50 protein-coding genes and 1 pseudogene (2 of these 51 running past the window's edge) are annotated in these 56,574 nt (G+C 65.6%); 26 read left to right on the forward strand and 25 right to left on the reverse strand.

The features are described from left to right. The 5 genes from nuoL to CAL18_RS04075 form a co-directional block, all read left to right on the forward strand. Window positions 1–1,999: the 3' portion of an NADH-quinone oxidoreductase subunit L gene (nuoL, locus tag CAL18_RS04055; RefSeq protein WP_094817382.1), read on the forward strand. It extends 14 nt beyond the left edge of the window; 1,999 of the gene's 2,013 nt are visible here — the last part of the coding sequence; its start codon lies beyond the left edge, outside the window; its stop codon occupies window positions 1,997–1,999. After that, entirely contained in the window at window positions 1,996–3,498 is a 1,503-nt protein-coding gene (locus CAL18_RS04060; RefSeq protein WP_026640292.1) for an NADH-quinone oxidoreductase subunit M, read from the forward strand. Before nuoL ends, CAL18_RS04060 begins: the two co-directional genes overlap by 4 nt. A gap of 9 nt (window positions 3,499–3,507) precedes the next feature. Next, window positions 3,508–4,992 carry an NADH-quinone oxidoreductase subunit NuoN gene (nuoN, locus tag CAL18_RS04065; RefSeq protein ID WP_026640293.1) on the forward strand — a complete coding sequence of 495 codons (1,485 nt, stop codon included), beginning with the start codon at window positions 3,508–3,510 and terminating at the stop codon, window positions 4,990–4,992. Between the two features lie 4 nt (window positions 4,993–4,996). Then, entirely contained in the window at window positions 4,997–5,314 is a 318-nt protein-coding gene (locus CAL18_RS04070; RefSeq protein WP_026640294.1) for a DUF2818 family protein, read from the forward strand. Window positions 5,315–5,499: 185 nt separating this feature from the next. Further along, the gene (locus CAL18_RS04075) at window positions 5,500–7,758 is read left to right on the forward strand and encodes a TonB-dependent receptor (protein ID WP_249278376.1); all 2,259 of its coding nucleotides are present in this window, start codon (window positions 5,500–5,502) and stop codon (window positions 7,756–7,758) included. 269 nt (window positions 7,759–8,027) lie between these two features. Here the strand turns inward: CAL18_RS04075 and serB are convergent, their stop codons facing one another. Beyond that, on the reverse strand, window positions 8,028–8,885 hold the full coding sequence (gene serB / locus CAL18_RS04080) for a phosphoserine phosphatase SerB (RefSeq protein ID WP_026640296.1): 858 nt from the start codon (window positions 8,883–8,885) through the stop codon (window positions 8,028–8,030). 33 nt (window positions 8,886–8,918) lie between these two features. Further along, window positions 8,919–12,380, reverse strand: a complete 3,462-nt coding sequence (gene mfd, locus CAL18_RS04085; protein WP_094796121.1) for a transcription-repair coupling factor — start codon at window positions 12,378–12,380, stop codon at window positions 8,919–8,921. Window positions 12,381–12,409: 29 nt separating this feature from the next. On the opposite strand from mfd, the gene ispD reads away from it, so the two are divergent. Next, a complete protein-coding gene (ispD, locus tag CAL18_RS04090) occupies window positions 12,410–13,108 on the forward strand; it encodes a 2-C-methyl-D-erythritol 4-phosphate cytidylyltransferase (protein ID WP_094796122.1) in 699 nt (232 codons plus the stop codon). Next, complete coding sequence (ispF, locus tag CAL18_RS04095) at window positions 13,105–13,593, forward strand: 2-C-methyl-D-erythritol 2,4-cyclodiphosphate synthase (RefSeq protein WP_026640299.1); 489 nt, start codon at window positions 13,105–13,107, stop codon at window positions 13,591–13,593. The genes ispD and ispF overlap by 4 nt, the downstream gene beginning before the upstream one ends. A gap of 63 nt (window positions 13,594–13,656) precedes the next feature. Here the strand turns inward: ispF and CAL18_RS04100 are convergent, their stop codons facing one another. From CAL18_RS04100 to risA, 4 genes are read right to left on the reverse strand one after another with little or no spacing between them, the layout of a single operon-like run. After that, a complete protein-coding gene (locus CAL18_RS04100; RefSeq protein ID WP_026640300.1) occupies window positions 13,657–14,175 on the reverse strand; it encodes a carboxymuconolactone decarboxylase family protein in 519 nt (172 codons plus the stop codon). 55 nt (window positions 14,176–14,230) lie between these two features. Then, window positions 14,231–14,779 (reverse strand): peroxiredoxin, encoded by a 549-nt coding sequence (locus CAL18_RS04105; protein WP_026640301.1) that lies wholly within the window; start codon window positions 14,777–14,779, stop codon window positions 14,231–14,233. Window positions 14,780–14,838: 59 nt separating this feature from the next. Continuing rightward, on the reverse strand, window positions 14,839–16,233 hold the full coding sequence (risS, locus tag CAL18_RS04110) for a sensor histidine kinase RisS (RefSeq protein ID WP_026640302.1): 1,395 nt from the start codon (window positions 16,231–16,233) through the stop codon (window positions 14,839–14,841). 34 nt (window positions 16,234–16,267) lie between these two features. Further along, window positions 16,268–17,002 carry a response regulator transcription factor RisA gene (risA, locus tag CAL18_RS04115; protein WP_026640303.1) on the reverse strand — a complete coding sequence of 245 codons (735 nt, stop codon included), beginning with the start codon at window positions 17,000–17,002 and terminating at the stop codon, window positions 16,268–16,270. Between the two features lie 128 nt (window positions 17,003–17,130). On the opposite strand from risA, the gene tsaB reads away from it, so the two are divergent. Then, complete coding sequence (tsaB, locus tag CAL18_RS04120; RefSeq protein ID WP_094817385.1) at window positions 17,131–18,366, forward strand: tRNA (adenosine(37)-N6)-threonylcarbamoyltransferase complex dimerization subunit type 1 TsaB; 1,236 nt, start codon at window positions 17,131–17,133, stop codon at window positions 18,364–18,366. Next, window positions 18,363–19,268 (forward strand): uracil-DNA glycosylase, encoded by a 906-nt coding sequence (locus tag CAL18_RS04125; RefSeq protein WP_026640305.1) that lies wholly within the window; start codon window positions 18,363–18,365, stop codon window positions 19,266–19,268. Before tsaB ends, CAL18_RS04125 begins: the two co-directional genes overlap by 4 nt. Before the next feature lie 20 nt (window positions 19,269–19,288). On the opposite strand, the gene lplT is transcribed toward CAL18_RS04125, so the two are convergent. Further along, on the reverse strand, window positions 19,289–20,602 hold the full coding sequence (lplT, locus tag CAL18_RS04130) for a lysophospholipid transporter LplT (protein WP_026640306.1): 1,314 nt from the start codon (window positions 20,600–20,602) through the stop codon (window positions 19,289–19,291). Between the two features lie 262 nt (window positions 20,603–20,864). Here lplT and smc point away from each other — a divergent pair, with 262 nt between their 5' ends. The 3 genes from smc to ligA are packed head-to-tail and all read left to right on the forward strand — an operon-like array spanning window position 20,865 to window position 27,593. Further along, window positions 20,865–24,395 (forward strand): chromosome segregation protein SMC, encoded by a 3,531-nt coding sequence (smc, locus tag CAL18_RS04135; RefSeq protein ID WP_026640307.1) that lies wholly within the window; start codon window positions 20,865–20,867, stop codon window positions 24,393–24,395. A gap of 46 nt (window positions 24,396–24,441) precedes the next feature. Next, complete coding sequence (locus tag CAL18_RS04140) at window positions 24,442–25,494, forward strand: cell division protein ZipA C-terminal FtsZ-binding domain-containing protein (protein ID WP_094796128.1); 1,053 nt, start codon at window positions 24,442–24,444, stop codon at window positions 25,492–25,494. Beyond that, complete coding sequence (gene ligA, locus CAL18_RS04145) at window positions 25,494–27,593, forward strand: NAD-dependent DNA ligase LigA (protein WP_094817386.1); 2,100 nt, start codon at window positions 25,494–25,496, stop codon at window positions 27,591–27,593. The genes CAL18_RS04140 and ligA overlap by 1 nt, the downstream gene beginning before the upstream one ends. Window positions 27,594–27,700: 107 nt before the next feature. Here ligA and CAL18_RS04150 read toward each other — a convergent pair whose 3' ends face one another. From CAL18_RS04150 to msrB, 4 genes are read right to left on the reverse strand one after another with little or no spacing between them, the layout of a single operon-like run. Further along, entirely contained in the window at window positions 27,701–28,477 is a 777-nt protein-coding gene (locus CAL18_RS04150; RefSeq protein WP_026640310.1) for a peptidylprolyl isomerase, read from the reverse strand. 9 nt (window positions 28,478–28,486) lie between these two features. Continuing rightward, complete coding sequence (locus CAL18_RS04155) at window positions 28,487–28,765, reverse strand: BolA family protein (protein ID WP_026640311.1); 279 nt, start codon at window positions 28,763–28,765, stop codon at window positions 28,487–28,489. A gap of 21 nt (window positions 28,766–28,786) precedes the next feature. Then, on the reverse strand, window positions 28,787–29,362 hold the full coding sequence (locus CAL18_RS04160) for a septation protein A (protein WP_026640312.1): 576 nt from the start codon (window positions 29,360–29,362) through the stop codon (window positions 28,787–28,789). After that, window positions 29,359–29,760, reverse strand: a complete 402-nt coding sequence (gene msrB / locus CAL18_RS04165) for a peptide-methionine (R)-S-oxide reductase MsrB (RefSeq protein WP_094817387.1) — start codon at window positions 29,758–29,760, stop codon at window positions 29,359–29,361. The genes CAL18_RS04160 and msrB overlap by 4 nt, the downstream gene beginning before the upstream one ends. A 52-nt stretch (window positions 29,761–29,812) precedes the next feature. On the opposite strand from msrB, the gene CAL18_RS04170 reads away from it, so the two are divergent. The 7 genes from CAL18_RS04170 to CAL18_RS04200 all read left to right on the forward strand — a co-directional run bounded on the left by CAL18_RS04170 (window position 29,813) and on the right by CAL18_RS04200 (window position 36,797). Then, window positions 29,813–30,490 (forward strand): energy-coupling factor ABC transporter ATP-binding protein, encoded by a 678-nt coding sequence (locus CAL18_RS04170; protein ID WP_094817388.1) that lies wholly within the window; start codon window positions 29,813–29,815, stop codon window positions 30,488–30,490. Further along, window positions 30,490–31,083, forward strand: a complete 594-nt coding sequence (locus CAL18_RS04175) for an energy-coupling factor transporter transmembrane component T (RefSeq protein WP_094817459.1) — start codon at window positions 30,490–30,492, stop codon at window positions 31,081–31,083. The genes CAL18_RS04170 and CAL18_RS04175 overlap by 1 nt, the downstream gene beginning before the upstream one ends. Window positions 31,084–31,114: 31 nt before the next feature. Continuing rightward, complete coding sequence (locus CAL18_RS04180; RefSeq protein ID WP_094817389.1) at window positions 31,115–31,675, forward strand: biotin transporter BioY; 561 nt, start codon at window positions 31,115–31,117, stop codon at window positions 31,673–31,675. 204 nt (window positions 31,676–31,879) lie between these two features. Then, window positions 31,880–33,046, forward strand: coding sequence for an ABC transporter substrate-binding protein (locus tag CAL18_RS04185; protein ID WP_026640317.1), 1,167 nt, complete (start codon window positions 31,880–31,882; stop codon window positions 33,044–33,046). Window positions 33,047–33,178: 132 nt separating this feature from the next. Then, a complete protein-coding gene (locus CAL18_RS04190; protein ID WP_026640318.1) occupies window positions 33,179–34,216 on the forward strand; it encodes a branched-chain amino acid ABC transporter permease in 1,038 nt (345 codons plus the stop codon). 5 nt (window positions 34,217–34,221) lie between these two features. Then, window positions 34,222–36,054 (forward strand): branched-chain amino acid ABC transporter ATP-binding protein/permease, encoded by a 1,833-nt coding sequence (locus tag CAL18_RS04195; protein WP_094817390.1) that lies wholly within the window; start codon window positions 34,222–34,224, stop codon window positions 36,052–36,054. Continuing rightward, window positions 36,051–36,797 carry an ABC transporter ATP-binding protein gene (locus CAL18_RS04200; RefSeq protein WP_026640319.1) on the forward strand — a complete coding sequence of 249 codons (747 nt, stop codon included), beginning with the start codon at window positions 36,051–36,053 and terminating at the stop codon, window positions 36,795–36,797. The genes CAL18_RS04195 and CAL18_RS04200 overlap by 4 nt, the downstream gene beginning before the upstream one ends. 387 nt (window positions 36,798–37,184) lie before the next feature. Here the strand turns inward: CAL18_RS04200 and CAL18_RS04205 are convergent, their stop codons facing one another. Together CAL18_RS04205 and CAL18_RS04210 are read right to left on the reverse strand one after the other, a co-directional pair. Next, entirely contained in the window at window positions 37,185–38,024 is an 840-nt protein-coding gene (locus tag CAL18_RS04205) for a branched-chain amino acid aminotransferase (RefSeq protein WP_026640320.1), read from the reverse strand. A 69-nt stretch (window positions 38,025–38,093) separates the two neighbouring features. Further along, window positions 38,094–39,107: an ABC transporter substrate-binding protein gene (locus CAL18_RS04210; RefSeq protein WP_026640321.1), complete on the reverse strand. Its 1,014-nt coding sequence runs from the start codon at window positions 39,105–39,107 to the stop codon at window positions 38,094–38,096. A gap of 87 nt (window positions 39,108–39,194) precedes the next feature. Between CAL18_RS04210 and CAL18_RS04215 the strand changes: the two genes are divergently transcribed. Further along, window positions 39,195–40,355 carry an FUSC family protein gene (locus tag CAL18_RS04215; protein WP_081745738.1) on the forward strand — a complete coding sequence of 387 codons (1,161 nt, stop codon included), beginning with the start codon at window positions 39,195–39,197 and terminating at the stop codon, window positions 40,353–40,355. Here CAL18_RS04215 and CAL18_RS04220 read toward each other — a convergent pair. The 10 genes and pseudogenes from CAL18_RS04220 to fdxA all read right to left on the reverse strand — a co-directional run bounded on the left by CAL18_RS04220 (window position 40,352) and on the right by fdxA (window position 49,051). Then, entirely contained in the window at window positions 40,352–41,347 is a 996-nt protein-coding gene (locus CAL18_RS04220; RefSeq protein WP_094817391.1) for a branched-chain amino acid ABC transporter permease, read from the reverse strand. The two genes, CAL18_RS04215 and CAL18_RS04220, sit on opposite strands and share 4 nt — an antisense overlap. After that, entirely contained in the window at window positions 41,344–42,231 is an 888-nt protein-coding gene (locus CAL18_RS04225) for a branched-chain amino acid ABC transporter permease (protein ID WP_026640324.1), read from the reverse strand. The genes CAL18_RS04220 and CAL18_RS04225 overlap by 4 nt, the downstream gene beginning before the upstream one ends. 93 nt (window positions 42,232–42,324) lie before the next feature. Beyond that, window positions 42,325–43,539: an ABC transporter substrate-binding protein gene (locus tag CAL18_RS04230; RefSeq protein WP_094796136.1), complete on the reverse strand. Its 1,215-nt coding sequence runs from the start codon at window positions 43,537–43,539 to the stop codon at window positions 42,325–42,327. Window positions 43,540–43,598: 59 nt separating this feature from the next. Continuing rightward, window positions 43,599–44,312: an ABC transporter ATP-binding protein gene (locus CAL18_RS04235; RefSeq protein ID WP_026640326.1), complete on the reverse strand. Its 714-nt coding sequence runs from the start codon at window positions 44,310–44,312 to the stop codon at window positions 43,599–43,601. Continuing rightward, the gene (locus CAL18_RS04240) at window positions 44,309–45,082 is read right to left on the reverse strand and encodes an ABC transporter ATP-binding protein (RefSeq protein ID WP_026640327.1); all 774 of its coding nucleotides are present in this window, start codon (window positions 45,080–45,082) and stop codon (window positions 44,309–44,311) included. The genes CAL18_RS04235 and CAL18_RS04240 overlap by 4 nt, the downstream gene beginning before the upstream one ends. A gap of 143 nt (window positions 45,083–45,225) precedes the next feature. Continuing rightward, entirely contained in the window at window positions 45,226–45,864 is a 639-nt protein-coding gene (gene nth / locus CAL18_RS04245) for an endonuclease III (protein WP_026640328.1), read from the reverse strand. Next, window positions 45,861–46,505 (reverse strand): annotated as a pseudogene (gene rsxB / locus CAL18_RS04250) (electron transport complex subunit RsxB); the annotation flags it as partial. The pseudogene rsxB and the gene nth, both read right to left, overlap by 4 nt. Before the next feature lie 39 nt (window positions 46,506–46,544). Next, window positions 46,545–47,759: a polyhydroxyalkanoate depolymerase gene (locus CAL18_RS04255; RefSeq protein ID WP_094796138.1), complete on the reverse strand. Its 1,215-nt coding sequence runs from the start codon at window positions 47,757–47,759 to the stop codon at window positions 46,545–46,547. Window positions 47,760–47,895: 136 nt separating this feature from the next. Next, complete coding sequence (locus tag CAL18_RS04260) at window positions 47,896–48,693, reverse strand: ferredoxin--NADP reductase (protein WP_094817393.1); 798 nt, start codon at window positions 48,691–48,693, stop codon at window positions 47,896–47,898. A 34-nt stretch (window positions 48,694–48,727) separates the two neighbouring features. Beyond that, window positions 48,728–49,051: a ferredoxin FdxA gene (fdxA, locus tag CAL18_RS04265; protein ID WP_026640332.1), complete on the reverse strand. Its 324-nt coding sequence runs from the start codon at window positions 49,049–49,051 to the stop codon at window positions 48,728–48,730. Window positions 49,052–49,226: 175 nt separating this feature from the next. Between fdxA and pncB the strand changes: the two genes are divergently transcribed. The 3 genes from pncB (at window position 49,227) to CAL18_RS04280 (ending at window position 51,104) form a co-directional block, all read left to right on the forward strand. After that, window positions 49,227–50,402 carry a nicotinate phosphoribosyltransferase gene (gene pncB / locus CAL18_RS04270; protein ID WP_038852463.1) on the forward strand — a complete coding sequence of 392 codons (1,176 nt, stop codon included), beginning with the start codon at window positions 49,227–49,229 and terminating at the stop codon, window positions 50,400–50,402. Between the two features lie 50 nt (window positions 50,403–50,452). Beyond that, window positions 50,453–50,806: a RidA family protein gene (locus tag CAL18_RS04275; RefSeq protein WP_094796139.1), complete on the forward strand. Its 354-nt coding sequence runs from the start codon at window positions 50,453–50,455 to the stop codon at window positions 50,804–50,806. A 145-nt stretch (window positions 50,807–50,951) separates the two neighbouring features. Then, complete coding sequence (locus CAL18_RS04280; RefSeq protein WP_038852464.1) at window positions 50,952–51,104, forward strand: DUF3309 domain-containing protein; 153 nt, start codon at window positions 50,952–50,954, stop codon at window positions 51,102–51,104. 18 nt (window positions 51,105–51,122) lie between these two features. Here CAL18_RS04280 and CAL18_RS04285 read toward each other — a convergent pair whose 3' ends face one another. Together CAL18_RS04285 and CAL18_RS04290 are read right to left on the reverse strand one after the other, a co-directional pair. Continuing rightward, window positions 51,123–51,635: a flavodoxin family protein gene (locus CAL18_RS04285; protein ID WP_094817394.1), complete on the reverse strand. Its 513-nt coding sequence runs from the start codon at window positions 51,633–51,635 to the stop codon at window positions 51,123–51,125. Continuing rightward, the gene (locus tag CAL18_RS04290; RefSeq protein ID WP_094817395.1) at window positions 51,632–52,489 is read right to left on the reverse strand and encodes a zinc-dependent peptidase; all 858 of its coding nucleotides are present in this window, start codon (window positions 52,487–52,489) and stop codon (window positions 51,632–51,634) included. The genes CAL18_RS04285 and CAL18_RS04290 overlap by 4 nt, the downstream gene beginning before the upstream one ends. Before the next feature lie 102 nt (window positions 52,490–52,591). On the opposite strand from CAL18_RS04290, the gene CAL18_RS04295 reads away from it, so the two are divergent. The 3 genes from CAL18_RS04295 to trpB form a co-directional block, all read left to right on the forward strand. Then, entirely contained in the window at window positions 52,592–54,817 is a 2,226-nt protein-coding gene (locus tag CAL18_RS04295) for a RelA/SpoT family protein (protein ID WP_094817396.1), read from the forward strand. A 197-nt stretch (window positions 54,818–55,014) separates the two neighbouring features. Next, window positions 55,015–56,169 carry an acetylornithine deacetylase gene (argE, locus tag CAL18_RS04300; protein ID WP_026640338.1) on the forward strand — a complete coding sequence of 385 codons (1,155 nt, stop codon included), beginning with the start codon at window positions 55,015–55,017 and terminating at the stop codon, window positions 56,167–56,169. 110 nt (window positions 56,170–56,279) lie between these two features. Next, on the forward strand, window positions 56,280–56,574 hold the beginning of the coding sequence (gene trpB, locus CAL18_RS04305; RefSeq protein WP_026640339.1) for a tryptophan synthase subunit beta. The gene runs 905 nt beyond the window's last position; 295 of the gene's 1,200 nt are visible here — the first part of the coding sequence; its start codon is at window positions 56,280–56,282; its stop codon lies off the right edge, out of view.

The raw sequence follows: 56,574 nt of genomic DNA on the forward strand, positions 1-56,574 counted from the left end.
AAACCTGTACTTGCTGATCGCGCTCGCACCGTTGGCCGGCGCGATTCTTGCCGGGCTGTTCGGCACGGGGTTCCTGGGCCGGCCCATCGGGCGCCGCGGCTCGCACATCATCACCATCCTGGGCGTGCTCATTTCCACGGTGGGTTCGGTCATCGTGCTGGGCGATGTGCTCAACGGCCACACCTACGACGGCACCGTCTACACCTGGAGCCTCATCGGCCAGACCAGCCTCGAGATCGGCTTCCTGATCGATCCGCTGTCGGCCATGATGATGGTCGTGGTGACGTCCGTGTCCCTGATGGTGCACATCTACACCATCGGCTACATGGCCGACGACCCGGGCTACCAGCGCTTCTTTTCGTATATATCGCTGTTCACGTTCTCGATGCTGATGCTGGTCATGTCCAACAACATGGTCCAGCTCTTCTTCGGCTGGGAAGCCGTGGGCCTGGTGTCGTACTTGCTGATCGGTTTCTGGTACACGCGCCCGACCGCGATCTTCGCCAACATGAAGGCGTTCCTGATCAACCGCGTGGGCGACTTCGGTTTCGTGCTCGGCATCGGCCTGCTGTTCGCCTACACCGGCACCATGCACTACGCCGACGTGTTCGCGCAGGCCGACAAGCTGGCGGGCCAGACCCTGCCCGGCACCGACTGGATGTTGCTCACCGTGGCGTGCATCTGCCTGTTCATCGGCGCCATGGGCAAATCGGCCCAGGTGCCGCTGCATGCCTGGCTGCCCGACTCCATGGAAGGCCCCACGCCGATCTCGGCGCTGATCCACGCCGCCACCATGGTGACGGCGGGCATCTTCATGGTGGCCCGCTTCTCGCCGCTGTTCGAACTGTCGGATGTGGCCTTGTCATTCGTCATCGTGATCGGCGCCATCGGCGCGCTGTTCCTGGGCATCCTGGGCATCATCCAGAACGACATCAAGCGCGTGGTGGCTTATTCCACGCTGTCGCAGCTGGGCTACATGACCGTGGCGCTGGGCGCCTCGGCCTACTCGGTGGCCATTTTCCACCTGATGACCCACGCGTTCTTCAAGGCCCTGCTGTTCCTGGGCGCAGGCTCGGTGATCATCGGCATGCACCATGACCAGGACATCCGCAACATGGGCGGCCTGCGCAAGTACATGCCCATCACCTGGATCACCTTCCTGCTGGGCACCCTGGCCCTGGTCGGAACGCCGTTCTTCTCCGGTTTCTATTCCAAGGAACACATCATCGAGGCCGCCGGCGCGGCCGGGGTGTGGGGGGCCAACTTCGCCTACTACGCCACGTTGATCGGGGTGTTCGTCACCTCGCTGTACTCGTTCCGTGTGTATTTTCTGGTGTTCCACGGCAAAGAGCGCTTCGATGCCCATGGTCACGACAGCCATGCGGGCCATGGCCATGACGACCACGGCCATCATGGCGGCGCCCCGCACGAGTCGCCATGGGTGGTGACCCTGCCGCTGGTGCTGCTGGCCATTCCGTCGGTCGTCATCGGCGCCTGGGCCGTCAACCCCATGCTGTTCGGAGGCTTCTTCGACGGCGTGATCACCGTGCTGCCTCAGCATCCGGCCATGGCCGAGCTTGCTGAAAACTGGCATGGCTGGGTGGCCTATGGCCTGCATGCCTTCCAGACGCTGCCGTTCTGGCTGGTGGTCGCCGGCGCGGTCATTTCCTGGTACTGCTACCTGGTCAATCCCAAGGTGCCGGCCGCCATCAAGTCGGGCCTGTCGGGTGTCTACAAGCTGCTGGACAACAAGTACTACGTCGACTGGATCAATGAACAGGTCATCGCGCGCGGCGCCCGCTGCCTGGGCCACGGCCTGTGGCAAAGCGGCGACCGCGGCCTGATCGACGGCGTGCTGGTCAACGGCAGTGCCCGCGTGGTGGGCTGGGTGGCCGCGGTAAGCCGCCATCTCCAGTCGGGCTTCATCTATCACTACGCGTTCGCGATGATCATCGGCATCATGGCGCTGATTACTTTCTTTGTGCTGATTCCCCAATGATGGCAAGCGAAATGGCATCCAACACTTTTCCCTGGCTTACGCTTGCGATCTTCGTACCGATCGTATTCGGCCTGCTGGTGCTGGCACTGGGTCGCGACGACCGTCCCGGGCTGACGCGCGTCCTGTCGCTGGTGGGCGCGCTGGTCGGCTTCGCGGTCACCATTCCGCTGTACACCGGCTTTGACGCCTCCACCGCCGCCATGCAGTTCGTCGAGAAGGCGCCCTGGATCGAGGCATTCAACGTCAACTATCACCTGGGCATCGACGGCATTTCGCTGTGGTTCGTGCTGCTTACCGCGTTCATCACCATCATCGTGGTGCTGGCGGGCTGGGAAGTCATCACCAGCCGCGTGTCGCAGTACATGGCCGCCTTCCTCATCCTGTCCGGCCTGATGGTGGGTGTGTTCGCCGCGCTGGACGGCATGCTCTTCTACGTGTTCTTCGAAGCCACGCTGATCCCCATGTACATCATCATCGGTGTGTGGGGCGGCCCCAACCGGGTGTACGCGGCTTTCAAGTTCTTCCTGTACACGCTGCTGGGCTCGCTGCTGACCCTGGTTGCCTTCATCTACCTGTGGAATGCGTCGGGCGGGTCGTTCGACATCCTGACCTGGCACCAGGTCAAGCTCGGCCACACGGCCCAGGTGCTGATCTTCCTGGCCTTGCTGGCGGCGTTCGCGGTAAAGGTGCCGATGTGGCCGGTGCATACATGGTTGCCCGACGCGCACGTCGAAGCGCCCACCGGCGGCTCGGTGGTGCTGGCGGCCATCATGCTGAAGCTGGGCGCCTACGGCTTCCTGCGTTTCTCGCTGCCCATCACGCCCGACGCCTCGCATAGCCTGGCTGGCCTGATGATCGCCCTGTCGCTGATCGCCGTCATCTACATCGGCCTGGTGGCGATCGTCCAGGACGACATGAAAAAGCTGGTGGCGTATTCGTCGGTGGCGCACATGGGCTTCGTGACGCTGGGCTTCTTCATCTTCAATACGGCCGGCGTCGAAGGCGCCATCGTCCAGATGATTTCGCACGGCTTCGTGTCGGGCGCCATGTTCCTGTGCATCGGCGTGCTGTACGACCGCATGCATTCGCGACGTATCGCCGACTACGGCGGCGTCATCAACGTGATGCCGCGCTTTGTCACGTTCTTCGTGCTGTTCTCGATGGCCAACAGCGGCCTGCCGGCCACCAGCGGCTTCGTGGGCGAGTTCATGGTCATCATGGGCGCCGTGGAACACAATTTCTGGATCGGCCTGCTGGCGGCCACCGCCCTGATCCTGGGCGCGTCGTATTCGCTCTGGATGGTCAAGCGGGTGGCGTTCGGCGACATCTCCAACGACCACGTGCGCGAGCTTACCGACCTGAACGGCCGCGAATTCCTGATCCTGGGCGTGATGGCCATCGCCGTGTTGTACATGGGGATCTATCCCAAGCCCTTTACCGACGTCATGCATGCCTCGGTTCAGGCCCTGCTGCAACACGTTGCCGTCTCGAAACTGTAAGACTGAACCATGATGCAATCTCACATCGATTTCGCCCTGGCCACACCCGAGATCCTGCTGCTGGCTCTCGGTCTGGCTATCCTGCTCATCGACGCGTTCAGCAGCAGCCCCGAGCGCAAGCCTGCTTTCCTGCTGACCTTGCTGACCCTGGGCGTGCTGACGGTGGTGTCGCTGGTGCAGTGGAACAGCGGCGCCGCGGGGCGTACGTTCAACGGCCTGTATGTTGCCGACAACCTGTCGCACCTGCTGAAGGTGGCCTCGTATATTGCCGTGGCGGTCACGCTGATCTACGGAAGGGTGTATATCCAGTCGCGCGACATGCTGCGCGGCGGCGAGATCTACGTGCTGACCCTGATGGCGCTGTTGGGCCAGATGGTCATGATCTCGGCGGGCAACCTGATCACGGTGTACCTGGGCCTGGAGCTTATGTCGTTGGCCCTGTACGCGCTGATCGCCTTGCGGCGCGACGACGTGACGGCCACGGAAGCCGCCATGAAGTACTTCGTGCTGGGCGCCCTGGCATCGGGTTTCCTGCTGTATGGCATGTCCATGGTGTACGGCGCGACCGGCCAGCTGGACATCGCCGAAATCGCCAAAGTGGTGGCGGCCGGCCAGCAACAGGACATGGCGCTGGTGTTCGGCGTGGTGTTCCTGGTGGCGGGGCTGGCGTTCAAGCTTGGCGCCGTTCCTTTCCATATGTGGGTGCCCGACGTCTATCAGGGTTCGCCCACTGCCGTGACGCTGATCCTGGGCGCGGCGCCCAAACTGGCGGCTTTTGCGATTACGCTGCGCCTGCTGGTGGAAGGCCTGCATGACCTGGCGGCCGACTGGCAGCCGATGCTGATGATCCTGGCCGTGCTTTCCCTGGCCATAGGCAACCTGACCGCCATTGCCCAGACCAACTTCAAGCGCATGCTGGCGTATTCCACCATCTCGCATGTGGGGTTCGTGCTGCTGGGCCTGATGTCCGGCGCCGTGGACGGCCGGCCTGACGCGTCGGCCCAGGCTTACGGATCGGCCCTGTTCTACATGCTGATCTACGTGCTGACCACGTTGGGCACCTTCGGCATGATCCTGCTGTTGTCGCGGCAGGGCTTCGAGTGCGAGCAGATCGACGACCTCAAGGGCCTGAATCGCCGCAGCCCCTGGCATGCGGCCATCCTGCTGCTGCTGATGTTCTCGCTCACCGGCATTCCGCCCATGGTGGGTTTCTACGCCAAGCTGGCGGTGCTGCAGGTGCTGGTGGAAGCCGGCCACGTTGCGCTGGCGGTCATTGCAGTGCTCTTTTCGCTGATCGGCGCGTTCTACTACCTGCGGGTGGTCAAGGTGGTGTACTTCGACGACCCCGCGGCCGAAGTGGGCCCGGTGTCCGCACCGTGCGCTCCGCGCGGCGTGCTGTCGATCAACGGCGCGCTGATCCTGGTGCTGGGCATTCTGCCGGGCGGGCTGATGGCGCTGTGCGTGCACGCCATCCAGACCTCCCTGGGCCTGTAGCGTCATGAGCCAGACCGTTGCCGTCTGGCTGCTGATCGCGCTGGCCCTGGTCAGCGCGAATCTGCCGTTCCTGACCGAACGCGTGCTGGTGGTGCTGCCCTGGAAGCAGGGCGCCAAGCCGTTCTGGCTGCGCATGCTGGAACTCCTGGCTTACTACGGCCTGGTGCTGGCCCTGGGGTTTGCCTTTGAAGCCGCACTTGGCAATCGGTTTTCGCAGGGCTGGGAGTTCTACGCCATTACCCTGAGCCTGTACCTGGTGCTGGGATATCCGGGTTTTGTCTATCGGTATCTGTTCAAGCGGCATCCGTCCTTGCGGACCTGATCCTGCATCGCCCCCACCCCAAGCGCCTGCTGCAAGCAGGCGTTTTTTTTTTGCCCTCGGGTGGATCGCTGGTTTCGACGTTCCGTGGCAATGCGCGTCGGGCGGGCCGTGTTCAGGCGTCTGTCAGTGGAAAAGTTCAGAATCTAGCCCCGTTAATTAATAAGAATTATTGCTATTTTTATTAACTGGAGAGAGCGTTGAGATCTTTGGATTCCTATTCCACGCAGTCGCTGGCGTCGTCGCTGGCCGCGGCGATGGTCGCGCCGGCGTTCTGCCTGGCTGCGCCCGCGGGCGCGCAAACCGCAGTTCCTCAGTTGTCGCCGGTGCAGGTAGAGGGCGAGTCGTCGTCTTACGATGTGCCGGTATCGCGCTCGCCCAAGATGACGGCGCCGCTGGTGGACACACCGCGCACCGTGCAGGTGGTGCCTCAGCAAGTGATCCAGGACCAGGCCGCCACGACGTTGCAGGACGTGCTGCGCAACTCGCCCGGCATTACGTTTGGCGCCGGGGAAGGGGGCCGGGCCGGCGGCGACCTGCCCATTATCCGCGGCCAGAACTCGGCCGGCAGCATTTTCGTCGATGGCGTGCGCGACACCAGCACGCAGACCCGCGATACATTCAACCTGGAACAGGTGGAAATCATCAAGGGCCCCGATTCGGTGTATTCGGGGCGTGGCGGCGCGGGCGGCAGCATCAACCTGGTGACCAAGAAACCCAGGGCCAATGACTTTGCCGAAGGTTCCGTGCAGGTCGGCACCGACAACAATTACCGCGCAACGGCCGACGGAAATTGGCGGCTGGGCGAGCAGGCCGCCTTCCGGCTGAACCTGATGGGCAACAAGGGCGATGTGCCTGGCCGCGACAGCGCGGTGGATTTCGAGCGATGGGGAGTGGCGCCGTCGCTGATGCTGGGGCTGGGCACGCCTACCCGCATTACGCTGAGCTTCCAGCATTACCAGGACGACAGCATGCCCGATTACTCGATTCCGTACGATCCGGAGTCGGGCCAGCCGGTGACCGAAACCCGGGGCGTCAGCCGCAAGACCTTCTATGGCCTGACCGGGCGCGACTTCATGCGCCAGCGCGAAGACACGGGCACTGTCGATATCCAGCACGATTTTTCGGATCGCCTGCGGTTGCGCAACGTGACGCGATATACGCGCGCCACCATGGACTTTGCCGCCACCAATCCGGACGACAGCAAGGGCAATGTGGCGAACGGACTGGTGTACCGCGCCTTGAAATCGGGCTACTTCGCCACCAAGACGTTTACCAACCAGACGGACTTGAGCGGTGAATTCGAAACGGGCAGCCTGAAGCACAGTTTCGACGTGGGCTTCGAATACACCAACGTGGTGCAGGACAAGGACGGCTACGACGAACTGGGCAAGCCCGGCAACGGCACCAATTGCTCGGCGCCGCCCATGGCCGCAACGGCCTGGTGCACGTCGCTGTGGGATGCCGACCCGCACACGTACTACCCGGGGCGCCTGGAGCGCCGCGACAACCCCGCAACCTACACCACCAACACCATGGCGGTGTATGGCTTTGACACAATCAAGTTCAACGAGCAGTGGCAGGCCAGCGTGGGCCTGCGCTGGGACAATTACCAGATCAGCGGCAAGAACATCGCGCCGGGGCGTGGCGCGCCGGCAGGCACGCCCAACTACGATGCCAGCCGCGAAGACAATCTGTTCAATTACCAGTTGGGCCTGGCCTACAAGCCGCTGCCCAACGGCACGATCTACGCCACGTTCGGCACGTCGTCGACGCCGTCATCCGTCGCGGGCAACAACGTCAATGATGTGGTGTCTGAGGACAGCGCCGGCCTGGAGCCGGAGAAGAGCCGCACCGTCGAAGTGGGCACAAAATGGCAGCTGTTCGATGACAGCCTGATGCTGACCGCGGCGCTGTTCCAGGACGTGCGCAAGAACACCAATGTGATGGTGTCGGCTACCGAAAGCGAGCAGGTGGGCAAGTCGAAGGTGCGGGGCATTGAACTGGGCTTCTCGGGCAGTATCACCCCCAAGTGGAACGTTTTCGGCGGCTATACCTTCATGGATAGTGAACTGGTCAGCGGGGCGTTCGAAAGCGGTGCGGTGGGCCAGGAACTGCCCAACACGCCTCGCCACGCGTTCAGCCTGTGGTCCACTTACCAGGTCTTGCCGAAGCTGACCTTGGGCGGCGGGGCATATTATGTGGACAAGGTATATGGCAATGCGGATGCGGGCCGAAACGCCGACGGCACCCCCAGGGCACGATGGGTGCCTTCATACTGGCGCTTCGATGCCATGGCGGCCTACCGGTTCAACGAGCACCTGAGCGCGCAGTTGAACGTGGTGAACCTGTTCGACAAGACGTACTACACGCGGGCCTACGGAGCGCACTATGCGGCGCTGGGCACCGGCCGCGCCGCGCTGTTGTCGGTAAACCTCAAGTACTGAGGCCGCGCGCCAGCGTCGCGGCAAAGGGTGCGCCATAAATGGGTGTCTGGCACCCAACGAAAGATCGTCGCGCCCGCGATTGGTGTCTGACACCGATAGGTGTCAGACACCTTGTGCGCCCAATCGAACGCAGTTGATGTCTGACACCCATAGGGAGTCAGACACCTTGCGCGCCCAATAATGCAGCTGGTGTCTGGCACCCATAGGGTGTCAGACACCTTACCGAACCACCGTCGTGCCGGAGCCTGGCTGCCTTTAGCGTCGGCGGTTCAGCTTTCGAACCAATTGAGCACCGCGTCCAACCCCGATACATTCAGGGCATAGGGCGTCTGCTGGCGCACGATGGGTTTGGCGCGGTAAGCCACCGCATAGCGGGCGGCGCCCAGCATTTTCAGATCGTTGGCGCCGTCGCCCAGCGCGATGGTCTGGTCGGGCGTTGCGCCGTGCACCTGCGCGAAGGCGCGCAGGTGGGCCAGCTTGGCGTCCGCGTCGAGGATGTCGCCCAGCACCTTGCCCGTGAGCACGCCATCACGGATTTCCAGGGTATTGGCGTGGGCGCTGTCGAGCTGCAGGCGTTCGCGCAGCCGCTCGGTAAAGAAGGTAAACCCGCCCGATACCAGCATGACTTTCAGGCCCGCCGCGCGCGCGGTGGAAATGAGCGTTTCCGCGCCGGGATTCAGGCGGAGCTTGTCGGCATAGACCTGTTCCAGCGCCGAGGCGGGCGCGCCCTGCAGCAGCGCCACGCGGCGCCGCAGGCTTTCGGCGAAATCCTTGATCTCGCCGCGCATGGCCGCCTCGGTGATCTGGGCGACCTGCGGCTTGACGCCGACCACGCCCGCGATCTCGTCGATGCACTCGATATTGATCAGCGTCGAGTCCATGTCCATAGCCAGCACCTTGCATTGCGACAGCCGCGCGCCGGCCGCGATGAAGGCCGTGTCCACGCCATGCTGTTCGCCCCATTGGGTGACCTGCGTGCGTACCTCTGCGTCGTGCGCGACATCGAGCAGGCGGGCGGCCGTGGCGCCCAGCTGCATGACGCCCTGCGCCTGCGCCAGCGCGGCCAGTTGTTCGGTTTGCCCGGCGCTCAGGGCCGGGGACTGGATAACGAGATGATGGGTAGGCATGGAATCTACAGGGTAGGCGGCATCGCCGGGATATTACTTCAGAGAGCGCAGCACCGCGCGGACGGCATCGGCGCGCGCGGCGACCTGGGGCGCCTTGAATTCGATGCGCAGCTTGTCCTGGCCGCCCAGTTTGATATGCCGTTGCTTCTGCACCAGTTCGATGATGCGCAGGGGGTCGACGGCGGCCTTGGGGCCGAACTGCAGCAGGGCCTGCGCCTCGCTGGCGTCGATCTTGGTGATGCCCAGCGGCTGCGCCGCCAGCCGCAGGCGGTGCGTCGTGAGCAGCACCTGGGCGGCTTCGGGCAGTTTGCCAAAGCGGTCCACCAGTTCTTCCTGGATGCGTATCAGGTCGTCTTCGTCGGCCGCATGCGCAAGCCGCTTGTATATGCCCAGCCGGGCATGCACGTCGGGGCAATAGTCCGATGGCAACAGCGCCGGCGCGTGCAGGTTGACCTCGCAGGCAAAGTTGAACGGCGCGTCCATATCGGGCTCTTCGCCGGCCTTGAGCGCGCGTACGGCCTCGTTGAGCATTTCGCTGTACATCGAGAAGCCGATTTCGTGGATGTTGCCCGATTGCGATTCGCCCAGCACTTCGCCGGTGCCGCGGATTTCCAGGTCGTGCATGGCCAGGTAGAAGCCCGAGCCCAGTTCTTCCATGGCCTGGATGGCTTCGAGCCGCTTCTTGGCGTTGGACGTGATGGCATCTTCGCCGGGCGTAAGCAGGTACGCGTAGGCCTGGTGGTGCGAGCGGCCGACCCGTCCGCGCAACTGGTGCAGCTGGGCAAGCCCGAAGCGGTCTGCGCGATGGATGACGATGGTGTTGGCCGAGGGAACGTCGATGCCGGTCTCGATGATGGTGGTGCACAACAGCACGTTGTAGCGTTGCTGATAGAAACCCTTCATCACCTGCTCGAGCTCGCGTTCGGGCATCTGCCCGTGGGCCACCGCGATGCGCGCCTCGGGCACCAGTTCTTCCAGACGGGCGCGGCGGTTGTGGATGGTCTCGACCTCGTTGTGCAGGAAGTACGCCTGGCCGCCGCGCTTGAGCTCGCGCAGCAACGCCTCGCGGATGGTGCTTCCGTCTTCGCGTCGCACGAAGGTCTTGATGGCCAGCCGCTTCTGCGGCGCGGTGGCGATGACGGAGAAATCGCGGATGCCTTCCAGCGACATGCCCAGGGTGCGCGGGATGGGCGTGGCGGTGAGCGTCAGCACGTCGACCTCGGCCCGCAGCGCCTTGAGGGTTTCTTTCTGGCGTACGCCGAAGCGGTGTTCTTCGTCGATGATCACCAGGCCCAGCCGCTTGAAGCGCACGTCCTTGGACAGGATTTTGTGCGTGCCTATCACGATGTCGACGCGGCCATCGTTGATGCCTTGCACCGCTTCGGACACTTCTTTGGACGAGCGGAACCGCGACAGCTCCACCACCCGCACCGGCCAGTCTGCGAAGCGATCGGAGAAGGTCTGGGCGTGCTGCTCCGCAAGCAGCGTGGTGGGGCACAGCAACGCCACCTGCTTGCCATTGGCCACGGCCAGGAAGGCGGCGCGCAACGCGACTTCGGTTTTGCCGAACCCGACGTCGCCGCAAACCAGCCTGTCCATGGGCCGGCCGGAGGTCATGTCGCCGATGACGGCCTCGATTGCCGCACGTTGATCGGCGGTTTCTTCGAAGCCGAAGCCTTCGGCAAAGGCCGCGTAATCGTTCAAAGGCAGATTGAAGGTGTAACCCTGGCGCGATGCCCGTTGCGCGTACAGCGCCAGCAGTTCCGCGGCGGTATCGCGCACCTGCTGCGCGGCCTTGCGGCGCGCCTTGTCCCATTGGCCCGAGCCCAACTGATGCAGCGGGGCCGATTCCGGATCGGCGCCGCTATACCGGGCGATGACGTGCAATTGCGAGACCGGCACGTACAAGGTGCTGCCGTTGGCGTATTCGAGATGCAGGAACTCCATCTCGCCATGGCCCATGTCCATGTTGACCAGCCCCTGGTACCGCCCGATGCCGTGCTGCGCGTGCACCACCGGGTCGCCCGTGCGCAGCTCGGACAGGTCGCGCACCATGGCTTCGACGTTGCTGGCGCGTTCCTGGTCGCGGCGGCCGCGGCGCGGCGCGCCCGCGTGGCCGGGATAGAGGTCGTTCTCGGTAAGAAAGGTAAGTTCTGCCGACGGAATGCCGAAGCCGGTGGTCAGCGGCGCCACGCCCAGCGCGAACATGGCCTGCGATGCCAGGAAGGCCTGGATCGATTCGGGCTGGGCATCGGGCGCCAGGTCGAACTCCGCCAGCATCTGCGCCAGGGTTTCGCGGCGGCCGGCAGAGTCGGCGCACAGCAAGACCCGTGATTCGCCGCGCGACAGCAGGGCGCGCAGGCGGCCGACAGGGTCTTCGGCGCGCCGGCTGACGCTGACATCGGGAATGGCGCGGAAGTCGGGATGCGGTCCGCTGTCGGTCAGCGCCAGGCGCGCGAATGCCTTGAAGCGCGCGTGCAGCGCCTCGGCGTCGAGAAACAGCGCCTCGGGCGGCAGCACGGGCCGTTCGCGGTCGCTTTTGAGGAAGGCGTAGCGGCTTGCGGTGTCTTGCGTGAAGCGCAGCACTGCGTCGTCGATATCGCCCAGCGTGACCGCGATCGAATCCGTGGGCAGGTAGTCGAACAGCGTGGCGGTTTCGTCGAAAAACAGCGGCAGGTAGTATTCGACGCCGGCGAAAGCAATGCCGTTGCCGATGTCTTTGTATGGCAGGGCGCGCGACGGATCGCCCTCGAACACTTCGCGAAAACGGGCGCGAAAGCGGTTGCGGGCCGCTTCGTCCATGGGAAATTCACGCCCGGGCAGCAACTCGACTTCGCGCACGGGATACAGGCTGCGCTGGGTATCTACATCGAAACTGCGGATCGATTCGATTTCATCGTCGAACAAGTCGAGCCTGTAGGGCAGGGCCGAGCCCATGGGGAACAGGTCGATCAGCCCGCCGCGCAGGCAGAATTCGCCGGGCGCGGTCACCTGCGTGACATGGGTGTAGTTCGCCAGGGTCAGCTGCGCCCGCAGCGCGGCTTCATCGAGCCTGTCTTTCTGCCTGAACGAAAACGTATAGGCGGCAAGGAACGACGGCGGCGCCATGCGATAGAGTGCGGTGGTAACCGGAACCAGCAGCACGTCGACACTTTTCTGCATCAGCGCGTGCAGGGTCTGCAGCCGGGCGGACACCAGGTCCTGGTGAGGCGAGAACGCGTCGTACGGCAGGGTTTCCCAGTCGGGCAGCTGGCGCACGCGCAGTTCGGGGCCGAACTGCGGAATTTCATCCGCAAGGCGTTGCGCCTCGAGCGGCGCAGCGGTCAGCACGACCAGCGGACGGCCTGCCTGGCGGGCCAGGTCGGTCAGCAAAAACGCATCGGCCGAACCGGGGGGGCGCGGCTGCGCATAGCGGGCGCCGGGCTTCAGGGCGGACAGCGTGGTGGCGGTGGCGGGTATGCGCGGAACCGCGCCGGGGAGTGAGGAATCAGGCATCAGGACGAAGATTATAAAATCACCGGGCCATGAGAGATTCCTTGATCGCCATTGTGCCCGCCGCCGGCGTGGGCCAGCGCGCCGGCCGCCCGGGGGCGCCCGACATTCCCAAGCAATATCGGCTGCTGGCCGGCCAGCCCATGCTGCGGCGCGCGGTGCACGCCCTGCTGGCCGATGCGCGCATCGCGCAGGTGCGCGTGGCGGTGTCTGCCGGCGACGAGCGGGCCGCGCCGGCGCTGGCCGGGCTGCCGCGCACGTCGTGGCGGGCTTGCGGCGGCGCGACGCGAGCCGCCACGGTGGCCGCCGCGCTGGCCGATAGCGGCGCCCGAGATGACGACTGGATACTGGTCCACGACGCGGCGCGCCCGGGGCTGCCCGCCGCGGCGCTGGCGCGGCTGATCGATGCCTGCCTGGACGACGGCGTGGGCGGTTTGCTGGCGCTGCCCGTGGCCGACACGGTCAAGTCGGCACGCTCGGTTTCCGGCGCGGCGCGGGTGGCCGCCACGCTGGATCGCAACGGTCTCTGGCTTGCGCAGACGCCGCAGATGTTCCGTGCGGGCGTATTGCGCGCCGCCCTGCGGCAGGCGCAGGCGGCCGGCGCCGAGGTCACCGACGAGGCCTCTGCCATCGAGGCGGCGGGGCATGCGCCGCTGCTGGTGCCGGGCGACATGCGCAACTTCAAGGTCACCTGGCCCGACGATTTCGAACTGATGGAAAAATGGCTATGAACTTTCCCTTCCGCGTCGGGCAAGGCTACGACGTACACGCCCTGGTATCGGGCCGGCCGCTGATCATCGGCGGCGTCACCATTGAGCACACGCACGGCCTGCTGGGGCATTCCGACGCCGATGTGCTGCTGCATGCCGTGACCGACGCCTTGCTCGGGGCGGCCGGGCTGGGCGATATCGGGCGCCATTTTCCGGATAATGATCCGGCCTATAAGGGGGCCGACAGCCGCGTGCTACTGCGCGAAGCGGTGGCCAAGGTGCGCGCCGCCGGCTGGATTCCGGTCAATATCGACGCCACCGTGCACGCGCAGGCCCCGAAAATCGGGCCGCACGCCGCAGCCATGGCGGCCAATATCGCCGCGGACGCGGGCCTCGATGCGACGGCGGTCAACATCAAGGCCAAGACCAACGAAGGTCTGGGCTATCTGGGGCGTAAAGAAGGCATCGCGGCCACCGTTGTAGCGCTGGTGGCGCGCGACGCCTAGGTGTGACAGCGCCGCGGCGCCTGACACCGTCTGGCGTCGGGCACGCGGCGTCAGCGCGGCTGCTTACTTGCCTTGGGCGGCCAGCGACAGCGCGGCTGCGTTGACAACCGAAGCAATGCGGCCAACGTCGCGCAATTGCTCGACCGTCAGGCCATCTTTCTTCAGGTTCTCGTAGTGCGACTGCACGCAGAAGTGGCACTTGCCGATGATGGACGCAGCCAGCGCGAACAGCTCAAACCGCTTCTTGTCCACGCCGCCGTGGGTGGCGTAGGCGTTCATGCGCAGTTGGGCCGGCAGGCTCTTGAGCTGAGCGTCGCCCGTCATTTCGACATAGGGGTACCACATGTTGTTCATGCCCATCAGCGCCGAGGCGGTGAGCGCGGCGTTGGCGTCGGTATCCGACAGGCCGCTCTTGAAGGCCTCGATCAGCACCGGGCTGCGCGCCGCGAAGGCGGCCGACAGGGCGGCGCCCACGGCATCTTCGGGGGCAAGGGTAGAACGCGCGATCACGGCATCCAGATTCAGGCGGATATCTTTGGCCCAATCCGGCAGTTGATCTTTGATTGATGAAAGAAATTCCATAGTTTTTACCTATAATCTGGAGCAGGAAAAGCCCGGACGAGCCGGGCCGGAGGTCTTACAGCGTGGCGCCGCCAACCGAACGGTTGCACGGGCACAGTTCGTCGGTTTGCAGACCGTCGAGCAGGCGCAGGACTTCTTCAGGGTTGCGGCCCACGTTCAGGTTGTTGACCGAGACGTGCTGGATGGTGTTGTCGGGGTCGACGATGAACGTGGCGCGGTAAGCAACGCCTTCGCTCTTGTCGCGCACGCCCAGCTGGTCAACCAGCGAGCCGGTCGTGTCGCCGAACTGGTAGTGAGCCAGCTTGTTCAGGTCCGGGTGCTCGCGGCGCCATGCCAGCTTGACGAATTCGTTGTCCGTCGAACCGCCCAGCAGGACGGCATCGCGGTCTTCGAAATCTTTGGCCAGCTTGTTGAAGCCGACGATTTCGGTGGGGCACACGAAAGTGAAGTCTTTCGGGTAGAAGTAGATCACCTTCCACTTGCCCGGGAACGAGCTTTCGGTGATGTCTTCGAACGCCGAAACACCGTTTTCTTCGTGCTGGTTGAAGCCAGGCTTGACGCCGGTGACCTTGAAGGGTTCGAGTTTGTCGCCAACAGTTTTCATAAATGCTCCCGTAGTTGTTGGGTGAAATTAAGGCATGGCCTCAAACCCTAAATTGTACGCTATTGGCTATCGGTGTCTAATTGATAATTCCTAAATTTGGCTTTGGGGATCTCTATCCGGGCGGTAAGCCCGCCGCCTGAACGGGGCAGCATTTTCAGGGACCCGCCCACGTGCTTGAGCAGGCGCTCGACAATGGCCAGCCCCAGCCCGGCGCCGCTGACGCCGGTACGGGCGGCCTCGCCGCGAGAGAAGGGGCGCAGCAGCCGGTCGACTTCTTCGGGGGCAATGCCCGGGCCGCGGTCGGACACTTCAATGACCAGCGTGCTGCCCTCCGCATGCAGGGTCATGCGCAGATGCGCCTGCCCGTCGGTGGACCGGCCGTAGCGCCTGGCGTTTTCGAGCAGGTTGCCGACCACCCGCTTCAGGTCCAGGGCGGTGATCCGTGCGCGCAGGCCCGGCTCGATGGACGCGGTCAGCTCGCCGCCCATCGATGCCGTATGGCTGCGCTCGCGTTCGTAGAGGTCGGCCAGCACGGCGGAAATGTCGGTGGCCATCTGCGGCAGGGTGCCGGCCGGGCGCGCGTATTCCATCAACTGCCCGATGCTGTGGTCGATCTGGCCGAGGTCTTCGTCGATAGCCTGGCGCGCATCTTCGGACACGCCGCTCATTTCGATCTCGAGCCGCATGCGTGCCAATGGCGTGCGCAGGTCGTGCGAAATGCCGGCCAGCATCAGTTCGCGGTCGGCTTCGGTCTGCCGCAGGTCTTTGGCCATGCGGTTGAACGAGGCGTTCAGGTCGCGGATTTCGAGGGGGCCGTGCTCGGGCAGGGGGGCCGGCGTTTCGCCGCGCGAAAGTACCTGGGCCGCGCGTGCCAGGCGTGACAGCGGCCGGTTGACAAAGCCCACGCTTACCGCGGCGCCCACCAGCGAAAGCAGCAGCGCGGTGGCGCCCCAGCCCAGCCATTCGATGCCGCCCGTCAGCCCGATTTGTTCGCGTTCGAACACCAGCCAGTACAAGTCCTGGTTGATCTGGAAACTGACCCAGAAGCCCGGCACCTGATTCACGCCCCATGAAATCTGGGTTTCCGGGCCGAACCGCGAGCGGATATGCTGCGCGACCCGCTGCCAGTAGTTGTCGTCGGGCAGGGCTTCGGTAAAGTCGGTGACTTCGCGCGGATAGACCTGGATGCCTTCGTTGGTGGCCAGGTCCAGCAGCAGCTTGCTGCGCTCGGCGTCGTTCGAATAAATAAGCGCCGTGCGGGTGATGTTGACAGCCGTGATGACCCGCTGCGCCATCTGGTTGGCGCGCGGCCCGAGCTCCATGCTGAAGAACACCTGCAGCCACGCGCCCAGGCTGACCAGCATCAGGGCGGCGAGCAGCAGGAACGTGCGCCCGAACAGGCCCAGCCTGAGGCGCGACGTCAGGTTACGGAAGATCTTGCGCAAGCTGGGCACGAGACGGCGCTCTTGCCCCGGTCGGGCGGGATGGTCAGCCGCCGCCATCCGGGACGAATACGTAGCCCAGCCCCCATACCGTCTGGATGAATACCGGCTTGGACGGGTTGGGTTCGATCAGTTTGCGCAGACGCGAAATTTGCACGTCCAGGCTGCGATCGAAAGCTTCGTATTCGCGGCCGCGGGCCAGCTCCATCAGCTTGTCGCGCGACAGGGGGATCTTGGGGTGGCGGGCGAACACCTTCAGGACGGAAAATTCGCCGGTGGTGATCGGCACTTGTTCACCGTTGCGCGTGAGCGTGCGGGTGGACAGGTTGAGCACATACGGCCCAAAGGCGATGGATTCGTTTTCCTGGCTGGGGGCGCCGGGGTGTTCTTCGGTGCCGCGGCGGCGCAGGATGGCGTTGATGCGGGCCAGCAGTTCACGCGGGTTGAACGGCTTGGACAGGTAATCGTCGGCGCCCATTTCCAGGCCGACGATACGGTCGATTTCTTCGGCCTTGGCCGTCAGCATGATGATGGGCGTGTTGTCGTGGCCCCCACGCAGCCGACGACAGATGGACAGGCCATCTTCGCCCGGCAGCATCAAGTCGAGCACCAGCAGGTCAAAGTGCTCGCGCTGCCAGAGTTTGCCCATTTCTTTGGCATCTTCGGCGACGAAGACGTTGAACCCTTGTTCCGACAAGTAGCGGCGCAGCAGGTCGCGCAGGCGCGGATCGTCGTCGACGACGAGGATCTTGCGGATGGGATTGGTGTTTTGCGTGTTCATGGCCGGAAATGTAACAGTGACGAGAACCAGCGGCTAGTGGGTATTCACAAGATATTACACATTGCGCGGTACAGTTGAAATCCCCCGGTTCCCCAGGGGCGCGCGCCGGTTTCGTACAATCAGAACCTATGGAATTCAACCTGCTGGCCCTTGAGACCTCCTCGTCGCGTTGCGGGGTGGCATTGCTGCGCGAAACCGCCGTCGGCCCGGTGGTCAGCGTGCGGGAACACGAGGGCTCCCAGGAGCACGCCGAACGCCTGCTGCCCATGGCCGCGGAATTGCTGGCGCAGGCCGGTCTGCAAGCTTCGGACCTGCACGCGGTGGCGTTCGGGCAGGGCCCCGGGGGGTTCACCGGGCTGCGCGTGGCCTGCGGCGTGGCGCAAGGCATGGCCCTGGCCCTTCAGGTGCCGGTGCTGCCCGTGGTGTCCCATCTTGCGGTGGCCGAGCAGGTGGACGCCGTACCGGGCGAGCGGGTGCTGGTGGCGCTTGACGCCCGCATGAACGAGGTCTACCTGGCCGTGTACGAACGCCGCGCCGATGCCGGCCCCCCCTGGCTGACATGCCAGGCGCCCATGCTGATCGCCGCGCACCAGGCTGCCGCCTGGGCCATGTACCACCTGGGCGGATCGCCCGGCGCCGGCGAACCGGCGCCGGTCTGCGTGGCGGGCGATGCCTGGGATATCTACGCCGCCGAAATGGCCGTTGCCCCCGGATGGCGGCGCGCGGACGTGGCGCGTCCCAGGGCGGACGCCGTCGCACGCCTGGCGCGCGAGGCGTGGCGACGGGGCGAGGCGGTCGCGCCCGAGCTGGCAGCGCCGCTGTACGTGCGCGACAAGGTGGCCTTTACGACGGCCGAGCGCGAACAGGGACACGGGGGCAACCCGAAGGCGGCGCCGGCCGCGTTGCCCGCCGCCGTGCTGGCCCCCATGACCGAAGCCGACCTGGACGAGGTGGCCGCGCTGGAAGCCCAGTTGCAGGCATTTCCCTGGACGCGCGGCAATTTCGCCGACGCGCTGGCTGCGGGCTACGAAACCCGGGTGTTGCGCCTGGACGGCGAGCTGGCGGGCTTTTGTGTGGCCATGCTGGCTCCCGACGTGGCGCACCTGCTGGTTATTGCGGTAGCCCGGTCGCGGCACCGCCAGGGGCTGGGGGCCATGCTGCTCGACTGGTGCGTCCAGTGCGCCCGCGAACGCGGCCTGCCTGCCGTGCTGCTGGAAGTGCGCCCGTCCAACCAGGCTGCGCTGGCCTTTTATGAACGCCAGGGCTTTCGCCGCATCGGCATGCGCCGCGGCTACTATCCCGCCGCCCATGGCAAGCGCGAAGACGCGCTGGTGATGCAGAAAAGCCTGGGAGACCGGGCATGAGCCAGACGGAAACCGGCGCGCCGCCGCCTAGTATCAATCCGCTGCAGAAATTCTGGCTGCGCGAGATCGGCATCGAGAAAACCTGGCTGCCCGCCGCGCCGCCGCAGGCGCGCGACGCGGCACGGGGTAACAATGCCGAGCCGGCGCGGGCCTTGCAACCCCAGGCGGCGCCGTCCACGGCCACGCCTGGCGGCGATGCACCGCCGCCGGCGCCCGCCAGGCCGGACGCACCGGCGGGCGCCAGCCCGGCGCCAGAGTCGGCCGCGCCGCGTCCCTTGGCCCGTCCTGCGCCGCCTGCCGTGCCGCCTGTCGCCCCTGCCCGGACGGAACCGGTGGTGCCCGCGCAGGATTTCGAGGCGCTGCGAGAGCAGGTCATCCAGTGCACGGCCTGCGGCCTGTGCAGCGGCCGGCGCCATGCCGTGTTCGGCATGGGCGCGCGCCCAGCGCGCTGGATGGTGGTGGGCGAGGCGCCCGGCGAGCAGGAAGACCGCCAGGGCCTGCCGTTTGTGGGCCGTTCCGGGCAACTGCTCGACGCCATGCTGGCTTCGGTGGGGCTGAGCCGCGAGAAAGACGTTTTTATCGCCAACGTGATCAAGTGCCGCCCGCCGGGCAACCGCAATCCCAGGCCGGAAGAGGTCGCCGCCTGCAGCCCGTACCTGATGCGGCAGATCGAATTGCTCAAGCCCGAGCGCATCCTGGTGCTGGGTCGCTTCGCCGCGCAAACCCTGCTTGGCACTGATGCCACCATAGGCAACCTGCGCGGCCGCGGCCATGTATTCAAGACAGACGACGGGCGCAGCATCCCGATGGTGGTGAGCTACCACCCTGCCTACCTGTTGCGCAGCCCCGCCGAGAAAGCGCGAGCCTGGCAGGATCTGCGGCTGGCCGCGGCGCTGGCCTGAGGCGCCGCGCCGGCGCCGGGCTAGTGCGGGGTTTTCAGGGCCTGGCCATGACCTTCCTGGCCGATCAGGTCATGCAGCGCGGGGTCGGCGGCCAGGTTGCGCCGGCTCCAGCGAATGAAGATCAGCATCAGCACGGTGACCAGCAGGCCGAACAGCACGATGATCATGTTGATGGGCATATCCAGCCAAAGCAGGATCGTGTAGATGGCCACCATCAACAGGATATTGAGCTGTTCATTGAAGTTCTGCACCGCGATCGAATGCCCGGCCGACAACAGCACGTGGCCCCGGTGCTGCAGCAGGGCGTTCATGGGCACCACGAAAAATCCGGCCAGCGCGCCCGTAAGCAACAACAGGGCATAGACGCTCCAGGTGGAGTGCACCAGCGGCATGAGCAGCACCACGAGCCCCATTGCGGCCCCGACCGGCAGCACTGACAGGGCCTTGCGCAGCGGAATGCGGCCAGCCAGGATGGAGCCGACCACGGTGCCCAGGGCGGCCACGCCCATCAGTATCGATGCTTCGTCGAGCCGGTAGCCCAGGTGTCGGCGGCCCCATTCGATGACGATGAGCTGCAGCACGGCGCCCGCGCCCCAGAACAGGGTGGTGACGGCCAGCGAGATCTGCCCGAGCTTGTCGCGCCACAGCACCCGCACGTAGCTCGCGAAAGTGATGGTCAGGCGCACGGGGTTCTTCTGCTGGGGCGGGTAGCGCACGTTGGTGCCGGGAATCAGCAGGTTGCACAGCGCGGCAAGCAGGTAGACAAAGGCGATGACCAGGATCGCCGCCTCGGCGGGTGTGTGCACCAGGCGGCCCACGACGGGATGCTTGAGCAGCAATTCGGAAGCGGTGGGGGAAATCAGTACGCCGCCCAGAACGGTGCCCAGGATGATGGAAATGACGGTCAGGCCCTCGATCCAGCTGTTGCCCTTGACCAGCATTTCGGGGGGCAGCATTTCGGTGACGATGCCATACTTGGCCGGCGAATACGCGGCCGCGCCTATCCCCACCAGGCCATAGGCCACGCAAACCAGGTAGGTCTGGTGGGCGTGGGGCAGGCCCACGTTGGCATACATGAACATCAACAGACAGCCGCACACTTTCAGCGCATTGGTGGCGAACATGACCCGCCCTTTGGGGAACGAGTCGGCCAGCGCGCCCACGAACGCCGCCAGTACGACATAGGCCAGCGCGAACGACCACTTCATGACCGGAGCCATCCAGTCGGGGCCTTGCAGTTCGAGTATCAAGGCTATGGCCGCGATAAATAGCGCATTGTCCGCCAGGGAAGAGAAGCCCTGCGCTGCCATGACCAGATAGAACCCGCGTTTCAAAAGTGCATCCTCGGTGGCGGCCGACCAGAGTCGGCGAGGTGGAAAACGTGTTTCGTATGGAAAAAAGTGTCAGCGAGTATAGCGTCCGACACTCCAGGCGCGGGTTATTAAATACGCTGCCCCGCGCCGCCCGCCCAAGGAGCAGGGGCCTGCCTGGGGTATCATACGATCCGCATCCATGGCCCCGCGGGGCCGTCTGAAGAACCGTGCGGCAGGTCCGTTCAACGCCTTTCGTTCAACCCCACCAGTCCGTCATCGTACTGTGCGCCTCACTCAACTAAAACTCGCCGGCTTCAAATCGTTCGTCGATCCCACCGTGATTCCCGTTCCCAGCCAGCTGGTGGGCGTGGTGGGGCCGAACGGCTGCGGCAAGTCGAATATTATCGACGCCGTACGGTGGGTGCTGGGCGAGGCCAAGGCGTCCGAATTGCGCGGCGAGTCCATGCAGGACGTCATTTTCAACGGCTCCGGAAACCGCAAGCCTGCGGCGCGCGCGTCGGTCGAAATGGTTTTCGACAACAGCGAAGGCCGGGCGGCCGGCCAATGGAGCGCCTATTCCGAAGTCTCGGTGCGCCGCGTACTGACGCGCGACGGCACCAGCAGCTATTACATCAACAATCAGCAGGTGCGGCGCCGGGATATCCACGATATTTTCCTGGGCACCGGCCTGGGCGCCAGGGGTTACGCCATTATCGGGCAGGGCATGATCAACCGCCTGATCGAGGCGCGCCCCGAAGAACTGCGCGTGTTCCTGGAAGAGGCCGCCGGCGTGTCGCGATATAAAGAGCGCCGCCGCGAAACCGAGAACCGCCTGGCCGACACGCGCGAGAACCTCACCCGCGTCGAGGACATCCTGCGCGAGCTGGGCAGCCAGCTGGAAAAGCTCGAGGCGCAGGCCGAAGTGGCGCGGCAGTACCGCGAACTGCAGGCCGATGGCGAGAAAAAGCAATTTGCCCTGTGGCTGCTGAAAGAAACCGGCGCGCGCGAAGAGCGCCAGCGTAAAAACCAGGAAATCGCCCAGGCCCAGAACAATCTGGAAGCCGCGATCGCCAGCCTGCGTTCCGGCGAGGCCGAGCTCGAATCGCGCAGGCAGGCGCACTACGCCGCCAGCGATGCCGTGCACGCCGCGCAGGGCAAGCTGTACGAGGCCAATGCCCAGGTCAGCCGCCTGGAAGCCGAGATCCGCCACGTCGTCGAATCGCGCAACCGCCTGCAGGCGCGCCGCGACCAGCTGCAGCAGCAGATCGCCGAATGGGATTCCCAGCAGACCCATTGCGTGGAACAAATCGCCCAGGCCGAAGACGACCTGGCCGCCGGCGCCGCCCGCACCGAAGAAGCGCGCGCCATGGCCGAAGAGGCGCAGGCCGCCTTGCCCGCCATCGAGGCCCGGGTGCGGGATGCCGCCGCGGGCCGCGACGACATGCGCAGCGCATTGGCGCGTGTCGAACAGAACCTGGCGCTGGTGGCGCAGTCCCAGCGCGATGCCGACCGCCAGTTGCAGAACCTGGAACAGCGTCGCGAGCGTCTGCAGCAAGAGCTGCGCGAATTGCAGGCCCCCGATCCGGCGCGGCTGGAACAGCTGGCGGGCGACCGCGCCCAGGGCGAAGACCAGCTCGAGCAAGCGCAGCGCGAACTCGCCACCCTGGAAGCGCGGGTGCCCGAGGCCGACGCCGAGCGCAGCCGCGCCCAGGCCGCCGCCCACCAGGAAGCGCAGAACCTGGCGCGCCTGGAAGCCCGGCTGGCCGCGCTGGTCAAGCTGCAGGAAGATGTGCAGAAACAGGGGGCGCTGGAGCCTTGGCTGGCCAAGCACGAACTCGCCGGACTCGGCCGCCTGTGGCAGAAGCTGCATATCGAGCCCGGCTGGGAAAACGCCCTGGAGTCCGCGCTGCGCGAACGCATGGCGGCGCTCGAAGTCCGCAGCCTCGACTGGGCGCGCGCCTTCGCGGACGACGCGCCGCCCGCGCGCCTGGCCTTCTACCAGATGCCGGCGGCAGCGCCGGCGCCGGCCGCGCCGCCCGGGCTGACACCGCTGGCCAGCCTGCTGCGCATCACCGATCCCGACCTGCGTACGCTGCTCAACAACTGGCTGGGCAACATCTATACCGCCGCCGACGTGGGCCAGGCCCTGGCGGCGCGCGACACCTTGCCGCCCGGGGCGTCGTATGTGGTCAAGGCCGGCCATCTGGTCGACGCGCACAGCGTGCGCTTCTATGCGCCCGATTCAGAGCAGGCCGGCATGCTGGCCCGCCAACAGGAAATCGAGAACCTTCAGCGCGAGGTCAAGGCGCAGCAACTGATCGCCGACCAGGCCCGCGCCGCAGTGGCGCGTGCCGAGGCAGCCTGGCAGCAGATATCGCAGGCGGTGGCGCCCGCCCGCCAGCGGGTGGCCGAAGTAACCCGCCGGGTGCACGACATCCAGCTCGACTATTCGCGCCTGCAGCAGCAGGCCGAGCAGTCCGGCGAGCGCGCTTCCCGCCTGCGCCAGGATCTTGACGAAATCGCCGCGCACGAAGAAGACCTGCGGGCAACCCGTGAAGAGGCCGAAGCGCGTTTCGAGGCCCTGGACGCCGAACTCGCCGAGCACCAGTCGCGCTTTGCCGACGCCGAGATCGCCGGCGAAGACCTGGCGGCCCAGGCCGAGGGCGCGCGGGCGCGGCTGCGCGAACTCGAGCGCGCCGCCCAGGAAGCCGAGTTTGCCGAGCGCGCCACGCAGTCGCGCATCGCCGATCTGCAGCGCAACCGCCAATTGGCCGCCGACCAGAGCCAGCGCGCCGCGGCCGAGCTTGAGCAACTGCAGGCAGACCTGGCCGAACTCGACGCATCGGCGTCGCAGGCAGGCCTGCAGGACGCCCTGGAGGCGCGCGCCGAGCGCGAAGAAGACCTGTCGCGGGCGCGCCAGGAACTCGACAACCTGTCGGCGCTGCTGCGCGGCGCCGACGAAGAGCGCATGCAGCAAGAGCGGGCGCTCGAGCCGCTGCGCGCGCGCATCACCGAATTGCAACTGCAAGAGCAGGCGGCGCGCCTGGCCGAAGAGCAGTTTACCGAGCAGCTCAATGCGCGCGAGGTCGACCGCCAGGCGCTGGCCCAGGAACTCGCGTCGATGCCGGACGAATGGCGTCGCGCCAATTGGCTGCAGTCTGAAGTCAGCCGCATTTCGCGCCAGATCGATTCGCTGGGCTCTGTGAACCTGGCCGCGCTCGACGAGCTCAATGCCTCGCGCGAGCGCAAGGAATTCCTTGATTCGCAGCAGCAAGACCTGCTCACGGCGATCGATACGCTGGAAGACGCCATACGCAAGATCGACCGTGAAACGCGCGAGCTCCTGCAGGCCACCTTCGATACGGTAAACCAGCATTTCGGCGAGCTGTTCCCCAAGCTTTTCGGGGGCGGGGAAGCCAAGCTGATGATGACCGGCGACGAAATCCTCGATGCGGGCGTGCAGGTCATGGCGCAGCCGCCGGGCAAGCGCAACAGCACCATTCACCTGCTGTCCGGCGGAGAAAAAGCCCTGACGGCCACTGCGCTGGTATTCGCGCTGTTCAAGTTGAACCCCGCGCCGTTCTGCCTGCTCGACGAAGTGGATGCGCCGCTCGACGACGCCAATACCGAGCGCTACGCCAATCTGGTAAGCAGCATGAGCGAGCAGACCCAATTCCTGTTCATCTCGCATAACAAGATCGCTATGCAGATGGCAAAGCAATTGATCGGCGTTACGATGCAAGAGCAGGGGGTGTCGCGTATCGTCGCCGTAGATATTGATTCGGCCGTGCAGATGGCCGCCGAAGCCGCATAAACCAACTATGAGATGGCGCTGCCTTGCCAGCGTACAGGGTTAACACATGAGCGACTTGCAGATCGGGCTGATTGCCCTGGGTGTGCTGCTGATTTTGCTGGTACTGGGGTTCAACTGGTGGCAGGACCGCCGGGCGCGCAACCGGATGCAGGTGCATTTTCCCGCCACCGAGCAGGATCCGCTGCTTGGCGTGCAGGACGCGCGCGCGGGCGGCCCCGATACGTCGCGCCGCGAGCCGGGCATCAACCTGACTGCGACGGCGGCGCCCCCGGTCGAGCCGGGCACGGATGCCGACGACGCCGACGAGCCCGATGCCGGGTGTGAGATCGTTATTGAAGTCAGCTTTGGCGAGCCGGTGCGTGGCGCCGACCTGCTGCCGCACGTGCAAGGGTTGCGCCAGGCCGGTCGCAAGCCGGTGCGCGTGTTTGCCACCACCGAGGCCGGACGTCACCGCGCGCGCGTGCATCCGGGCGAATCGTATGCTTCCCTGCAGCTGGCCGTGCTGCTGGCCAACCGCAGCGGCCCGCTGACCGCCATCGAATGGTCGCAAGCCTGGGCGCGAGCCCAGGACCTGGCCGACCGTTTCGACGCCACGATCGAAGGGCCCGACCAGCAGCTGGTGCTGGAGCGGGCGGCCAAGCTGGACGACATGTGCGCTGCGCTCGATACCCAGGTGGGCCTGACTCTGCTGCTGGGTGCGCCGCGTTCGGCCGCCGAAGTGGTGGGCGTGGCGCGCGAACTCGGCTTTGCGCCGCATGGCCCCCGCCTTGCCTGGCTGGCCGATAACGGCGTGCCGCGCTTTACGCTTTCGCGCGGCGATGGCGCGGCTTTCGATGACGGCATGGCGCCGGTCGAGCAGCTGTTGATGCTGCTGGATGTGCCATGTTCGCCCGCCGATCCGCGCGCGTTCGGCCGCATGGTCGATGTGGGCCGCGATCTGGCCGCCCGGCTGCAGGCCGAACTGGTGGACGACCAGGGCAAGCCGCTGGTCGATGGCGCCGAGACGGTCATCGATGAGCGTCTGCAGGTCTTGTTCGGGCAGCTTGACCAGGCCGGCCTGCCTGCGGGCAGCCCCCGCGCGCAGAAGGTGTTTGCCTGATGGCGGCAAGGATCGATGCCGAACAGGCAGCAAGGCGCGCCGCCGAGCTGCGTGCCGAGATCGAGCAGCACAACGAGCGGTATTACGTCCACGACGCGCCGACGATTTCCGATGCCGAGTACGACGCGCTGATGCGCGAACTGGCGCAGCTGGAAGCTGATTTTCCCGAACTGGTCACGCCCGAGTCGCCCACCCAGCGGGTGGGCGCGGCGCCCCTGTCGGCCTTCGGCAGCGTCAGCCACGCAGTGCCCATGCTGTCGCTGGGCAATGCGTTCGACGCAGAAGAGGTCCAGGCCTTTGACCGCCGCGTGGCCGACACCTTGCGCGGCGCCGGCCTGCTCGGGCCCGAGGAGTCGCCCGAATACTTCTGCGAACAGAAGCTGGACGGGCTGGCCATCAGCCTGCGCTACGAAGCGGGAAAGCTGGTGCAGGCCGCCACGCGCGGCGATGGGCAGACCGGCGAGGACGTAACGTCGAACGTACGCACGATTCGCGCCGTGCCGCTGCACCTGAAGGGCGAACCGCCGCGCGTGCTCGAGGTGCGCGGCGAGGTCCTGATGAACCGGGCCGACTTCGAAAGCCTGAACCGCAGCCAGGCGGCCCGCGGCGAAAAAGTGTTTGTGAACCCCCGCAACGCTGCCGCGGGCAGCCTGCGGCAGCTCGATCCGCGCATCACCGCCAAGCGGCCGCTGCGTTTCTTTGCCTACAGCTGGGGCGAAGTGCATGGCTTGCCGGGGCGCCAGGCCGAATTATTTTCCGAGCCCGCGCCGGGCGCCCGCCAGCAGTCCACCCTGCCGCATGAGCGCCACAGTGCGATGCTGGACTGGTTGGCCGAGCTGGGCCTGCCCGTGAACAAGCGGCATAACCGTCGCGCCAGCGGGGCGGCGGGCCTGCTGGAATATTACGAACAGGTAGGGCGCGAGCGTGCGAACCTGCCCTATGACATCGACGGCGTGGTCTACAAGGTGGACTCGCTGCCGGCCCAGAAGGTGCTGGGGTTCGTGGCGCGGGCCCCGCGCTTTGCGCTGGCCCACAAGTTTCCGGCCGAAGAGGCCAGCACGCGCCTGGTGGACATCGAGGTGCAGGTGGGCCGTACCGGCGCCATTACGCCGGTCGCGCGCTTGCAGCCGGTTTTCGTGGGCGGGGTGACGGTGACGAACGCCACCCTGCACAATGAAGATGAAATCCGCCGCAAGGATGTGCGCATCGGCGACACCGTTATTGTGCGCCGCGCGGGCGACGTGATTCCGGAAGTCGTCGGGCCCGTGCCCGACAAGCGCCCGGCCGATGCGCGCGAATTCGTCATGCCCAAGTCATGTCCCGTGTGCGGCTCGGCCATCGAGCGCACCGAGGATGAAGCCATTGCCCGTTGCACGGGTGGCTTGTTCTGCGCGGCGCAGCGCAAGCAGACGCTGCTGCACGCGGCCGGCCGCAAGGCGCTCGACATAGACGGCCTGGGCGAAAAACTGGTCGACCAGCTGGTTGAAAGCGGGCGGGTCAAATCGCTGGCAGACCTTTACAGCCTGACCGCGTTCGAACTGGCGGCGCTGGACCGCATGGGCAAGAAGTCGGCCGAGAACCTGGTGGCGGCCATCGACAAGGCCCGCACACCCACTTTGGGGCGGCTGCTGTTCGCCCTGGGCATCCGGCACGTGGGCGAAACGACCGCCCGCGACGTGGCGCGCCACTTCGGCAGTATCGAGAGCATCATGCAGGCCGACGAAGAGGCGCTGGCCAGCGCGCCGGACGTCGGGCCGGTGGTGGCGGGCTCGATCAGGCGCTTCTTCGCCGAGCCGCACAATCGCGAAATCATCGAGCTGCTCAAGGCCCAAGGCGTGCATCCGGTGGCCGAGGCCGGTCCGCAGGGCGACACCCTGTCGGGCAAGACCTTCGTGCTGACGGGCACCATGCCGAATTGGACGCGCGATGACGCCACGCGCCACATCCTGGCTGCCGGAGGCAAGGTCAGCGGATCGGTATCCAAGAAAACGGCCTATGTGGTGGCCGGCGAAGATGCAGGCAGCAAGCTGGCAAAAGCGCAGGAGCTGGGCGTGCCCGTACTGGACGAAGACGGCTTGAAGGCACTGCTGGGCATGTAGTCGCCGGTGTGCGCAGGCGCTGCTGGACGGCGGCGCGACGCGTATCGACACCCCGAAAACAAAACACCCCCGCGCAAGCGGGGGTGTTTTGCCTGGCGCGGCGCGCCTTACTTGATGGTGGCTTTTTCGCGCAGTTCTTTCTGGTAGTCGGCCAGCTTTTGCTGGCGCAGCATTTCTTCGAGCTGCGGGCGCACCTGGTCCAGCGGCGGGAATTCCACCGGGCGGGTGTCTTCGACGTCGATGATGTGCCAGCCGAACTGGGTCTGTACCGGCTTGTCGGCCAATTGGCCTTTCTTCAGGCTGTTTACCGTATCGGCGAACGGCTTGACATAGTTGGTGGGCGAGGCCCAGCCCAGATCGCCACCGTTGGCGGCGCTGCCCGGGTCTTTCGAGTTTTTCTTGGCCAGGTCGGCGAACTTGGATTTGTCGCGCTTGATCTGGGCGAGCAGGTCGTTGGCGGCCTTTTCGTCTTCAACCAGGATGTGGCGGACCTTGTATTCCATCTGGCTGGATTGCTGTTGCTTGATCTTGTCGTATTCGGCCTGCACTTGCTGGTCGGTGACGGGGTGCTTCTGCAGGTATTCGGCCATCAGGGCGCGCACCAGGATGCCCTGGCGGGCCAGCTCGATTTCGGTCTGCACGTCGGGCTGCTTGGCAATGCCGTCTTTTTCGGCGGCCTGCACGAAGATCTGGCGGTTGATCATTTCTTGCTTGACCTGCTCGCGCAGCTGCGGCGTGTCGGTGGCGCCCTGGCTGACCAACAGTTTCACGAATTGATCCAGGCTTTGCTGCGTAATGGCCTTGCCATTGACGGTGGCGGCGTTCTGCGCAAAGGCCGGTACGGCGACCGCGCAAGCCGCGGCCAGCATCACGATGCGTTTCATGGGTTTCCTTTAGGGGTTGGACTTGGGGGCTTGGGCATCGAGCGCAAGCGCATGGATGGGGTGGGGGATCAGATCGCGCAAAAGATCATACACCAGGCGATGGCGCGCAACGGGTGACAAACCGGCGAACCTGGCCGACACAATATGCACGTGGTAATGGCCCGCGCCGCCTTGCGCGCCGGCGTGTCCGGCATGCAGGTGCGAGTCGTCGCGGATGTCGAGCGCGAGGGGATCGAGCCCGGCGAGACGGCTGCGTATGAGGTCGATGCGTTCGGTGGATGCAGACATGGAAAAACGCCCGGGTGAGGGTCAGTCTTGGCCGGCGTCGGAGCCGCTGCCGGGCTGGCGCGGCTGTTGCATGTGGCGGCCCAGCCAGAGCGACTGGCCGATGACGAAGACCAGCAGCAGCCCCATCAGTCCGAAGACCTTGAAGTTGACCCATTGGGATTCGGTGAAGTGGCCGGAAAACGCGACGTACAGATTGATGGCGCCGGCGGCCAGGAAAAACAGCGCCCAGCTGAGGTTGAGTTTTTCCCATGCGGGCGCGGGCAGTTCGATCTGCTTGCCCAGCAGCCGCTGCATCAGGTTGCGCCCGAACAGCAGACGCGCGCCCAGCAAGGCGCCGCCGAACAGCCAGTACAGCACCGTGGGCTTCCATTTGATGAAGACGTCGCTTTGCAGCCACAGCGTGGCCCCGCCGAAAATGACGATGACCGACAGGTTGATCCAGTGCGTGGCTTCGATTTGCTTGCCGGTGGCGCGCAGCCAGATGAACTGCGCCACGGATGCGGCGATGGCCACCGCGGTGGCGGCATAGATGTCGGCGAACCGGTACGCGATGAAGAACAGGATCAGCGGAAACAGGTCGAACAGGAATTTCTTCATTCAGTCTCGAGCGGTTCGAATTTGAGCGACAGCGAATTGATGCAGTAGCGCAGGCCGGTGGGCGGGGGGCCGTCCGGGAAAACATGACCCAGGTGGCCGTCGCAGATGTTGCACAGCACTTCGGTGCGGACCATGCCGTGCGACGTGTCGGTTTCTTCGCGCACGCGCGCAGGGTCCAGCGGCTCGAAGTAGCTGGGCCAGCCACAGCCTGCGTCGAATTTGGTGTCGGAGGCGAACAGCGCGGTGCCGCAGCCCACGCAGCGGTAAATGCCGTGGTCGGTGGTGTTCCAGTAGCGGCCCGTGAATGGCCTTTCGGTGCCCTTGCGGCGCACCACGGCGTATTCTTCGGGCGTAAGCTGGGCCTGCCATTCGGCTTCGGATTTTCGTACTTTGTCCATATGCGTTCTTGGAGTCCCGTTCCGCGAAATGGTTCGGGCATAATCCCGCTCCATGTTAATCGAGTTTGACCGGGCTGTTGTGGCCACGCCGCAGTCGCAGGCGCTGAAGGGGGTCACCCTGACCCTGCAGCAGCGCCGCATCGGCGTGGTCGGCCCGAACGGGGCGGGCAAGAGCACCCTGGCCAAACTGCTGAACGGGCTGGTGCTGCCCACCTCCGGGCGCGTGCTGGTCGATGGCCTGGATACCCGGCGCGAGGTGAAAGCCGTGCGCCGCAAGGTGGGGTTTGTATTCCAGAACCCCGAAAACCAGATCGTCTATCCCATCGTGCGCGAAGACCTGGCCTTCGGCCTGAAGACGCTGCGCCTGGATGCCGCCGAATGCGGGCGCCGCATCGAAGCCTGCCTGCACGCACTGGGCATCGCACATCTGGCCGACCGCGCCAGCCACACCCTGTCCGGTGGAGAATGCCAGCTTGTGGCGCTGGCGTCTGTGCTGGTCATGGAGCCGTCATTGGTGGTGTTCGATGAGCCCACCACTCAGCTCGACCTGCGCAATCGCAACCGCGTGGCGCAGGCCATCGACGCGCTGGATCGTCCGGCGCTGGTGGTCAGCCACGACCTGGACCTGCTGCGCGATTTCGACCGCGTGCTGGTGGTGGTGGACGGCCAGGTCGCCGCCGACGATGCGCCCGGCCCGGCGCTGCGCTGGTATCGCGAGCACTGCGCATGATGCTCGAACCCTTATACGTCAATCGTGTCAGCCTGCTGCACCGGCTGCCGGCGGCGCTGAAGCTCGCCGTGCTGCTGGCGGCCGGGCTGGCATTGTTCGCTGTGCACGACCTGCGCTGGCTGGGCGGCGCGGCGGGGCTGGCGGCGCTGCTGGCCGCGTCTACCGGGGTGCGCGCCGCGGCGCTGTGGCGCCAGGTGCGCGCACTGGTATGGATATTGGCAGCCATCGGCGCGTTCGCCGCCTGGTTCCAGGGCTGGCTGGCCGCCGCCGAGATCCTGTTGCGCCTGTGCGCGCTGGTGGGGCTGGCGCTGGCGGTGACGTTCTCGACCCGCACGTCCGAGCTGGTGGCGGTATGCGAGAAAGCGCTGCTGCCCCTGGAACGCCGCGGGCTGCTCGACGCCGGCAAAGTGGCCCTGGCGCTCGCGCTGGCCCTGCGCTTTGTGCCCGAGATCTGGCGGCATTATCTGGAAATCCGCGAAGCCCAGGCGGCGCGCGGCCTGGACCGGCATCCGCTGGCCTTGCTCGTGCCGCTGATCGTGCGTACGCTCAAGCGCGCCGACCAGGTGGCGCAGGCCATTGACGCGCGCGGCTAGCCGCGCTTTTTTTATCTTGCCAGGGATTCCCATGAAAACCCGAGACCTCGTGCTGATCGCCCTGTTTGCGGCGCTGATCGTGGTGCTGAGCCTGATGCCGCCTATTCCGCTGCCGGCGATTCCGGTGCCCGTCACGCTGCAGACACTGGGCACCATGCTGGCCGGCGCCATGCTCGGGCCGGTGCGCGGCGGCCTGGCCTGCCTGCTGTATCTGGCGCTTGCCGCCATCGGCCTGCCTGTGCTGCCCGGCGGCCGGGGCGGGCTGGGCGTCTTCCTGGGGCCCACGGGCGGCTTTCTGGTCGGCATGGCGGCGGGAGCCTGCGTGACCGGCTGGCTGGCCAGTCATGCCGTGCGGGCGGGGCGCCCCGCGGCCGCGGTGGCGGGCTACTTTCTTGCCTGCGTGGCGGGCGGTATTGCGGTGGTCTACGCGGTGGGCGTGCCATGGCTGGCGGCCGTGACACAGATGCCATTGAACAAGGCGGCGCTGGCCGTGGTTGCGTTCGTGCCGGGCGACCTGCTCAAGGCGGCCGTCGCTTCCTGGGTGGCGTGGCGGGTGGAAAGGGTGTGGCCGGGGCTTCGGGAATCCCCTTAATGACGCTCCTGATCAAGTTCGGCAAGATTTGTTATTGTCGAATGCATTTGATTTTTGCGCGACAAACTAGGGAAGTTACGGGGTTTTATTTAGGGTGTATTTGATACACTTCAACGCCTAATATCCGATTTTCTGTATGACGTTCAACCGGGCTCGACCCTCCCCCCGGGGGGCACAACAAGAGTCCACACAGGAGACAACACTATGACGCGCAAGCATTTCGGCTTGTCCACGGCCGCTGCGGCCGTTGCCCTGAGCCTGCCGCTGCTGGCCAGCGCGCAAGTAAAGGTGGGGATCACCATTGCCAGCACCGGCCCCGCCGCTTCGCTGGGCATTCCCGAGCGCAACACCGTCGCCCTGCTTCCTTCCGAGGCGGCCGGCCAGAAAATCGAATGGATCGTGCTCGATGACGCCACGGATACCACCCAGGCGGTGAAGAACTCGCGCAAGCTGGTCACCGAAGACAAGGTCGACGTGCTGGTGGGCACCTCTATCACGCCCGGGTCTCTTGCCATGGTGGACGTCGCGGCCGAAGCCAAAGTGCCGATGATCAGCGTGGCGGCCAGCGCCAAGATCGTGGAGCCCGTCGACGACAAGCGCCGCTGGGTGTTCAAGACCCCGCAGAATGATGCGCTGATGGCCAGCGCGCTGGCCGACGCCATGGCCAAGGCCAAGGTCAAGACGCTGGGTTTCATCGGGTTTGCCGACGCGTACGGCGACAGCTGGCTGGCCGTCATGCGCGATGCCGTCAAGGGCAAGGGCATCGAGATCACCGCGGTGGAAAAATACGGCCGCACGGACACCAGCGTGACCGGGCAAGTGCTCAAGCTGGTAAGCGCCAAGCCCGACGCGATTCTGATCGCCGGCGCCGGCACGCCGTCGGCCCTGCCGCAGAAAGAACTGCGGGCCCGCAATTACCAGGGCACCATCTACCAGACCCACGGCGCGGCCAATAACGACGTGCTGCGCGTTTGCGGCAAGGACTGCGAAGGCATGCTGCTGCCGGCCGGGCCGTTGCTGGTTGCCGCCCAGCTGCCCGACAGCAACCCGGTGAAGCAGTCCGCGCTGCAATACACCAAGGCCTACGAGGCCAAGCACGGAGACGGCTCCACCAACACCTTCGGCGGCCACATGTGGGATGCCGGCCAGTTGATCGTTGCCGCCGTGCCCGTGGCGCTCAAGACGGGCGCCAAGCCCGGCACGCCGGAATTCCGCGCGGCCATGCGCGACGCGATCGAAGGCGTCAAGGACCTGGCCGCATCGCAAGGCGTATTCAACATGAGCGCCACCGACCACGCCGGCCTGGACGAACGTTCGCGCGTCATGGTCAAGGTCGAAAATGGCAAGTGGGTGTATCAGCCCGAGCTGTAATTCAAACTGCCGGCGCGGCTGTGCAGCCCGCCGGTTTCTCCACGCACCGGCCGCCTGGCCGGTGTGTCGCATTCGCAGGACAGCCGGCCGCGCCCACCGGCGATGCCCAGGCCTCCTTAAGGTAGTGGTTCGATGGATTTCACGATAGCGCTCATCCTGCTGCAGGACGGCATCGTCAACGGCGCCATCTATGCCCTGTTGGGCATGGCCCTGGTGTTGGTATTTACCGTTACCCGCGTCATCTTCATTCCGCAGGGCGAATTTGTCGCGTTCGGAGCGCTGACACTTGCCATGCTGGTCAATGGCCGCATGCCGGGCACTGCGTACTTGCTGCCCCTGATGGGCGGCATCGTGTTGCTGCTGGAGCTGGTGCGTGCGGTGCGCACGGGGTCGTGGGCCGCGCTGCCCAAGGTGCTGCTCAGTTGCGTGGCCCTGCCGCTGGCGCTGTTGTGGCTGACTTCGGCTTACGTTGCCGAGGGCAATTCGTTGTGGCTGAACATGCTGCTGACCCTGGCGCTCATTATCCCGATGGGGCCGATGGTGTATCGCATTGTGTACCAGCCCCTGGCCGAGGCGACGGTGCTGGTGCTGCTGATCGTTTCGGTGGCCGTGCACTTCGCGCTGACCGGCCTTGCGCTGGTGTTCTTCGGCGCGGAGGGTTGGCGCACGCCGGCCTTCGTCAGCGGCCAGTTCAACCTTGGGCCCGCAACCTGGTCGGCGCAGAGCCTGTTCGTGGTGGGCACCTGCGTGCTGCTGATCCTGGCGCTGTGGCTGTTTTTCGACAAGACGCTGTACGGACGGGCGTTGCGCGCCACCGCCGTCAACCGGCGCGGCGCGCGCCTGATGGGCATCAGCACCAGCATGTCCGGCAGCCTGACCTTTACCCTGGCCGTCGGCATAGGCGCGATGTCGGGCATGTTGATCGCGCCCATTACCACCGTTTATTACGACACCGGCTTTCTCATCGGCCTGAAGGGGTTCGTCGGCGCCATTATCGGCGGGCTGGCGAGCTATCCGGTGGCCGCGCTGGGAGCCGTGCTGGTTGGCGTGCTGGAAGCCTTTTCGTCTTTCTGGGCCAGCGCCTACAAGGAAGTGATCGTGTTTACGCTGATCATCCCGGTTCTCGTGTGGCGTTCATTCGGCAGCCATCATTCGGATGACGAGGAATAAGCGTCATGAACCGTATTCTGCTTGTTGCATTCGTCGTCCTGCTGGCCGCGCTGCCGATGTTTCCGGCCACGCCCGAGTTCTGGATCACACAGCTCAACTACATCGGCCTGGCCGCGCTCGTGGCGCTGGGCCTGGTATTGCTGACCGGCGTGGGCGGCCTGACTTCGTTCGGCCAGGCGGCGTTCGTGGGCCTGGGCGCCTACACCACCGCGGTGCTCACCAGCCACTACGACACATCGCCCTGGCTGGCGCTGCCGGTGGGGCTGCTGCTGACCGCCGTCGTGGCCTACCTGCTGGGCGTCATCACGCTGCGCCTGTCGGGGCACTATCTGCCGCTGGGCACCATTGCCTGGGGGCTGTCGCTGTATTTCCTGTTCGGCAACCTGGACTGGCTGGGCAAGCACGACGGCATTGCCGGCCTGGAGCCGATCAGCGTGTTCGGTTATTCGCTGGCCAGCGGGCGCAACATCTATTACCTGATCTGGATATGCCTGCTCCTGGCGCTCTGGGCCACCAGCAACCTGCTCAATTCGCGTCCGGGCCGCGCCATCCGCGCGCTCAAGAGCGGGGCCGGCATGGCCGAGTCGATGGGCGTGAACACTGCCACCTATAAAGTCGTGATCTTCGTATGGGCGGCGCTGCTGGCATGCCTGTCGGGCTGGATCTATGCGCACATGCAGCGCGCCGTCAGCCCCAGCCCGTTCGGCCTGAACTACGGCATCGAGTACCTGTTCATGGCAGTGGTGGGCGGCGCCGGCCACGTGTGGGGCGCCGTGGTGGGGGCGGCCGTGATCCTGGGCCTGAAAGACCAATTGCAGAGTCTGCTGCCCGCGTTGCTGAACACCAATGCGAACTTCGAGCTGATCGTGTTCGGCGTGCTGCTTATTTTGATGTTGCAGTACGCCGCCAATGGCCTGTGGCCCATGCTGTCGGCCGGCTGGGCCCGCCTGACCGGAGGCGCGGCCTCGCGTCGCAACCTGGCGCCGCCCCCGGCCGCGCCCGTGCTGCCGCAGCGCGAACGACCGCAAGCAGGCGCGTTGGTGCTGGAGGTCGACAGCATCCGCAAAGAGTTTGGCGGACTGGTGGCGGTGAACGATATTTCGTTCAAGGTGCGCGCGGGCGAGATAGTCGGCCTGATCGGCCCCAACGGCGCAGGCAAGAGCACCACGTTCAACCTGATCAGCGGCGTGCTGCCGGCCACGCGCGGCCAGGTGCGCTTTCTGGGCGAACGCATCGACGGCCTGGCTGCGCGCGAGATCGCCCGTCGCGGGGTGGGCCGCACTTTCCAGCACGTGCAGCTGCTGCCCGGCATGTCGGTGCTGGAAAACGTAGCGCTGGGGGCGCACATGCGCGCGGAAGTGGGCGTGATGGCCGGCGCCCTGCACAGCGAACGCGCCCACGAGGCCCGGTTGCTGCACGAGGCCGCGACGCAGCTCAAGCGCGTGGGCCTGGGTGATTATCTGTACGAGCAGGCGGGCAACCTGGCCCTGGGCCAGCAGCGCATTCTGGAAATCGCGCGCGCGCTGGCCAGCGATCCGGTGTTGCTGCTGCTGGACGAACCGGCGGCAGGCTTGCGGTACAAAGAAAAGCAGGAGCTCGGGCAGGTGCTGCAGCAGTTGCGCGACGAGGGCATGAGCATTCTGCTGGTGGAGCACGATATGGACTTTGTAATGCGGCTTACCAACCATCTGGTGGTGATGGATTTCGGCACCAAGCTCGCCGAGGGCGTGCCGGCCGAGGTACAGCAGAACCCGGCCGTGCTGGAGGCCTACCTGGGCGGCATCGACGACGACCTGCCCGAAGCCGCCGCGGCCTCGACCCGCGAGGGGGCGCAATGACAGCAGACCCCATTCTCGATGTGCGCGGCCTGTGCGCCCGTTATGGCAAAGTCGGTGCGTTGAGCGAGGCCACGCTTGCCGTGGCCCCGGGCAGTATCGTGACCGTGATCGGCGCCAATGGCGCGGGCAAGTCCACCATGTTGAACGCGGTAATGGGTTCGTTGCCGAGCAGCGGGCATACCACCGGCGCTGTACAGTACGCGGGCACTGATGTGTCGGGCTGGAGCGTAGAGCGGCGCGTGGCCGCCGGCATGTCGCTGGTGCCGGAACGGCGCGAGCTGTTCGGCAGTATGTCGGTGGAAGACAACCTGCTGCTGGGCGGTTTTCGCCGCTACCGAGCCCGCGAAGCCGGCTGGCGCGATACGCTGGATGAAGTGTTCGAGCTGTTTCCGCGCCTGCGCGAGCGACGCCGCCAGGAGGCCGGTACGCTGTCTGGCGGCGAGCGGCAGATGCTGGCGGTGGGGCGGGCTCTGATGGCCAAGCCGCGCCTGTTGATGCTGGACGAACCCAGCCTGGGGCTGGCGCCGCGCATCGTGCGCGAGATCTTCCATATCATCGCGCGGTTGCGTGAAACAGGCGTCGCGATCCTGCTCGTGGAGCAGAACGCCCGCGCCGCGCTGCAAGTGGCCGATTACGGGTACGTACTGGAAACCGGCGAAGTCATCCTGCACGGCTCCGCCCGCGACCTCGCCGGCAACCCGCGCGTGATCGAAAGCTATTTGGGGCTGGGGAAGGGGGCGTAGCGGTATGCGGCCAGGGTGTCTGGTGCGCCGGGGGGGCTTGTCGGCAGGGTGCAGCGGTGTCTGACACCTCCGGAGTCAGACACCTGATGCCTGGTGCGTCGGGGGCCCTTGTCAGGCAAGGTGCAGCGGTGTCTGACTCCGAAGGTGTCAGACACCTGGGCGGCTGGTGCGTCAGGGGGGCTTGTCAGGCAAGGTGCAGCGGTGTCTGACTCCGAAGGTGTCAGACACCTGGCGGCTGGTGCGTCGGGGGGGGCTTGTCAGGCAAGGTGCAGCGGTGTCTGACTCCGAAGGTGTCAGACACCTGGGCGGCTGGTGCGTCGGGGGGGCTTGTCAGGCAAGGTGCAGCGGTGTCTGACTCCGAAGGTGTCAGACACCTGGGCGGTGCGCCTACTTTCCTCCGCGCGCGAATTCCATGTACAGCCGGTGCGCCCGTCGGGCCATCGGGCCATACCGCAATTCGCGGTCTTCCACGCGGTTTACGTGCACTACCTTGCCATAGTTGCCGGTCGAAAAGACTTCGTCGGCTTGTTCGACGTCGGCGCGCGTCAGCGCACGTTCTTGCACGTTCACTCCGTCTGCGCGCAGCAGTTGCAGCACGCGCTGGCGGGTAATGCCGTTCAGGAAGGTGCCGTTGTCGGCAGGAGTGGACACGACGCCGTCCCTGGCGATCCAGAGATTGGCGGTGGCGAACTCGGCGATATGTCCGTCGCCGTCCAGCATGATGGCGTTGTCGTACCCCTTGGCTGCGGCCTCGCGGATGGCGCGCTGACCGTTGGGGTACAGGCACGACGCCTTGGCGTCGGTGGGGGCCATGTTCGACCAGGCGCGGGCAAAGCTGGAGAAGCACGCCGAGAACCCCTGGTCGCCGGGCATGGGTACCTTGAACACGTGCAGCACGAATTGCGTTTTCTCGGCATCGGGCAGCAGGAAGCCGTCGGCGCAGAAGAACATCGGCTTGATGTACAGCGCCTCGCCAGCCGGAAAGCGCGCCACCGCCTGCAGGCACAGGTCGTAGATCGTTTCCCAGCCCAGTTGCGGCTGCATCAGCATCTTCTGCGCCGAGCGCACGACGCGCTGGCAGTGCAGATCGAGGTCGGGGGTCAGGCCGTCGAAGGCGCGCGCACCATCGAACACCATGCTGGCCATCCAGAACGCGTGGTCGGCCGGCCCCAGCAGCTTGGGGTTTTCCGTGGTCCAGTGGCCGTCGTACCAGTAGAGTGCATCCATGTAGAAATTCCTTGAGTCTGTACGGGCGCCGGCGGGCGCGCTTGCCGCCCGAGCATACACCCGGCCGGCTTACAACTTGGCCTGCACCCGCTCGGCGACATCGGTGGGCACCCATTTCTGCCACACATCGGGATACTTGCGCAGAAAGTACAGGGCCGCGTCCTCGGGCTCGGCGCCTTGGTTTTCCAGCCATCCCAGTGTGTCGTCGATGGCGGCGTCCGGCACGCTGAGTTTTTCGAAGAAGGCGTGCAGCCGCGGGGCCCGTTTGGCGAAATCGGCGTTCAGGCCCGTGACCACCTTATTGGACTTGAATTCGGTAGGCACCGGGTTCGCGCATTGCGGGTCGGTCATGCACCGGTACGCCGCCGCGTCGTAGGGCGGCAGTTCGAGCTTGACCAGATCCAGCGAGCCCACCAGCGCGGTGGGGGTCCAGTAATAGAAAACGATGTCGCGCTTGCGTTTGTAGGCCGACACGATGGCAGCCTTCTGCGCGGCGCCCGAGCCGGGGGCGAACATGGTGTATTCGCCTTCCAGCTGCAGCGCTTTCAGCAGGTTGGCATTGAGGGTGCCGCACGCCCATCCGGCCGGACACCCATAGATGCGGCCGCGCGCGGGATCTTCAGGGTCGGCGAATGTTCTCGCGTAGCGCTTCAGGTCGGCGGCGGTTTTCAGGTCGGGGTGGCGCTCGGCCGTGTAGCGGGGGATATACCAGCCTTCTCCCGCGTCGAATACATGCCCGGCCGCGAGGACCTTGCCCGATTTCAAGGCTTTTTCCCAGGCCACTTCGATCTGCCCCGGCCAGACCTCGGGCGTGACTTCCACGTCGCCCCGTTGCAGCGCCGCCAGCATGGCGAGCGTTTCGCCGATTTCGACGGAGGTGTCGCAGCCGTACCCATGCTCGACGACGAAGCGCTCGATGCCGGCCAGTACCAGGTTGGATTCCCAGTTCAGGCCGCTGAAGCGTACCGGGGTGTCGACTTCGCATTGCGCGGCGGCGGCCGCGCCGGCGGGCGACATGCACCACAGCGCAGTGGCCGCGACCAGGGCCGACAGGACTCGCAAGAGGGGGGGCTTCTTATGCATCGGCAGTCTCCGTAACAGTGGAAGGGGCGGGCCAGGGCGCCGCGAGCCATCCAGTATCATAAAGATAAAGCCCCCATTTTTTTTCCCATGCCCCGCAGATTGTTTCCACAGGCGAGCAGGACGCGGCGGCGTCGCCGCGCCGGGCGAAGCGCCGCGCGGCTGACCTCGCGCCGCGCGTCAGCGCGCCACCTGCTGCATGCCGGCCAGCTGCGCGACAGCCTGGCGCTGACCGCGCCGCCATCGCCGCGCACGGCCGTCATCGCCGGCATGCAGGCCGCCGTGGCCGTGCTGCTGGCGCTCGCCACCACGCACCTGTCGCCCTGGCCGCATCTGGTGGGCTTTCCGGCGCTGGGCGCGCTGGCGGCGCTGTTCGGGCGCTACGCCACACTGCATCGCCGCCGCCGGATTGTGCTGGTGTGCGGAACGATGCTGACGGTGTGCGTGCTGCTGCCTTCGCTGGCCTCGCTGGCCGGCGCGACGCCTGAGCAGTTGATCCTGGTGCTTGCCATAATGGCCGGAGCCGTATCGCTGGCCGTGTCGCGCTGGGCGCTCGGCGGCCCGGGCGCCGTCATCTTCGTATTCGCCATTGGCGCTGTGCTGGCGCCGGCAGGCAGCTGGCAGGAGGTGGGGGCGCGCACGCTGGGCGCCGCCTGGGGCGCGCTGCTGGCCTGGACAGTGTGCGCGCTGACCGACAGGTTGCGGCCCGGCGGCGCAGACGGCGCGCCGCCTACCGCGGCCGCGCCGCTGGCATACGAGCTGGCCGCAGCGGGGCGCATCACCATCGGGGCGGGCGCCGCGGCGTTTGTTGCCCATGCGGCCGGGTGGAACTACCCCGCGTGGGCTGCCATAGGAGCCGTCGCAGTCATGCAGGGCGGTCACCTGCACATCACCATGAACCGCGCGCTGCAGCGCATGGCCGGCACGGTGGTGGGCGCCTGCATCGTATGGGCGATTCTGGCGCAGCAGCCGTCGTTCTGGGCGGTGGTGCTGGCCATTGTGGTGTTCCAGTTCGTCACCGAGGTCATCATCGGCTTCAACTATGCGCTGGGGCAGATCACGGTGACGCCGATGGCATTGTTGATGACTCACCTGGCCTCGCCGGTGGCGCATGCCGACATGCCTGTGGAGCGCGTGCTGGACACGATGGTGGGCGCCGTGCTGGGCATCGCTCTGGCGCTGGTGTTTTCGTCGCTGGATGAACGCCGCCAACTTGCGCGTTGGCGGCGTCGGCGAGCGCGGCGCCGCTAGGCCGCGCCGGCTTGCGGCCTGGCGCGGCGCCGCGCCAGGAATGCCTGCCACTCGCCCACGATGCCGCGGCGGAAAGCCAGCACGCAGATGATGAAGATCAGGCCGATGACGATGGTGACCGATTCTCCCAGGCGCAGGAACCAGCTGTTGCCGGTAAGTTCGGCCATGAAGCGGCCGAAATCGCCCACTTTGTTTTCAAGCAGCACCACAATGAACGCGCCGAGTATCGGGCCCACCAGCGTTCCCATGCCGCCGATCAGGGTCATCAGGATCACCAGGCCGGACATCTGCCAGGTGGCGTCCGACAGCGTGGCCGACACAAACACCAGCGTCTTGGCCGAGCCCGCCAGCCCCGCGATGGCAGCCGACAGCACGAAAGCCATCAGCTTGAAGCGGTCGACGTCGTAACCCAGCGACAGGGCGCGCGGTTCGTTCTCGCGCAACGCCTTCAATACCTGGCCGAACGGCGAATTCACCGTGCGCCAGATAATGAAGAAGCCGATGGCAAACAGCGCCATGACCAGGTAGTACAGATTCAGGTCGTCGCGCAGATCGATGACGCCGAACAGGGTGCCGCGCGGCACGCGCTGCAGGCCATCTTCGCCGCCGGTGAAGGGCGCCTGCAGGAAAAAGAAAAACACCATCTGCGCCAGCGCCAGCGTGATCATGGCGAAGTAGATGCCGCTGCGGCGTATGGCCAGCAGCCCCATCACGAAGCCCAGCGCGGCGGCGACCGCGGCGCCGAACAGCAGGCCCAGCTCGGTGGGAAACCCCCATATCTTGAGCGCGTGGCCCGTGGCGTAGGCGGCGCTGCCCAGGAACGCCGCGTGCCCGAACGACAGCAGGCCGGTAAAGCCCAGCAGCAGGTTGAAGGCGCACGCAAAAAGGGCGTAGCACATGACCTTCATGGCGAAGATGGGGTACACGCCCAAGTACGGCAGCAGGGCCACGATAATGGCCGCCGCCGTGTAGCCGAGCAGTTGTCGATTCATTTCACTTTCCCGAAGAGTCCGGCGGGGCGCAGCAACAGCACGATGGCCATGATGATGAAGACGACGGTGCTGGACGCCTCTGGCCAGAACACCTTGGTCAGCCCTTCAATGACGCCCAGGCCCAGGCCGGTCAGGATGGCCCCCAGGATCGACCCCATGCCGCCGATCACCACCACGGCAAACACCACGATGATCAGGTTCGAGCCCATCAGCGGCGAAATCTGCAGAACGGGCGCGGCAAGCACGCCGGCAAAGCCGGCCAGCGCCACCCCGAAGCCATAGGTCAGGGTCACCATGCGAGGAACGTTCACGCCGAAGGCTTCGACCAGCCGCGGGTTTTCGGTGCCTGCCCGCAGCAGGGCGCCCAGGCGCGTGCGCTCGATGATGAACCAGGTGGCCAGGCACACGGTGATGGAAGCCACCACCACCCAGGCGCGGTAGTTGGGCAGGATCATGAAGCCCAGGTTGGTTGCGCCGCGCAGTGCGTCGGGGGTGGGATACGGTTGCCCCGATACGCCATACACGCTGCGGAACAGGCCCTCGATCAGCAGCGTCAGCCCGAAGGTCAGCAGCAGGCCGTATAAATGGTCGAGCTTGTACAGGTGCCGCAGCAGCAGCTTCTCGATGATGATGCCGAACAGGCCCACCACCAGTGGAGCCAGGATCAGCATCACCCAATAGTTCAGTCCCAGGTACGAGAGCCCCATCCAGGCCACGAACGCGCCCAGCATGTACAACGAGCCATGGGCGAAATTGATGACGTTCAGCAGTCCGAAGATAACCGCCAGACCCAGCGAAAGCATGGCGTAGAACGACCCATTGACCAGCCCGAGCAGCAGCTGCCCGAGCAAGGCCTGTATGGGTATGCCAAATAAGAGAGTCATGTTGAAAGAATCCTGCGCGTTCGGGTAGAGGCGTGTCTCTCGCGGCGGCGCCCGGCCTGATGGGCCCGGGCGCGCCGCAGGTCGTGAAGCGGATTACTTCTTGATGAGCTTGCAGGTGGACTCTTCCGGCTGGGTGAACACGTCTTCGCCCGGCAGCTTGGCCACGACCTTGTAGTAGTCCCAGGGGCCCTTGGACTCCTGCGGAGTCTTCACCTGCATCAGGTACATTTCATGCACCATGCGGCCATCGGGGCGGATGTAGCCGTCTTTGGCGTAGAAGTCGTTGATCTTGTTCGACTTCATCCATTTCATGAGCGCATCGCCATCGTCGGTGCCGGTAGCCTTCACGCCGTTCAGGTAGAACGCCACGGCCGAATAGTCGGCAGCCTGCAGGCTGGACGGCTTGCGCTTGACCTTGGCTTCGAATTTTTCGCTCCAGGCGCGCGCTTCCGGGCTCTGGTTCCAGTACCAGCTGTCGGTCAGGTACATGTTCTGCGTAGCCTGCAGGCCCAGCGAATGGATGTCGTTGATGAAGATGAGCAGCCCGGCCATCTTCATGGTCTGCGTGACGCCGAATTCGTTGGCGGCCTTGATGGAGTTGATCGTGTCGCCGCCGGCGTTGGCCAGGCCCAGGATCTGCGCGCCGGAGGCCTGCGCCTGCAGCAGGAACGACGAAAAATCGGACGTCGCCAGCGGCGCGCGCACCGTACCCTTGACTTCCCCGCCGGCTTTCTTGACCACGGCGATGGTGTCCCGCTCCAGCGCGTGGCCGAAGGCGTAGTCGGCCGTCAGGAAGAACCAGGTCTTGCCGCCGTCTTTCACCACCGCCGAGCCGGTGCCGCGCGCCAGCGCCACGGTGTCATAGGCATAGTGCACCGTGTAGGGCGTGCATTGGGCATTGGTCAGGTCCGACGCGCCCGCGCCGATGGAGATGAAGGGTCTTTTCTTTTCGGCCGCGACCGCCGCCATGGCGAGGTTGGTGGCCGAGTTGGTGCCGCCCACCAGCAGGTCCAGGCCTTCCTGGTCGAACCATTCGCGGGCACGGCTGGAAGCAATGTCGGCCTTGTTCTGGTGGTCGGCGGTGACAAGCTCGATCTTCTTGCCATTGATTTCGCCGCCCGCATCGGCTATTGCCATGCGGATCGCTTCCACTCCGGCAGGCCCGTCGATATCGGAATACACGCCGGACATGTCTGTAATGAAACCGATGCGGATGACATCGCCGGAGATGCCTTGCGCCTGGGCGGGTAGCCCTGCAAATCCCAGGCCGGCCAGGGCCAGTGCGGCAGGAATGTGATGCAGCTTCATGGGATGACTCCTTTGCTTCTCTCTTTGGGGGGCCGCGAAGGCGGCGGATGACAGGCTTTCTAGACGCCCAACAGTTCGTTGAGCGTGTCCTGTTTCTGTTGAAGCTCGTCGGCCTTGAAGTGCTCGACGATCTGGCCGTGTTCCATGACGTAGAAGCGGTCAGACAATGGCGCGGCGAAGCGGAAGTTCTGCTCGACCATGACGATGGTATAGCCGCGCTGTTTCAGTGTTGTGATCATGCGCGCCAGCGCCTGCACGATGACTGGCGCCAGGCCTTCGGATATTTCGTCCAGCAGCAACAGGTTGGCGCCGGTGCGCAGGATGCGCGCCACCGCCAGCATCTGCTGTTCGCCGCCCGACAGGCGTGTGCCGGGCGAGTTGCGGCGTTCGTGCAGGTTGGGGAACATGTCGTAGATTTCGGCCAGCGACATGCCGCCACCCAGTGCTCCGCCCACGGCCGGCGGCAGCAGCAGGTTTTCTTCGCACGACAGGCTCGCGAAAATGCCGCGTTCTTCGGGGCAATAGCCCACGCCCAGATGCGCGATTCTGAAGGTGGGCAGGCCGATCGCCTCGGTGCCATGGATGCGCACCGAGCCCTTGCGCGTGCCGGTCAGGCCCAGCACGGCGCGCAACGTGGTGGTGCGCCCCGCGCCGTTACGGCCGAGCAGCGTGACGACCTCGCCCTGGCTGACGGTCATGTCCACGCCGTGCAGGATATGCGATTCTCCGTACCAGGCCTGCAGGCCCGAAATTTCGAGGGCGGGAGTGCTCATGCGTGCGCTCCTTCCAGTTCCCCTTCAGTCGTGCCCATGTAGGCCTGCATGACGGCAGGATGGCGCGACACTTCGGCATAAGTGCCTTCCGCCAGCACCGCGCCGCGCGCCAGCACGGTGATGGTATCGGCGATAGACGACACGACATTCATATTGTGTTCAACCATCAGGATGGTGCGGCCCTGGCTGACGCGCTTGATCAACTGCGTGACGCGATCGACGTCTTCGTGGCCCATGCCCTGCGTGGGTTCGTCGAGCAGCATCAGCTCGGGTTCCATGGCCAGCGTCGTGGCGATTTCAAGGGCGCGCTTGCGCCCGTACGGAAGGTTGATGGTGACCTCGTCGGCAAAGCCGCCCAGGTCGACCAGTTCCAGCAGTTCCAGCGCTTTGGGGTTGAGCCTGGACAGGCCTTTTTCGCTGCGCCAGAAGTGGAACGACTGGCCTGTCTTGCGCTGCAGGCCGATGCGTACATTTTCCAGTACGGTCAGGTGCGGGAACACCGCCGAGATCTGGAACGAGCGGATGATGCCGCGCCGCGCGATCTGCGCAGGACGTTCGCGGGTGATGTCGTGGCCGTTGAAGAAGATCTGGCCCGACGTAGGCGCCAGGAACTTCGTGAGCAAGTTGAAACACGTGGTCTTGCCGGCGCCGTTGGGGCCGATCAGCGCGTGAATCTGGCCGCGCCTGACGCGTAGATTGACATCATTGACGGCGACAAAGCCGAGAAATTCCTTGGTAAGGCCTTTTGTCTCCAGGATAACGTCATCCATTTTCACGGCACCGGCGCTGGTTTTTTATAGGGTTGCCGGCGAGTATGAGGAGGTATCCCCCAAAATTCCATGAGGGTTTCTCATAAGTCATTCGCACTATGTGCCCAGATTGTCGGCCAGCCGACATTGTGGGCCATGAACCCTTATGCCGACAGGGTTTTCGCCTTGTACTCGCACAAGTCGGCAATGCCGCACTGCGGGCATTTGGGCTTGCGCGCCACGCAGATGTAGCGGCCGTGCAGGATCAGCCAGTGGTGCGCGTCCTGGCGGTATTCGGGCGGCACGAGTTTCTCGAGCCTGAGCTCGACTTCGAGCACATTCTTGCCGGGCGCGATGCCCGTGCGGTTGGACACGCGGAAGATGTGCGTATCGACTGCCATCGTGGGTTGTCCGAAGGCGGTGTTGAGCACGACGTTCGCCGTCTTGCGTCCCACGCCGGGCAGGGCTTCGAGTTCTTCGCGCGTCTGCGGCACCTGGCCGCCGTGGCGCTCGATAAGCAGCCGGCAGGTCGCAATGGCGTTCTTGGCCTTGGTGCGATACAGGCCGATGGTCTTGATGTATTCGGCCAGCCCTTCTTCGCCCAGCGCCAGCATGCCTTCAGGCGTGCCGTGGGCGGGAAAGAACTTGCGCGTCGCCAGGTTCACTGACTTGTCGGTGGCCTGCGCCGACAACAGCACCGCAATCAACAGTTGAAAGGGCGTGTCGTATTCGAGTTCGGTGGTGGGGCTGGGGTTGGCCGCCTGCAGGCGGGCGAAGATGGCGCGTCGTTTGGCGGCGTTCATGGACTCGATGCGTTGCGTCGGGCCCGGGCGCGTGCCAGGGCGGATTCAATGGCGGCCCGCTTGCGGGCGTCATCTTGCGGGGACGCCGATGGCCGGGGCTCGACAGGCGTGTCGGCGCTGGCGGCCATCAGGCGGGCGTTGTCTGCAGTTTCGCGCGCCAGCCGCGCCTGACGCGCCTCGTGCCGCTGGCGGCTGGCCGCGGCGTCGGCCGGCGTCCACTCGCGCCGGGCAGGCACCATCTCGATACAGTCGACCGGGCAGGGTGCAACGCACAGATCGCAACCGGTGCACCAGTCGGCCAGCACGGTATGCATGCGCTTGTTCGCGCCGACGATGGCGTCTACCGGACAGGCGCGGATGCAAAGCGTGCAGCCGATGCAGTGCACCTCGTCGATGCGCGCAACCATGAGCGGACCGGGCGCGCCGCGTGCGGTGTCCAGCGGCAGCGCGGCGGTATCGAGCAGCGCCGCCAGCGCGGCGATGCCGGCGTCACCGCCGGGCGGGCAGCGGTTGATCGGGGCGGAGCCATCGGCGATGGCGTGCGCGTAAGGCCGGCAGCCGTCGTATCCGCACTTGGTGCACTGGGTCTGGGGCAGCAGTGCATCGATGCGGTCGGCTAGGGAAGAACAGGACATGGCGGAAAAGACAGCAGCGGGGCCGCAAGGGCCCGCGCGCCAGCACTAGCACTGGCGAATGAATTCCGCGATTTTAGGACAGATCATCTCGCGCCAGCGCCGGCCCGCAAAAATGCCGTAGTGGCCGCAGCCGGGCGCCGTGTAGTGCTGCTTGCGCGCCGCGGGAATGCCGCGGCACAGATCGATGGCCGCGCGCGTCTGGCCCTGACCGGAAATATCGTCGAGCTCGCCTTCGATGGTGAACAAGGCCACCTTCTTGATGTCGGCCGGTCGCACGGGCCGGCCATCTACGCGCCAGGTGCCGTTGGGCAGCTGGAATTCCTGGAACACCACGCGGATGGTGTCCAGGTAGAACTCGGCGGGCATGTCCAGCACCGCGTTGTATTCATCGTAGAACCGCCGGTGCGCTTGCGCGTCGCTGTCGTCGCCGCGCAGCAGGTCCAGGTAGAAGTCGTAATGCGAGCGCAGGTGGCGGTCGGGGTTCATGGCGACGAACCCCGCGTGCTGCAGGAACCCCGGATACACGCGCCGGCCCGCGCCCGGGTAGCGCGCCGGCACCGTGTCGATCAGCTGCGACTCGAACCACGAGTGCGGCTTGGTGGTGGCCAGGCGGTTGACCTGCGTGGGCGACTGGCGGGGATCGATAGGGCCGCCCATCATCACCATGCTGCGGGGCTGGTGCGGATCGTTTTCCGACGCCATCAGCGCGATGGCCGCCAGAACGGGCACGGTGGGCTGGCAGACCGAGATCACATGCACGTCGGGCCCCAGGTAGCGGATGAACTCCTGGATGTAGCGCACGTAGTCGTCCAGGTGGAACCGGCCTTGCGATACAGGCACCATGCGCGCATCGAGCCAGTCGGTCACGTAGACGTCGTGCGCCGGCAGCAGGGCCCGCACCGTATCGCGCAACAGGGTGGCGTGGTGGCCCGACAGGGGCGCCACCAGCAGCACGCGCGGGTCGGTGCGGCGTGCGGCGCGTTCGAAGTGCAGCAGGCGGCAGAAAGGCTTTTCGATGGCCGCCGTTTCCGTCACACGTACCGTGCGGTTATCGATGCGGGTAGTGGGAAGGTTCCAGGCCGGCTTCTGGTATTCCTTTCCCAACCGGTGCATCAGCTCACAGCTGGCAGCCAGTTGCCGCGACAGCGGCGTGTACGCCAGTGGGCTGAACGGGCTCGAAAACAACTGCGAGCTGGCGTCGGTGAAAGCCGCCAGCGGGGTCAGGAAGGCGCGCTGTAGTTCGTGCAGGTGATACAGCATAGGGGCAGGATCCCGGACTGGAAGGGTCGGTTTATTACGGACGCGTGTAAGGATATATCCAAACTGTCTTGGAAACCGGTGCCAATCGGGCCGATTGTGTTGCGAAAATGCGACCCGCCGGCCGATGCCGGCAGGCCTACCAGTAGTTTTCGACGGCCAGATTGCCGGGGGTGCCGCGGCGGCCGGGCTTGAAACCGCGCTCGCCCAGCAGCTTGCGTGCGTCGGCCAGCATCGCGGGGTTGCCGCAGAGCATGACCTTGGCGCGCTCGGGGTCGAGCGCGGCGCCCGCCGCTTGTTCGAGCCGGCCATCGGCAATGAGCGTGGTCAGGCGCGCCTGCGGCGCGCCAGGCAATGCCTCGCGCGTGGCGATGGGCAGGTACACCAGTTTGCGGGGATCCTGCTGGAAAAAAGGGGCGAAACCGGGCCGGCCCTGCCATGCCAGGATCTCGTCGCGGTAGGCCAGTTCGGCCGCCGTGCGCACCCCGTGGACCAGAATGATGCGCTCGAACGAATGCCAGGTAGCCGGGTCGCGCAGAATGGACAGGTAGGCCGACAGGCCGGTGCCCGTGGCCAGCAGCCAGAGGTCGCCGCCGGGGGGAAAGCGGTCGATGGTCAGGAACCCGAACGGGTTCTTTTCGATATAGAGCGGGTCGCCCACCTGCAGGCGCGCCATGCGCGGGCTGAACAGGCCTTCGGGCACGACGATGGAATAGAACTCCAGTCCCGGTTCGTGCGGAGCCGACACCATGGAATAGGCGCGCCACAGGGTGGGCGCGGCATCGGGCGTGTCGGCTTCGGGCAGGCCCACGCGGGCGAATTGCCCGGCCTTGAAGTCGAAGGACGGATCGCGCGTGACACGCACCGAGAACAGCTTGTCCGGAACCCAGGTGTGGACGTGGGTGACGGTTTGGCGCGTGTATTTGGTATCGGTCATCAAGGGCAGGGCGGTCGCGCTGCAGCCGCAGCCGCTAGCGCTCCAGGTGTTGCAGTTTGTCCGGCACGCCGTTCCAGTCGTCGGCTTCGGGCAGCGGTTTCTTGGCGCGGCTGATGGGCGCGAATTCCGGGGTCAGTTCGGCGTTGAGCGCGATGAACTGCACCTGGTCGGCCGGCACGTCTTCTTCGGCGTAAATGGCGTTGGCCGGGCATTCGGGGATGCACACGGCGCAATCGATGCATTCGTCAGGGTCGATGACCAGGAAGTTCGGACCTTCGCGGAAACAGTCCACGGGGCACACGTCGACACAATCGGTGTACTTGCATTTGATACAGTTTTCGGTAACGACGTGGGTCATTCAGGACTCCGGCAAGCGACAGCTTTGACTTTTTCAGGATTTTACCCAATGCGGGGGGCTGGGGCGACCATAACCCTGGGAACGGTAGTGGCGGCAGCGGCACGGACTGACGCGCTGCTTGTGCTATGGTGTGACGAAACGTGTGGCGCCGGAGCGGCGCCCGTATCGCGCCATCATGATAATCACTTCGCTGCTCGACACTGACCTGTACAAGTTCTCAATGATGCAAGTGGTATTGCATCATTTTCCCGCTGCCCAGGTCGAGTACCGGTACAAGTGCCGTACCCCAGGCATCAACTTGCGACCCTATCTCGACGAGATCCGGGACGAAGTGCACGCATTGTGCCAGTTGCGCTTCACAGACGAAGAATTGCAGTACCTGGGAAATTTGCGCTTTATCAAAAGCGACTTCGTTGATTTCCTGCGTCTGTTCCATCTGCCCGAACGATGCATACACATCGGCGAGGGCGAGTCGCCCGGCGAAATCTCCATCACCGTCCAGGGGCCGTGGCTGCATACGATCCTGTTCGAGATCCCGGTGCTGGCCATCGTCAATGAGGTCTATTTCCGCAACACGCGCCGCGATCCGAACTGGGCAGAAGGGCGCCATCGCCTGCAGTCCAAGATGAACCTGGTGCTCGACGATCCGGCCCTGGCGGATTTCCGCGTTGCCGAGTACGGCACCCGCCGCCGGTTCTCGAAGATATGGCACGAAGAAATCGTGTCCACCATGAAGGCCCGCATGGGCCAGCACTTTGCCGGCACCAGCAATGTGCTGCTGGCCATGAAGCACAACGTGCTGCCCCTGGGCACCATGGGACACGAATACCTGCAGGCCTGCCAGGCGCTCGGCCCGCGGCTGCGCGATTCGCAGGTGTTCGCGCTGGAAGTGTGGGCCAAGGAATATCGCGGCGACCTGGGCATTGCACTGTCCGACGTGTACGGCATGGACGCCTTCCTGCGCGATTTCGATATGTACTTCTGCAAGCTGTTCGACGGCGCGCGGCACGATTCGGGCGACCCCTTCGTGTGGGGCGAACGGCTGCTGGACCACTACCGCAAAAACCGCGTCGACCCGCGCGCCAAGACGCTGGTGTTTTCGGATTCGCTGACCTTTCCGCGCGCGATCGAACTGGCCAGGCAGTTTGCCGGCCGCTGCAAAGTGTCGTTCGGCATAGGCACCAACCTGACCAACGACCTGGGCCACGAGCCACTGCAGATCGTGATGAAGATGGTGCGGTGCAACGGCCAGCCCGTGGCCAAGGTGTCCGACGCACCCGAGAAAACCATGTGCGACGATCCCGCCTATCTGGCCTACCTGCGACAGGTCTTCCAGCTGCCGCCGGCCTGATGCGGCCCGGCGGCGCAATTTTCAACAACGTCTCTATTCAGGGGATTTCAATGAGCAGTATCCGACGCGTCAACGTGGAAAAACGGTTGTCCGACATGGCTGTGTATAACGGTGTGGCGTACCTGGCCGGCCAGGTGCCCGACGACGCCACGCTGGACATGGCGGGCCAGACCCGCCAGGTGCTGGCGACCATCGATCGCCTGCTGGCCGAGGCCGGCACCGACAAGACCAAGATCCTGATGGCGCAGATTTTCGTGGCCAATATGAAAGAGTTCGACGCCATGAACCAGGCCTGGGACGAGTGGGTGGCGGCGGGCAATTCGCCTCCGCGCGCGACGGTGGAAGCCCGGCTGGCCAACCCAGACTACAAAGTCGAGATCGTGGTGACCGCGGCGGTGAACTGACGTCCCGCCCACCAGCGCTGCGAAAACCCCGGCACGGCCGGGGTTTTTTTTACGGGCGGTGGGGCCAGGCATAGGCCGGGCACGGCGCTTGCAGAGGGGCGGCGGGCGGCGACCGGGCCGCTATGACAACCACAAGGAGCACGCTATGGGCACTATTTTGCTGATCCTCCTGATCCTGCTGCTGATCGGCGCCTTTCCTGCCTGGCCGTACAGCCGGGGCTGGGGCTACTATCCCAGCGGCCTGCTGGGCATCGTCGTGATCGTGTTGATCGTCATGCTGCTTACCGGCCGGCTATAGCATCGGGTTGCTATAGCATCAGGTTTCGCCCGCAAGCAGGGTGGCGGCCAGCAGCCCGCCCAGCCCTGCGCTGCGGGCGAGCGCCGCTTCCGGCACGACCTTGGGGGCCAGGATGGCCTGCGGCGTCTGCGCACCGTTACGTTCGATGAGCGGGGGGCAGGCTGCACGCAGCCTCCAGCCGGTGCAGATGCGCTCGGTTTGCCGGGCCGCTGCGGCGCCATCGGTGCCGGCGCTGATGGCCAGCCCGTACGGGCGTCCGGCTATCCGGTCGAGCACGGGGTAGTAGCAGCGGTCGAAGAATTCTTTCATTTCGCCGCTGAGCCCGCCCAGGTTTTCGGGTGCGCAGAACAGCAAGCCGTCGGCCTGCAGCACATGGGTGGACTCCACATTGCGAGCGCGCCGCAAACTGACCTGCAGGCGGTCGCGCAATCCCAGCTCGCGGGCCGCCGCGCGTGCGCCGCTGGCCATGCTTGCCGCCATCTGTCGCGCCGCGCCGGTGCGCGAGTGCCAGACGATCAGCAGCCGTTTCATGGCAGCCCCGCCGGGGCAACGTGCGCCAGGCGCGCCAGGGGGTCCTGGCGATAGTAGGCGCGCAGCAGCTCGAACCATTCGGGCAAGGCGCGGGCCAGCGGCTCGGGGTCCACAAAGAAATGTTCCGAACTGACGGCAAAAAACTCGGCTTCGTCCGTGGCCGCGTACGGGTCCAGCGGCAACTGGCCATACCAGGGGTCGGCGTCGGGGCTCTCGGGGTCGATATGGCCGGGAATCGCGGACTCGATGGCATCCAGCGCCTCGGTGAAGCGGTCCAGCGATGTTTCCAGAATGTGCTGCCAGGTGCGCGGCGACAGGTCCGGGTGGGCCGCAAGCGACGGCATGCCGTCGGCGTGCCCCGACGCCAGGTCGAGCTTGTGCGCGAACTCGTGGATGACGACATTAAAGGCGCCTTCGCGAGGCAGGGCGTCGGCCCACGAAAGAATCACCGGCCCGCCGTCCCAGGCTTCTCCCGCCGCGGCTTCATCGTATTCGTGCACCACCCCCGCATCGTCCAGGTGTACCCGCCGAATGGAAAAACCTTCGGGATATACGATGATCTCGTCCCATCCTTCGTACAGGGTGGGCGACAGATTCAGGATGGGCAGCGCGGCCTGGGCGCCGATCGACAGGCGCATGAAGCCGTCGGGCTCCAGCCCCCGCGCACCGTTGAGGTTCTTGCTTGCCAGCAGCCAGGCGGCGCGCGCCAGCAGCTGTTCGCGCTCGTCCGCGTCCAGCGCGGCCAGGAAAGGATGCGCCTGCAATACCCGGCTCCACAGCCCGGGCTCAATGCGGTCGCGCACCTGCGCAACCTCCGAAGCAGAGGCGCCGCGGCCCTTCAGCCATCGCAACATAACTATGGGTTCCTTCATCATGCCGGCCGCGCGCGTCGCAGCCTTTGCGCTTAGTGTAGAGTGTAGGAAAATCCTGCTATTTTCCGGCCAGCTTCGTGCGCGATGTCCGTAACTACTCATACCGATACGTTCTCGCCGTTCGACGATTCCTGGCGTGAGACGGCCGGCGCCGGGCTCGAGCCCGATGCGCTGCAGCAGATCGACAGCGCGGTAGCCTGGGCCACGCCGCAGTTCGCAGGCCAGTTCACCCCCACCGGTGAGCCCGTGGCGTGCCACGCGGCCGGCGCGGTGCGCATCCTGGCGGGCCTGCAGACCGACGCGGCCACGCGCGTGGCCGCGTTGCTGGCCACCTTGCCGGTCGACCTCGCGCAGCCCGCCCCGCCGTTGCGCAACGACCCCATCGCCGCCGAATTCGGCAGCGAGATCGCACGCCTGGTGCAGGGCGCACGCGCGCTGCTGCGCCTGGGCATGGTGGCGCGGCATGCCAGCGACAGCGAGGCCGACAGCGTCGACCAGAAAGAAATGCAGCGCAAGATGCTGCTGGCCATGGCGGCCGACCTGCGCATTGTGCTGATGCGCCTGGCCTCGCGCCTGCAGACGCTGCGCTGGCATGCCGAGTCCAGAAAACCCTGCGCGCCGGCCTTCGCCCAGGAAACCCTCGACCTGTATACCCCACTGGCCAACCGCCTGGGCATCTGGCAGATCAAGTGGGAAATGGAAGACCTGGCGTTCCGTTTCCTGGAGCCCGGCCGGTATAAGCAGATTGCGCGGCTGCTCGAAGAAAAGCGGGTGGAACGCGAAGCCTTTATCGCCAACGCCATCGAGCAGGTGCAGGCGGCGCTGGCCAAAGCGGGCATCGCCGCCGAGGTCAGCGGGCGGCCCAAGCACATCTACAGCATCTGGAACAAGATGCGCCTGAAGGGCCTGGAATTCGCGCAGCTTTATGACCTGCGCGCGCTGCGCATCATCGTCGACGATGTGCGGGCCTGCTATACGGCGCTGGGCCTGGTGCACGATATGTGGACGCCCCTGGCCGACGAATTCGACGACTATATATCCCGCCCCAAGCCCAACGGCTACCGGTCGCTGCATACGGTGGTGACCGATGCGGACGGCCGGCCTTTCGAAGTGCAGATCCGCACGCGCGGCATGCACGAGTTTGCCGAGTACGGCATGGCGGCGCACTGGCGCTACAAAGAAGCGGGCGCCAAGGGCGGGCAGGTGGCCGCATCCAGCGACTACGATCGCCAGCTGTCCTGGATGCGCCAGCTGCTGGCCTGGAATGCCGACGTGGAAACGGGGGGCAAACAGCCCATGCCCAGCCGTGCGCCGCGCGACGAGCGCATCTACGTCCTGACGCCGCAGGCGCGTGTCATCGAGCTGCCTGCCGGCGCCACGCCGGTGGACTTCGCCTATCACCTGCACACCGACCTGGGCCACCGCTGCCGCGGCGCACGCGTAGATGGCCAGATGGTCCAGCTGCAGACACAGCTGGCCACGGGCCAGACCGTCGAAATCATTGCCGCCAAGTCCGGCGGGCCGTCGCGCGACTGGCTCAATCCCCAGCTCGGCTTTCTGGCCAGCCCCCGGGCGCGCGCCAAAGTCCGCATGTGGTTCAACGCCATCGAGCTGCAGCAGCGGATCACCGCCGGGCAGGCGCTGGTTGAAAAAGAACTGCAGCGGCTGGGCAAGACGGCGGTCAACCTCGAACAATTGGCCCAGAGCCTGGGCTTTGCGCGCGCGGATGACCTGTACGTGGCTGCCGCCAAGGACGAGTTCAGCCTGCGGCAGATCGACGCCGTGTTCCAGCAGCCGGCGCCCGCACCCGAACCCGACGCGGCCGACCTGGCCAATGCGCACAGCGCCGACAGCGCGGCCCGCAGCGGCAAGAGCGGCGTGCTGGTGGTGGGCGTGGATTCGCTGTTGACGCAGCTGGCGCGCTGCTGCCGCCCGGCGCCGCCGGACGAAATCGCCGGCTTCGTGACGCGTGGCAGGGGGGTTTCCATTCATCGCACAGGCTGCCGCAGCTACCAGGCGCTGGCGGCGCGCGAACCGGAACGGGTCATCGACGTAGCGTGGGGCGAAACCTCCGAAACCTTTTATCCGGTCGACATCAGTGTGCGGGCGCATGACCGCTCGGGGCTGCTGCGCGACCTGTCGGAAGTGTTCGCCCGGCTCAGGCTGAACGTCGTCGGCGTCAACACCCAGAGCCGCCAGTCGCTGGCGCACATGATCTTCACGGTGGAAGTGCGCGGCGGCGAGTCGCTGGGCAAAGCCATGGCGGCGCTGTCGGAAGTGCAGGGCGTGATCTCGGCGGCTCGGAACTAGGTTATCGGGTTTGTCTCGATGGACGGTGTCTGACACCCTACGGGAGTCAGACACCACGGCGATCTTTGTCAGACCTCGCCGGCGCCAGGCACATTCCGCTGGTGTCTGACTCCCGTAGGGTGTCAGACACCTTCACCCCTGGAGGGCGGGCGACATTCTGTCCTACACTCAGCGTTTTACCCGTGGGGATTCATGACATGGATACGCGTACGTGGCTGCAAACCCTGGTCGGTATTGACACCACCAGCCGGAATTCCAACCTGGGCCTGATCGAGACCGTGCGCGACAGCTTGAAATCCCAGGGGGTGACAGCGTGGCTGGCCCACAATCCCGATGGCAGCAAGGCCAACCTGTTTGCCACCCTGCCGGCCAGCGACGGCGGCGAACAGGGCGGCATCGTCCTGTCGGGCCATACCGACGTGGTGCCCGTCGACGGGCAGGACTGGTCCACCGACCCGTTCAGCCTGGCCGAGGCAGATGGTCGCCTGTACGGGCGCGGCGCGTGCGACATGAAGGGGTTCATCGCCGCATCCCTGGCGCTGGTGCCCGAATTCCTGGCCATGCCGCGCAAAAAGCCCATCCACCTGGCGTTTTCCTATGACGAAGAGGTGGGCTGCGTGGGCGCGCCGGTCATGCTGGCAGAGCTGCGCGACCGGGGCATCCGGCCCGACGGCTGCGTGGTGGGCGAGCCCACCGGCATGCAGGTGGTGGTGGCGCACAAGGGTATCAACCTGTTCAATTGCTGCGTCCAGGGCAGGGCGGCGCATTCGTCGCTGACCCCCCGCGGCTGCAACGCCATCGAGTATGCGGCCCGCCTGATCTGCCGCATCCGCGAACTGGCCGACGCTTTCAAGGCGCAAGGGCCCTACGACGAGTTCTACGACGTGCCGTATTCCACCCTGACCACCAACCTGATCCAGGGCGGCATCGCGGTCAATACCATTCCCGAGCATTGCGAATTCACCTACGAGTTCCGCAACCTGCCGGGCATGCCCGCCGACTCCATACAGGCCGAAGTCGAGCGCTATGTGCAGGAAACGCTGTTGCCGGCCATGCGCGCCGAGTACGAAGGCGCACGCATAGATATCACGACCGGCGCCATGGCGCCCGGCATGGACGCCTCGGAAGAGGCTGCCATTACCCAATTGGTGCGCGCCCTGACCAACGACCGCGCCACCCGCAAAGTGGCGTACGGAACCGAGGCCGGCCTGTTCCACAACCTGGGCGTGCCCACGGTGGTGTGCGGCCCGGGCCATATCGAGCAGGCGCACAAGGCCGACGAATATGTCGCCCTGGACCAGCTGGCCGACTGCGAGAAGTTCCTGCGCCGCCTGGGCCAGTCGCTGGCGTAGCGGCATTCTCCGCCGGCGCGGGGGCGCAGGCCATGCGCTCGGGTAAAATGTCGGGTTGCGAAGCGGGCTTCGCGGCAAACGGCCGTTTGCCGCCGGCCCAGGAGAAACTGGTGAATTCTTACGACCTTCCGGATGCCCAGGGCCATTTCGGCCAGTATGGCGGCGTGTTCGTCGCCGAAACGCTGATGCACGCGCTTGCCGAACTGCGTACCGCTTACGACCGGTGCCGGCTCGACCCCAAGTTCATCGAGGCCTTCAACTACGAACTCAAGCACTTCGTCGGGCGGCCCAGCCCCGTGTACCATGCCGAGCGCTGGTCGCGCGAACTGGGCGGCGCGCAGATCTGGTTCAAGCGCGAAGACCTCAACCATACGGGCGCGCACAAGGTCAATAACTGCATTGGCC

Source organism: Bordetella genomosp. 7 (genome assembly GCF_002261415.1).
Taxonomy (GTDB): domain Bacteria; phylum Pseudomonadota; class Gammaproteobacteria; order Burkholderiales; family Burkholderiaceae_B; genus Bordetella_A.

What these genes read in the sequence shown, in the direction of transcription:
- argE (WP_026640338.1), top strand. Translation starts at nt 55,015, where the DNA reads ATGGATACGCGTACGTGGCTGCAAACCCTGGTCGGTATTGACACCACC.
- ispD (WP_094796122.1), top strand. Translation starts at nt 12,410, where the DNA reads ATGAGAGATTCCTTGATCGCCATTGTGCCCGCCGCCGGCGTGGGCCAG.
- CAL18_RS04235 (WP_026640326.1), bottom strand. Translation starts at nt 44,312, where the DNA reads ATGAGCACTCCCGCCCTCGAAATTTCGGGCCTGCAGGCCTGGTACGGA.
- CAL18_RS04275 (WP_094796139.1), top strand. Translation starts at nt 50,453, where the DNA reads ATGAGCAGTATCCGACGCGTCAACGTGGAAAAACGGTTGTCCGACATG.
- CAL18_RS04230 (WP_094796136.1), bottom strand. Translation starts at nt 43,539, where the DNA reads ATGAAGCTGCATCACATTCCTGCCGCACTGGCCCTGGCCGGCCTGGGA.
- risA (WP_026640303.1), bottom strand. Translation starts at nt 17,002, where the DNA reads ATGAACACGCAAAACACCAATCCCATCCGCAAGATCCTCGTCGTCGAC.
- CAL18_RS04240 (WP_026640327.1), bottom strand. Translation starts at nt 45,082, where the DNA reads ATGGATGACGTTATCCTGGAGACAAAAGGCCTTACCAAGGAATTTCTC.
- nth (WP_026640328.1), bottom strand. Translation starts at nt 45,864, where the DNA reads ATGAACGCCGCCAAACGACGCGCCATCTTCGCCCGCCTGCAGGCGGCC.
- CAL18_RS04100 (WP_026640300.1), bottom strand. Translation starts at nt 14,175, where the DNA reads ATGGAATTTCTTTCATCAATCAAAGATCAACTGCCGGATTGGGCCAAA.
- nuoN (WP_026640293.1), top strand. Translation starts at nt 3,508, where the DNA reads ATGATGCAATCTCACATCGATTTCGCCCTGGCCACACCCGAGATCCTG.
- CAL18_RS04070 (WP_026640294.1), top strand. Translation starts at nt 4,997, where the DNA reads ATGAGCCAGACCGTTGCCGTCTGGCTGCTGATCGCGCTGGCCCTGGTC.
- CAL18_RS04190 (WP_026640318.1), top strand. Translation starts at nt 33,179, where the DNA reads ATGGATTTCACGATAGCGCTCATCCTGCTGCAGGACGGCATCGTCAAC.
- CAL18_RS04210 (WP_026640321.1), bottom strand. Translation starts at nt 39,107, where the DNA reads ATGCATAAGAAGCCCCCCCTCTTGCGAGTCCTGTCGGCCCTGGTCGCG.
- CAL18_RS04295 (WP_094817396.1), top strand. Translation starts at nt 52,592, where the DNA reads ATGTCCGTAACTACTCATACCGATACGTTCTCGCCGTTCGACGATTCC.
- CAL18_RS04170 (WP_094817388.1), top strand. Translation starts at nt 29,813, where the DNA reads ATGTTAATCGAGTTTGACCGGGCTGTTGTGGCCACGCCGCAGTCGCAG.
- CAL18_RS04105 (WP_026640301.1), bottom strand. Translation starts at nt 14,779, where the DNA reads ATGAAAACTGTTGGCGACAAACTCGAACCCTTCAAGGTCACCGGCGTC.
- CAL18_RS04260 (WP_094817393.1), bottom strand. Translation starts at nt 48,693, where the DNA reads ATGACCGATACCAAATACACGCGCCAAACCGTCACCCACGTCCACACC.
- CAL18_RS04150 (WP_026640310.1), bottom strand. Translation starts at nt 28,477, where the DNA reads ATGAAACGCATCGTGATGCTGGCCGCGGCTTGCGCGGTCGCCGTACCG.
- CAL18_RS04185 (WP_026640317.1), top strand. Translation starts at nt 31,880, where the DNA reads ATGACGCGCAAGCATTTCGGCTTGTCCACGGCCGCTGCGGCCGTTGCC.
- ligA (WP_094817386.1), top strand. Translation starts at nt 25,494, where the DNA reads ATGGCGGCAAGGATCGATGCCGAACAGGCAGCAAGGCGCGCCGCCGAG.
- pncB (WP_038852463.1), top strand. Translation starts at nt 49,227, where the DNA reads ATGATAATCACTTCGCTGCTCGACACTGACCTGTACAAGTTCTCAATG.
- CAL18_RS04205 (WP_026640320.1), bottom strand. Translation starts at nt 38,024, where the DNA reads ATGGATGCACTCTACTGGTACGACGGCCACTGGACCACGGAAAACCCC.
- CAL18_RS04280 (WP_038852464.1), top strand. Translation starts at nt 50,952, where the DNA reads ATGGGCACTATTTTGCTGATCCTCCTGATCCTGCTGCTGATCGGCGCC.
- CAL18_RS04215 (WP_081745738.1), top strand. Translation starts at nt 39,195, where the DNA reads ATGCCCCGCAGATTGTTTCCACAGGCGAGCAGGACGCGGCGGCGTCGC.
- msrB (WP_094817387.1), bottom strand. Translation starts at nt 29,760, where the DNA reads ATGGACAAAGTACGAAAATCCGAAGCCGAATGGCAGGCCCAGCTTACG.
- CAL18_RS04290 (WP_094817395.1), bottom strand. Translation starts at nt 52,489, where the DNA reads ATGTTGCGATGGCTGAAGGGCCGCGGCGCCTCTGCTTCGGAGGTTGCG.
- fdxA (WP_026640332.1), bottom strand. Translation starts at nt 49,051, where the DNA reads ATGACCCACGTCGTTACCGAAAACTGTATCAAATGCAAGTACACCGAT.
- ispF (WP_026640299.1), top strand. Translation starts at nt 13,105, where the DNA reads ATGAACTTTCCCTTCCGCGTCGGGCAAGGCTACGACGTACACGCCCTG.
- CAL18_RS04195 (WP_094817390.1), top strand. Translation starts at nt 34,222, where the DNA reads ATGAACCGTATTCTGCTTGTTGCATTCGTCGTCCTGCTGGCCGCGCTG.
- CAL18_RS04180 (WP_094817389.1), top strand. Translation starts at nt 31,115, where the DNA reads ATGAAAACCCGAGACCTCGTGCTGATCGCCCTGTTTGCGGCGCTGATC.
- CAL18_RS04200 (WP_026640319.1), top strand. Translation starts at nt 36,051, where the DNA reads ATGACAGCAGACCCCATTCTCGATGTGCGCGGCCTGTGCGCCCGTTAT.
- CAL18_RS04060 (WP_026640292.1), top strand. Translation starts at nt 1,996, where the DNA reads ATGATGGCAAGCGAAATGGCATCCAACACTTTTCCCTGGCTTACGCTT.
- CAL18_RS04285 (WP_094817394.1), bottom strand. Translation starts at nt 51,635, where the DNA reads ATGAAACGGCTGCTGATCGTCTGGCACTCGCGCACCGGCGCGGCGCGA.
- serB (WP_026640296.1), bottom strand. Translation starts at nt 8,885, where the DNA reads ATGCCTACCCATCATCTCGTTATCCAGTCCCCGGCCCTGAGCGCCGGG.
- CAL18_RS04125 (WP_026640305.1), top strand. Translation starts at nt 18,363, where the DNA reads ATGAGCCAGACGGAAACCGGCGCGCCGCCGCCTAGTATCAATCCGCTG.
- CAL18_RS04160 (WP_026640312.1), bottom strand. Translation starts at nt 29,362, where the DNA reads ATGAAGAAATTCCTGTTCGACCTGTTTCCGCTGATCCTGTTCTTCATC.
- CAL18_RS04175 (WP_094817459.1), top strand. Translation starts at nt 30,490, where the DNA reads ATGCTCGAACCCTTATACGTCAATCGTGTCAGCCTGCTGCACCGGCTG.
- CAL18_RS04155 (WP_026640311.1), bottom strand. Translation starts at nt 28,765, where the DNA reads ATGTCTGCATCCACCGAACGCATCGACCTCATACGCAGCCGTCTCGCC.
- CAL18_RS04225 (WP_026640324.1), bottom strand. Translation starts at nt 42,231, where the DNA reads ATGACTCTCTTATTTGGCATACCCATACAGGCCTTGCTCGGGCAGCTG.
- CAL18_RS04255 (WP_094796138.1), bottom strand. Translation starts at nt 47,759, where the DNA reads ATGCTGTATCACCTGCACGAACTACAGCGCGCCTTCCTGACCCCGCTG.
- CAL18_RS04220 (WP_094817391.1), bottom strand. Translation starts at nt 41,347, where the DNA reads ATGAATCGACAACTGCTCGGCTACACGGCGGCGGCCATTATCGTGGCC.
- tsaB (WP_094817385.1), top strand. Translation starts at nt 17,131, where the DNA reads ATGGAATTCAACCTGCTGGCCCTTGAGACCTCCTCGTCGCGTTGCGGG.
- mfd (WP_094796121.1), bottom strand. Translation starts at nt 12,380, where the DNA reads ATGCCTGATTCCTCACTCCCCGGCGCGGTTCCGCGCATACCCGCCACC.
- CAL18_RS04140 (WP_094796128.1), top strand. Translation starts at nt 24,442, where the DNA reads ATGAGCGACTTGCAGATCGGGCTGATTGCCCTGGGTGTGCTGCTGATT.